The following is a 57,671-nucleotide window of genomic DNA, read 5'->3' as shown; positions in this document are numbered from 1 at the left end:
TAACGGGACTTCTGCTGATCATAGAGATTTTTGTGGAGAAAATTGGTTTGGTCAATTCAAACTACCAGCCGTTGCTCAAGATGCTCAACTTTAAAAACAAGCCATGATCATTTTGGAATAGATTACTAGATTCGCTAGTTTTATCGGAAAGCCACCAATCGTTTGAAGTAACGGTTGGTGTTTTTTTTGTACTTGATTTTATTTACGGCCATTCTTAGTAATGCATCAAAAACCCCCCACTCAAGACGAGTGGGGGGTTCGCTTTATTCTTGTATTTGTGATTGAACTGCTTCAGTTTGATTGCCTTCAGCTGGTCCCAGGTTCAAGTGGGATTGAAGCAACAGCTTAGTGTTCGCTAATGATGTATCGTTCAGCTGATAATAATAGGTTCCGTTAATGGTAGAATCCTGTCCTTCAAGTTTGATGGTTTCAAGATTGATGCCTTTATCGGTAGTCACATATTTTATGAAACCTCTCATTTGCGAGAATTTAAGGTTCGTTGTCATATTGTCGCCGACAGCTTCCATTACGTCTGTATATTTCGTTAGTGATCCAGCAGAGGTTGCTTTGGCAATGATGGCTTTCAGGACTTCCTGCTGACGCTCGCCGCGTTGGATATCACTGTCCTTTTTACGTGTCCGTGCAAATGCTAATGCTTCTTCACCATCAACGGTCTGTAATCCTTCTTCGAGGTGGATGGCATTCTTTTTGTCATGTGAATCGATTTCATACATTTCATAAGGTACGTCGACTTCAATACCATCCAATGAATCTACGACATCGATGAAAGCATTGAAGTTCATGCGAACATAATAATCGACAGGGACATCGAGTAACTCCTCTACGGTGTCCATCGTCGCTTTCGGTCCGCCGGCTGCATGGGCCGCGTTGATTTTCGTGGTTACGCCTTTGGCTGGCACGTACACATATGAATCACGCGGAATGCTTAATAGTTTTATAGACTTTTGATCTTTATTGAATGTGGCCAGCATTAAAGCATCCGACCGGGAATTTCCTTTTAAGTCACGGTCCTTGCTATCATCGATTCCTATGAAAAGGATCGAGAAATTATCTTCGAGCGGGTCGATTGCTGCACTTCGCTTTGCTGAGGCTTCCACAGGGTCATAGGAATCATTGAATACATTCTGGGCTTTCATATACAGGGTTGCAGCATACGTAGAAGCCCCCAGACCAAGTACCAGCAGGGGAACAAGCAATAACCAAAGCCTCTTTCGCCTTTTTTTCTTTGTTTTTTTAATTTTATAAACACGCCTAGTAGTAGACATCTTTTTCTTCTCCTTTTAAATAACGAACATCAGACATATATCGCTATTTTTCGAATCCTGCAGTTTATATTTCGTCATATATTACACCTAATTTTACAATGATTTAATAATTTCGTAAAATAAATATTTCTTTTCAATTATATTACAGCATAAAAAAGGAAAAATATGCAGGAGTATATCAGGAGAATTCCTCTTCCAAATAAAGCATTTCTTCCTCAGTTATGTGGCCTTGACCATTTGTCAGCTCTGTAATCCAAGCGGTATATGTCTCTTTTTGTGTTTCCTCCACATATACAAGGATATTGACCTGATCGAGGTATTGAATTTCCTTTATTTGATAAATGGAAGAGCGCAATTCGTTTTCCAATTTTCCAAGCCAGGTATAGTCGACGGTTGTCGAAATGACCCGCATTAGTTTCCTAATGACGACACCAGTGGTATTTATCCCTTCTGAAGTCGCTTTGCTGTAAGCGCGAATGAGGCCGCCAGCACCAAGTTTGATGCCGCCAAAATACCGTGTGACCACAACAGCGGTGTCCTTCAGTTCTTTTTTCTTAAGCACTTCTAGGATAGGGACGCCTGCCGTTCCGCTCGGCTCCCCGTCGTCGAGGGCTTTTTGGATTTGATTTTGTTCCCCTATCATATAAGCTGAACAATTATGTGTAGCATCTTTGTGCTTTTTCTTGATTTCCTGGATAAAGGCCTGTGCGGCATCTTCGGTTTCGACCCGGGCGATGTGGGAAATAAAACGGGATTTTTCAATGACGATTTCATGGTCGCCGCGACCTGCCACCGTTAAATATTGAGTGAGCATTATTATTCCACCTTCGTGCTTCCTATTAGTTGATTTATTATAAGGCTTTGCGGAAAAAGTGGCAATGACGATTCATTTACATACTGCATGTGTAAAGAAACTTTAATATAAGATAAAGCTGTACGTGTTATAATTAATTTCATTGCCTGTTATTGTTATTAGCTGGTCATATATGCTTAAAAGAATAACATTGTAGGAAAAATATGAGTTCTGTGCCATTATCCTGGCTTTACCTTAACGTGTCCTCTCATTTCAAGGATTTTGCCATTTAATAAATGCATCTGTTTCATATGATAATCAATGAAGCGGAATATCCCATTTGATTGAAAAGGATATTTTGTATCAGGAAAATAGATATGGCTTTCTGCCTTTAATAGGCAGACTTAATGGCCGGATTATGAGATGTATAGTAAATATGTACATTTTATGGAAATCACAAAAGGAAATTAACGTATTTTTAATCTTTTTTTGGTACAATATGTTCATGAAGGTTACTTCATACAAAAGTTTCCTGAAATTTAACCATTCATGAAAAAGGGAAAGAACTTTTTTCCATATACATAGTCTTTAAGACAATAAATTGTTTAAGTCTTTGATTTAAGTGGAGGGATCTTAATGTCCATTAAAAAGGTTGATGCTAAAGCATTGGACAAGATCTTAGAAACAATGGTGAGCACTGTTAGTGAAAGTAAGGATGAAGTCTTTGATATCGGCGAACAATGCCGAAAGGATTTCGAGACATTATCAAAAGAGCTTGATGATGTGAAAATCAGGGTTGCCATTGTGATAACCGACAGCGATGCACTGGATTCAAAAGCCAGGTTTGCTCGAAAAAGGCTTTCAGAAGTCAGTATGCACTTCAACCATTTTTCTGAAGAACAGGTGCGCGATGCTTATGAAAGGGCACATAAGCTGCAAGTCGATTTACAAATTAACCGGCAATTGGAGAAAGAGCTCCGTAATCGCCGGGATGAGCTTGAGTTAAGGTTAAGGGGTTTGCAGCAGACGATCGATAAAGCGGTGCATCTCGTCTCGCAAATATCGGTAGTGCAGAATTATTTGACACAGGATCTTAAATTTGTGGGGGAAGCCCTTCAAGAAGCGAAACGCAAACAGGACTTCGGTCTGAAAATAATCGAAGCCCAGGAGCAGGAACGTAAAAAGCTCTCACGTGAAATCCATGATGGTCCGGCGCAAATGCTGGCAAACGTCATGATGCGCTCAGACCTGATAGAACGAGTGCAGCGGGAGAGAGGTCCTGATGAAGCGTTAGTGGAAATCCGCAGTTTAAAGGTCATGGTAAGGAATGCTTTATATGAAGTGCGAAGAATCATCTATGACCTTCGTCCTATGGCACTTGATGATTTAGGACTTGTTCCTACCCTCAGAAAGTACCTGCAAACGACCGAAGACTACAATAATGGCGTGAATCTGAATTTCGTCAACCTTGGGCAGGTCAAAAGGCTCCCTTCCGATATGGAGGTCGCATTATTCAGGCTGGTTCAAGAGGCTGTACAAAATTCATTGAAGCACGCGGACCCAAAACAGATTCAAGTTAAACTGTCCATTTCCAAGGAGATGGTGACCGTCGTCGTTAAAGATGATGGAAAGGGGTTTGACTCTTCGATTCAAAAAGAAGGTTCATTTGGCTTGGTGGGAATGAGAGAAAGGGTCGAGCTGCTGGAAGGTGAAATGACGATTGATTCACAACCGGGGGCAGGCACTTTGGTATTTATCCAAATTCCCTACCATTTAAATAATAGAGAATAGACATATTAAATAGAAACTAGGAGGAAGAAGCCGTTGAAGACTAGTATCGTCATAATCGATGACCATCAGCTTTTCCGTGAAGGCGTAAAGCGCATATTAGATTTTGAATCATCCTTTGATGTTGTTGCCGAGGGTGATGACGGAAGCGAAGCTATGGATCTTGTTGAAACACATAAACCTGATGTTGTTATCATGGATATCAACATGCCGAACATGAATGGGGTCGAAGCTACAAAAATGCTCGTGAGCCGTTACCCTGAAACAAAAGTCATCATCCTTTCCATCCATGATGATGAAAACTACGTGCAGCACGCATTGAAAACAGGAGCACAAGGTTATCTGTTGAAAGAGATGGACGCAGACGCGTTGATCGATGCTGTGCGTGTAGTCGCTGAAGGCGGCTCATACCTTCATCCGAAGGTCACCCATAACTTAGTTAAAGAATATCGCCGCTTAGCAGCTGAAGAGGGTGCTGATCGTGATTCCGTACATACGATAGAAATCAGGAGGCCGCTTCACCTATTGACTCGACGCGAATGTGAAGTGCTTCAGCTTTTAGCTGACGGGAAAAGCAACCGGGCCATCGGCGAAACTCTATATATCAGTGAAAAAACAGTCAAGAACCATGTGAGTAACATTCTTCAGAAGATGAATGTGAATGACCGTACACAAGCGGTTGTCCTAGCTATTAAAAACGGCTGGGTAGAAGTGAAGTAATTAAAGCGTTCGATAAGTCCGGCTCTTCAGATTCCGCAATGCGTGCTGAAGGGCTGGATTTTTTTATTGGATGTGATTACATTCAAATTTTTGGTAATTCAAAAAGCTATTTAATGCAAATAAAGGCATTTTCAGATAGAATGTTGAATATGATACGAAGTAAATTTTTATAAGGATGGTACTATTATGAAAACCGCAGTCGTAACAGATAGCACTGCATATATATCAAAGGAAATGCGTGATCGTTTACATATACATATGATGCCGCTTAATGTCATTTTTTCCAATGAAGCTTACCGGGAGGAAATTGATATTACTGCGGATGAGTTTTATGAGGAAGTAAAGAGGCAGGAGAAATTGCCGACCACTTCACAGCCCCCAATCGGGAAGTTTGTCGAGAAGTTCGAGGAACTCCAAAAAGAATATGATGATGTTATTTCCATTCATTTATCGAGCGGCATCAGCGGAACGTATCAAGGAGCGGTATCTGCAGGTGAAATGGTCGAGGGAATCAGGGTTCATGCCTTTGATTCGGAAATCAGCTGCATGGTACAGGGCTTTTACGTGATCGAGGCGGCAAAGATGGCACTTGATGGCAAAGGTGCAGAAGAAATCATGGCCAGGCTTGAAGAAATGAAACCATCGGTCAAGGCATACTTCATGGCAGATGACCTATCCCATCTCCAGCGCGGCGGCCGCTTAAGCAGTGCCCAAGCTTTGATCGGCAGTCTGCTTCAAGTGAAGCCGGTGCTCCATTTTGTTGATAAAGTCATCGTCCCATTCGAAAAAATCCGTACAAGGAAAAAAGCGATGAAACGGATTGCTGATTTACTTGGAGAAGACGCGGCTAGCGGCGAGAAATATAAAGCCGTCATCATTCATGCAAAACGGGAAAGTGAAGCTAAAGAGTGGAAAGCGGAACTTGAAGCCCGGTTCCCGAATGTCGAATTCGACATCAGCTACTTCGGTCCAGTAATCGGAACGCATTTGGGCGAAGGCTCGATGGGGATGGGCTGGTATAAAATTTAAGCTGTGACGCCTTTACTTAGTGAAAGGCGTTTTTTTATGAACAAAAAGGAATCCGGGAGTTAAAAGCGAATGATAAGGGGGAGTGTAATTTATCAAGAAATGGAGGTTGCAGTTTGAAAAAAATGAGTATTTCCCCGCCTTATTCCCCTGAACTTCAGAACCATCTCACCGGTAAACATCTTTTGGACTTCGAAATCCCCTTCTCCCAAGAAATCCTCACAGAGCACCTCAAGAATGGGTATGTCTCGGAAACTTGCGGCGTGCAATCCGGGAACGGCAGTTATCACTGTGTACGCTGCGGTAACAAAGATCAAACCTTGTTTTATACTTTCCCTTGCAAGATTTGCAATCAAGATTGCACTTACTGCCGCTCATGCATCATGATGGGACGGGTCAGTGAATGTGCAAAGCTTTATAGATGGACAGGTCCCGGCATTCAATATAGGATTCCTGACAATGTGATGAGGTGGACAGGCACTTTATCGGCAGGTCAACAAAATGCGTCCGACTGTGTCGTTGAAGCCGTAAACGGAAAAGATGAATTCCTGGTATGGGCTGTATGCGGGGCAGGGAAGACGGAGGTATTATTTCCAGCGATTGAGGCAGCCTTGCTTGCCGGGAAACGGATTTGTTTGGCAACACCGCGGACCGATGTCGTTCTCGAACTCTCCCCAAGGTTAAAAAAAGCTTTTCCTGCCATTGAAGTCACGACCCTCCATGCCGGCAGTGAAGATCGACATGGTTTTTCGCCACTGACAGTTTCCACGACCCATCAGCTTTTCCGTTTTATTGAAGCTTTCGATGTCATCATCGTTGATGAAGTCGATGCGTTTCCTTACTCAATGGATGATTCGCTGGATTATGCGGTTAATAAATCGAAAAAGGTATCCGCGGCAACCATCTACTTGACCGCCACACCTTCGAAGAGGATGCAGCGGCTATACCGAAGCGGCAAATTGAAAGCCTTCATAATCCCGGCCCGTTATCATCGCCAGCCAATCCCCGTTCCTGAAATGAAGTGGAGCGGCAATTGGCAAAAACTATTCCTTCAACAAAAGATTCCATCGAAAATCAATGCATGGGTAAGTGAGCGCCTTAACCAGAATATCCCCTTCCTATTGTTTTTTCCAAGCATCAGAGTGATGGAGAAAGTCCTTCCGCTGTTTCAAAGGCTGTCCCCTGAATTATCGATTGTCCACTCCCGGCACCCTGATCGAAAGGAAAAAGTAATGGCCTTAAGGAATGGACTCGTTCCGGGATTACTGACCACGACCATCCTGGAACGGGGCGTGACAATCGAGCGGTTGGAAGTAGCCGTGATCGGTGCTGAACATGAAGTGTTTTCTGATAGTGCTCTTGTTCAGATTGCCGGCAGGGTAGGGAGAAGCTTTGCGAACCCTTCCGGGACGGTCACCTTTTTTCATTACGGTAAAAGTGAAGCGATGGCCGAGGCGGTCCACCATATACAAATGATGAATAAAAATGCCATGAAAAGAGGGCTGCTGGATGAATAGATGTCTAGTTTGTGATGAAGGAATGAAGCAAGACTTGACATGGATGAGCCTGCTTAAGCAGGCCGAGGCAAGGGCAATCTGTGAAGGATGTGAGGGGAAACTTAATAGGATAACCGGGGAAACATGTACAATGTGCTCAAGGGAGCTGGGAGGGGATCATATGACCGGTGGCCTTTGTCTCGATTGTTCAAGATGGGAAAGGAATAGGGAATGGGGAGGCTATTTGTCGAAGAACATAGCGCTATTTCATTATAATGAATACTTAAAAGACCTGATTGCTAAATATAAGTACCGGGGTGATTATGCGTTAGCTGAGGTTTTCGTCCCTTTTTTGAAAGAAAGGTTAAAGGAGATGGAGTTTGACCTGGTAACGGCCATCCCGCTTAGCGATGAACGACTTAAGGAGCGGGGGTTCAACCAGGGAAAGGCTTTGGCAGATCTAGTTGGACTTCATACGGTTGAGACCTTGACAAGAATCCATACCGAAAAACAATCAAAAAAATCTCGTCAAGAGAGAATGTCATTACCGCAGGTTTTTCAGGTCATGCAATCTGATTTGCTGGAGCATAAATCCATTTTGATCATCGATGACATTTACACAACTGGCACAACTCTCAGGCATGCAGCAAAGGCATTGATAACGGCTGGGGCCAAAGAAGTATCATCCATCACCCTGGCTAGGTGAAAAAGCTTATTTTAATAAAACTTCCTAAAGTATCGCTGGGATTATTCGATATATACAGTACTGAAGAATAATCGCCGTGATGGTGAAGGAGGGGCCTCGATGGATGTATTCAACTGTCCAAACTGTAATTCGTTATTCGTTATGACAAAGTTCCGTGATGTGTGCGATGCCTGTTATAAAGAAGAAGAAGCCCAATATGATAAAGTGTATGCATATATTCGCAAGAAAACAAATAGAACGGCGTCCATGATGCAGGTGGTTATGGAAACCGGCGTTGAAGAAAGGTTAATTATTAAATTTGTTAGAACCGGAAAGCTGAGAATTTCACAGTTTCCCAATCTCGGAATTCCTTGTGGAAAGTGCGGCGCCAACATCAAGAGCGGAAGGTTATGCGGCAAATGCGGCGATTCGCTGCGTACGGATTTGCAGGCATTTGAAAATGAAGAAAAGCGCCTGACTGAAATTCAAGGAAATGATAAAAAAAATACGTACTACATGAAGGATGAGCAAAAAGGGTAATTCATTCATGGAAACATGATGCCGTTTTTGTTAAAATATTCGATATTGAGAACAATATTCGACAATGGGTGTCGAAGGAAAGATTACAGCAAACAATTAAAGAAATCCGTTCCTTGTCGATAATAAAGATAGGGAAAATAACAAAGTCCAGAGCCATTTTCATGTGTTAAGAAATCGAAACATAATGGGATTTATAAAATCGACCGAAGGAGAGGATCTGGAATATGAAAATCAATAACGTCGGTATGACAGGTGTTAACCCTTATAATCTTCAAGCCAATAAAACGGGGAATATCAAAGAATCCAAGGTCAAATCCTCGGATAAAGTTGAAATTTCTTCAGCGGCAAAAGAAATGCAGCAATCATCTCCGATTCTTGCTGCAAGACAAGCAAAAGTGGATGAACTGAAAATCCAGGTTGAAAAAGGTAATTATAAATTGAATGCACAAGCAACGGCTAAGGGTCTCATCGATTTTTACCGGAAATGAATTTTCCATGAAAAAGAAGCTTGAATGAAGTGGACGGAGCCAGTTTCCGTCCTTCATTTATGAGCGGAGGAGGCAGAGAAATGACTGCACGGAACATCATCGGATCGCTTGAAAAATTGATCAAGCTTCATATAAGCTTCAATCAATTGGCGATAAGTAAAACGGCCATTTTGAAAGCAAATGATACCGAGGCGATTACTGCCCTGCTGATTTCGGAACAAAAGCATATTAAAGCGATCAGTCAGACGGATAAGGAGAGAGAAAGGGCAGTCGAGGAGTTTCTTGCAGCCAATGGAACGGCGGGACAGCCTGCCACCATCCAGACCGTGACGGAACTGACAGGACCAGAAGAAACGGAAGTCCTTGAAATGCTAAAAGCGGCATTGATCGATGAAGTGGCAAAGCTGAAGGAGCGGAACGGTTTAAATCAGCAATTGATCTATCAGTCCCTTCAATTCATCAATGTCTCTTTGGAGATGCTGAGACCTCAGCACCAGAACCTGAATTATGGGGATTCGATTGGGAAAACGACGAAAATCGGCATGGGAATGTTTGATTCCAAAGCATAAGAAGCAGAAAAAAGATGGAGGTGCGAGCAATTGATTTCAACCTTTATGGGTCTTGAGACCGCCAAACGCGGATTATCCACCTCTCAAGGGGCCTTGTATACAACAGGAAATAACGTGGCCAATGCCAATACTTTAGGATATTCAAGGCAGCGGGTCAACCTGGTCCAGACGTCGGGCTTTCCTACTGTCGGTTTGAACAGCCCGCGCGTTGCCGGCCAAATCGGGACAGGGGTTGCAGCTGAAACGGTTCAACGGATCCGGGACAGTTTCCTGGACGCACAATACAGGACACAAAGTAATAAAATCGGTTATTACGGGGCCATGAGCGAATCCCTGACGAAAATGGAAGGCGTCATGAATGAACCGACCGACAGCGGGTTGGCCGCCACGATGGAGAAGTTCTGGAATTCGCTGCAGGGGCTGACGGCGAATACGGAAAACTCCGGGGCGCGTGAAGTCGTTGCCTCAACGGGCGTCATGGTCGCGGAAACCCTAAACTACTACTATAACTCGCTAACGAACGTTCAAACGGATATCGGAAATCAAATAAACGTCAAAGCGAACGAAATCAATACGCTCATCAGCAGTATTGATCAGCTTAACCAACAGATCAGCAAAGTGGAGCCGCATGGTTATATCCCCAATGACCTTTATGATAAACGTGATGTGCTCGTGGACAATCTCTCACAGCTTGTCAGCATTAAAGTGAATAACGTCATTCCAACGGATTACGGCAGAGCCAGCGATGTAGCCACAGGGCTATACAACATCGAATTGATGCAAGAAGACGGTTCATCTTTTGTGCCGCCCATCAATCTGGTCAGTGTTAACCAAACCGGGATGGTGGGAACTTCGAAAGTTGAAGTTAGCCATGATAAAACGACAGGCATGGTGGACGGATTGAAGTTTGGTTCGAAAACATTGACCGATTACAATTTCTCGGGGGAACTGTCCGGTTTGATCAAAAGCTTCGGCTATAAGAAGGCTGATGGCACGACCGGCGGCGCTTATCCTAATATGCTGAAAAAGCTTGATAATATGACGGCCGCTTTCGTGAATGAGTTCAATGCCATCCATAAACAAGGGTATGCCTTAGGTGATGGCAACACTTCAACTTTGAACTTCTTTGAACTTGAACCTGGTAAGAGTGCCGCCCAAAGCATCAAGGTGAATGGTGAAATCGTTAAGGATCCCACAAAAATTGCCGCAGGCGGAAAAAGCGGAGGGGCATCCGGGGATAATGAAAATGCCAAACTCCTGGCTGACCTGAAAAAGAAGGCGTTCAGTGAATACTCGACCAAAGACCAAAACTCTGACGAATTGACGGGAAGCTTCGACACCTATTATTCCGGTATCATCGGAAAGCTTGGTGTGGATTCCCAAAGCGCCCAAAAGAACCTTTCCAACTCTGTCGTCCTTGCTGCATCGGTTAACCAAAATAGGGATTCCGTCAGTTCCGTATCCCTTGATGAAGAAATGACGGACATGATCAAATTCCAGCAGGCATACAACGCATCTGCAAGGATGATGACGATGATGGATGAAATGCTGGACAAAATCATAAACGGAATGGGTACAGCAGGCCGATGATAGGAGGGGACGAATATGCGGGTAACGCAATCGATGCTAACCAATAATATGCTGAGCAATTTAAGCAGCAGTTACGAAAAGATGTCCAAGCTGCAAGAACAGGTCTCTTCTCAAAAGAAGTTCTCCAAGCCATCCGATAACCCTGTTGCGGCCATGATGGGAATGGGGTACCGGACAAACCTCAATCAAATAGGGCAGTATCAAAGTAACATTGCCGAAGCGACCAATTGGATCGACAGCACGGATGATGCCATTACTGAAAGTGTTTCCGCCATGCAGCGGATTCGTGAATTAACCGTTCAAGGCAGCAATGGCACTTATGAAGGGGAACAACTGAAAACCATTACTGAAGAAATTAAACAATTAAAAGAACATCTCATAACTCTTGGCGACACACAGATTGGCGGGAAGTATATTTTCAACGGCCAGGATACGAATGTGAGACCATCGTCCGTTAAAGATGGCAATGGAAATACGGTGTATGGCACAGGGGACATAAACCTTGAAGTGTTTTCCGGGATTTCCCTTAAAATCAATACGGACGGTTCCAAGATTTTTGGTGATGCACTAGCTGCCGGCGGAAGCATCGACCAGACAATCGAGGCACTGGAAAACGGAGGCGACGTGACTGGCACGCTGGAAGGACTTGACGCAACGATAAATACCTTCTTGGGCATGCAGGCACAGGTTGGCGCAAGGCAAAATCGGATTGAGCTGATGACGGACCGTCTCAAGCAGCAGGAGGTATTTGCCACTGAAATCCTTTCGAAAAATGAGGATGTCGATATCGAAAAGGCGATCATGGATTTGACGACCCAGGAAAGTGTCCATAGTGCAGCATTAAGTATCGGTGCAAAAATCATGCAGCCGAGTTTATTGGATTTTCTTCGCTAAGCTATTCTTAAATGGATAGCTTTTTTCTATAAGGAGTGTTGATGATGCAGATTCCGCAAATTAGATTGCAATCCGCCCCAATGAAGATTGGATTGAATATAGAGCAACCTGTACAGCAAATCGAACAGAAGGCGGCTGTCCAATCCATTCAACAGCCGCAAGCGATCCTGGAGATTCAAACGACCCCAGGCAAGCTGACGATCGATCAGTCACAAGCAAGGGAAGACATGGATTTGAAAAGCCTCTCAAGAAGAGTCGATGAATTTGCGCAGCAGGGATATCAAGATTGGCTGGCGGGTATGGCAAGACGTGCCCAGCAGGGGACGGAGCTGAGGCATATTGAAAAAGGCGGTAATGCACTCGCTGAACAGGCCAGGCAAAACAGCAAAGGACCTGAGAAGCAGTTCAATCTCGGCTGGATTCCCTCTCCATTCAGCGTGAAGCTTGGCTACCAGCCAGCGGAAGTGAAAATTGAAGCAACCGCCCAAAAACCGATCATTGATGCTCAAATCAATAGGGTGAACCATACATATACACCAGGCAGTGTGAATGTCGAAATTCTACAAAAAAATGCGCTGGATATTGATTTCATCAATTTATATGCGGATGAGAAAGGAAAGTGAAAACATAGATGATCCTACAAACAAAATTTCATGGCGAACTCGAATTGGCAGAGAAAGAGATTTATGTATTTGAAAGCGGGATACCAGGATTTTTAGAAGAAAAAAAGTTTTGCTTACTAGCTTTGGATGACACACCCTTTTTCGTCCTGCAATCGATAGAAACAAAAGAGCTTGCCTTCATTGTGACCGATCCTTTTGAAGTGTTTCATGATTACGAAGTGAAGCTTACGGATGAGGTGTTATCTTCTTTACAAATAGAAACGGAACTGGAAGTCATCACTTTCGTCATCTTGACGATCCAGGACCCCTTCAATGAAACGACGGCTAATCTCCAGGCCCCAATTATCATAAACGGCCCAAAAAAAGTCGGAAAGCAATTCATCATGAATGCTAGTGAATACCGTACAAAGCACAAACTTTTTGAACCTCCAGCCGAACAGGAGGGGAAATGATGCTCGTATTGACCAGAAAACCGAATGAAGCAATCATGATTGGCGATGATATCGAAATTACAATCCTGTCCATTGAAGGGGATCAGATCAAACTCGGTATCAATGCCCCGAAAAACGTCGATATCCATAGGAAGGAAATCTATCTTTCCATTCAGCAGGAAAATAGAAAAGCCTCCAAAACAGAAACTAATTTTCTGGAAGGCATAAATGAGTATTTCAAGAAAAAATCGTAAAATCCGCTAAATATGTTTCCAAGCAGGTCGATATTAAATATACAACGATGGGCAGTGAAATAGGCGGCCGACTTATTCACTGCCCATCGTAAACAACCACATGGACGTGGGGACTTAAGACTCAAGGAGGAAACAAAAATGATTATCAATCACAATATCACAGCACTTAACACACATCGTCAACTAGGTGCAGCAACAAACGCACAATCCAAATCAATGGAGAAACTAGCATCAGGTATGCGCATCAATCGTGCAGGCGATGACGCAGCTGGTCTTGCAATCTCTGAAAAAATGCGTGGACAAATCCGCGGTCTGGATCAAGCTTCTCGTAATGCTCAAGATGGCATTTCAATGATTCAAACTGCAGAGGGTGCTTTAAACGAAACTCACGATATTCTTCAACGTATGCGTGAACTAGCTACTCAATCTGCAAACGATACTAACACTGATGCAGACCGTGGCGAACTTCAAAAAGAAGTAAACCAACTTTCAGAAGAAATATCTCGTATTGCTGAAAACACTGAATTCAATACTAAAAACCTTATCGATGGAACTGCTACAAACGTAACTTTCCAAATCGGTGCTAACGAAAACCAAAATATCAAAATTTCTATCAATGACATGAGCGCTACTGCTTTAAAAGTTGAGAATAACTTGAAAGCTGCTACAAACGGAGGAGACAAGGTTCTTGTAGATGGTGCTGGAAACGAAAAAGCTACATGGGCTGATGCAGTACCCGCTGACCCAGGTAATGGTGTTGCTGCAAAAGCGGCAGGTTACTACGATGCCGATGATAAATTAGTTCTAGCATCAGCAACTGCTCTTGACGATGATGCTGTTGGCGTTAAACAAGGTATCAACATCTCTGATCAAGCTTCAGCTGATTCAGCTATCACAGTAATTAATACTGCGATTGAAACAGTTTCTCAAGAACGTTCTAAACTAGGTGCTCACCAAAACCGTTTAGAGCACACAATCAACAATTTAGGAACTTCTTCAGAGAACTTAACGGCTGCTGAATCACGGATTCGTGACACCGATATGGCTAAAACAATGATGGATCAAACTAAGAACTCAATTCTTTCTCAAGCAGCACAAGCAATGTTGGCTCAAGCAAATTCAGCACCTCAAGGGGTTTTACAACTCCTTAGGTAAATTTGAAGGGCGTTTTATCTAGTAATGGATAAAATTATGACTGGGTGAATTGCTGGAACTTCCTAAAGCTGCATCAACCACAACGTAACTGGAAACGGTAAGCGTGATGGTCTGAAAATGATGGAGATGACATAATGGATAATCAGCAGCCAAGCTCCTTTGAGGAAACTCTGGAGAAGGTTCAACGACTAGGATATACAGTCTAAGGCGAAAGCTATGGCAATGAAATCCGTAGGGTGGCGGTAGCCATTCGAAGTGCCCAGCCCCTAATAAGATAAGGGTGAAGATATAGTCTGTTCTATGCTCGAAAGACATAGTCGCAAAGCAAGCGAACCAACAACCACAAGGCGTTTTACAACTTCTTCGTTAATTTTAGATTACCTGAAAGAGACTCTAGTTTTACTAGGGTCTCTTTTGTATAGAAAAATATAAGGACTCGGTTAGATAAACATGATTATCTAGCTCCGAAATACTATCACACAAGATAGCGTTAGTTTAGTTTTTTAATTTCTTGCCATATGTGAGTAACGGACCAATAACTTCTTTTTAGCATTTTTGCAATTTCATTTGTGGTATAACCATTTTCTTTAAGTTGTCTTAGTAATTTAATTTCATCTGGAGAATAGGGTTTAGAGCGATCTGAACTGCTGGTAAGAATCGTGTAATCAGGATACTTAGATTTCCATCTGAGTATTTCTTTTTGATTTCGGAATTCCCAAGAGGTTTTATATAACATTGAAGAACAAGTTTTTGCTACAGGTTCGATTAGTTCGAGGAAACGAAAAGTTTCTTTAACAGAAGTAGTTTTTAGAATATATCCATATCCGTCCTTACGAGAACTCAGCTTTAAGGAAGAATGATATGTGGTAAATATATGTTCCTTTAGTTTCTCTAATTCGTCTTTAGGATAACATTGAAGGTAAAGGTATATATGCGGTGTGAGGTAAATAATTTTTTTATTATGATTTACCCTATATGAGATGCTTAAAGAGCCATCATCCATGTATAGAATAGTTAGGAAATGTGGTAAAGTGCAATTTTTCAGTAATGTGAAAGGGAGATGTTTAGTTCCATCATTACTGTAAAAGTGTGGGAATAAATCCGTAAATAATTCTAAAGAAGCGGAACGGACACATTGACTTGCCGGAGTGATATATAATAATCCATCAAAAAATGAAATTTTCCATTTTCGATAAGCTTCCTGAGATGTGCCGTAGTGTTCCCGATAGCTATTGTTCTTTCTCCTGCTATTTTTATAAATTTTCGTTATTTCACCGTCACTTATAATGCTGGCATATAATATATTTTTCTGGATATCAGTAAGATTAATCATGAAAGCCTCCTTATATAATAGTGTAAGCTTATCTTCTTAATCCCATTTTATAATGTTATCCCCTCCAATAGCGAATGTTTGTTCTCTATATATGATAAATCCTTTGCAATACACTGTAAAGTTCCATTTCAGAACCGATATAAAAAGTAAAGAGAACATATTGGGGGCTATTTAGATGCTGGAGAGTTTGTCCACGAATATTCTTTCCTCACAACTTAGAACAGCAATCTCGGAAGGAATCAGTTCTTATTATCAGCGTGAAATGAATACACTTGCCTATTCGGAACAAAGAGTGGAATCTACTGTTGAGCCTTCACAAGAAAAGGTGCGGGAAATGGTGGATAGTTTGAACACCTTCCTGAATCCAACACATACGGCCGTTCGTTTTGAATATCATGAGAAGCTGAATGAGTATTATGTCAAGGTAGTGGATGACGTGACGGATGAGACGATCAGGGAAATTCCCCCGAAGAAGTTATTGGATTTCTATGCGGCAATGACGGAGTTTGTCGGCATAATGGTGGATGAAAAAATATAAGCGGGTGATCAATTTTGGTACGAATCAGTGGTTTAGCAAGCGGGATGGACATTGATGAATTAGTTAAGAGCATGATGCAGGCAGAACGGGTGCCGTTGGATAAACTGACACAGAAAAAGCAGTATTCCGAGTGGCAGCGGGATGATTACCGTTCGATGAATACAGCTTTATCAGAATTGGATACGCTCATTCGTGATGGTATTGGAAAGCAGTCTTCCTTCATTAAAAAGAAGGTGACGGTATCGAATCCAGATGCTGTATCAGTGAAAAATGTGAATTCTACCAGTGATTTTTCCGGGAATATAAAAGTGAATGGACTTGCCAAGGCGGCAACCATGACAAGTACGGAAAAATCAGCTGTTACCGACCCCAAAAAGAAACTATCGGAATTGGGTATCACGACTCCCAAAGATATTACGATACTGGCCATCAATAAGGATGGCGGTTTTGATACGGAAGTAAAAGATGGAGCAACAGTGGAAAAACCGTATACACTTACCCTTAATGCGGACGATACGTTAGAAAGTGTCATAAATAAAATTAATGCTAACTCGGGAGTGACTCTATTTTTAGATGAGACGTCCCAGAAATTTTCCATCACTGCTAAAAATACCGGTGATGCAAAAGATCGGCCTGAAATTGAGTTAGGGGGTACTGGAGATTTCTTCAATGTGCTAAAAATGAGCAGTAACAATGAAGGGGCTGGCGGCTCAAAAGGGGAAAATGCGTCCATTGTTTATAATGGACTGGAAATTTCCCGGCCTTCGAATACGTTTCAGATTAATGGAGCGGAAATAACGGTAAAGCAAAAAACGACGGATACAGTCACATTCTCATCAACAGCTGATGTCGATGCTATCCTGGACACGATCACTCAGTTTGTGAATAAATACAATGAAGTCATTAAAAAGGTTCAAGATAAAACGGGTGAAGCGAAATATCGCTCCTTTACCCCGCTTACCTCTGAGCAAAAAAAGGCAATGACAGAGGATGAAGTGAAGCTATGGGCAGAAAAAGCGAAGAGCGGAACGTTAAAAAGCGATTCGACCTTAAAAAGTCTCCTGACCACAATGAGGTCATCCCTATACACTTCGGTGGATGGAATCACTGGAAAAAACAATCTCAGCAGTTTGGGAATCACCACCACCAAGAATTATTTGGAAGGCGGTAAATTAACGATTGATGAGGACAAGCTCCGGGCAGCCATTAGTGAGGATCCGAATGCGATCTATGATATGTTCATGGCCAATGGTGCGGAAAAGAGCGACAAAGGACTCGCACGCCGGTTAAGGGATGATATAGAATCATCCATGAAGGCGATTACTGAAAAAGCCGGGAAGGCCGGATATGTTAATAACAATTTTACAATCGGAAAATTGGTTGATGGGCTGGATAAGAAGATTTCAACATTTGAGGCAAAGCTAACGAAATTGGAATCGCGCTATTACGGCCAGTTCACGGCGATGGAAAAAGCGATTCAAAAGGCAAATAGCCAAAGTGCATCGTTAGCTTCTTATTTTAGTTAAGGTAGTCGGAAAGGAAGTTCAATATGGCAATAAATAATCCTTATCAATCGTATCAGCAAAATTCAGTCAACACAGCATCACCGGGAGAGCTTACATTAATGCTTTATAATGGCTGTTTGAAGTTCATCATGCTTGGGAGGAAAGCCATTGAAGCAGGAAATATCGAGGTGAAGAATACGAACATCGTCAAGGCGCAAAATATTATCCGTGAATTGATGGTGACGCTGAATATGGATGCGGATGTATCCAAAGATATGATGAGTCTGTATGATTTCATGAACCGGCGTCTGATCGAAGCGAATCTGAAAAATGACGTTTCTGCTTTGGAAGAAGTGGAAGGACTTGTTACGGAGTTCCGGAATACGTGGAAGGAAGTAATCCAGATCAACCGGAAAAAACAATTCACCCAAAGCGGTCAAGTGTAATGGTGATTAGAGCCTTTCATGATTTGACTGCTGAATTACTTGCCGTACTGGAAGATCGCACGATTACAGAGCGTGATGTTAAAATAGAAAGGGTTACAAAGCTGATTGATCAGCGGGATGGACTCCTTTCCCAAATCAAACCTCCTTTTACTGCTGAAGAGCAGCAGCTGGGACGTGGAGTTCTGTTGCTCAACCAACAGGTCGATCACTTGCTGAAGCTCCAAAAGCAGGAGATACAGCGAGATATCCAGGAAATAAATAAGAAGAAAAAATCTTCCAATAAATACACGAATCCGTATGAAAGTCTATCAGTGGATGGCGTGTTCTATGATAAAAGAAATTGATTTCCTTACCTTTTGGAGTCCAAACGGTTTTTATGTTAAATATTTTTAAATTTTCTGTAAATAAAATAGGCTTAATTTTTTCTTTCTATCATAGCATTTGATATAATGAAGTTAGGGCAGACATCAACCCTTTCCAAACCTTCCGACAATTGTTTCATTATTTCGACATATTTCATGATGTGTTTCTAAAAGGAACCGGAGGGGTATTGTAGAATCTAACTGTATAGTCTTAATTTAAGGAGGACTCACTTTATGAATTACAACGTACGCGGTGAAAACATTGAGGTAACTCCAGCAATTCGAGAATACGTCGAAAAGAAAATTGGCAAGTTAGAACGATATTTTAACAATACACCAGATGCAAATGTGTTAGTCAATTTAAAAGTGAACAATAATACATCAAAGGTCGAAGTGACGATTCCCATGCAGAATTTGGTTCTTCGGGCTGAAGAGGAAAATGCGGATATGTATGCTGCCATTGACTTGATCAATGATAAGCTTGAACGCCAAATTCGTAAACATAAAACGAAGGTCAATCGCAAGTTCCGAAACAATCTATCGACTACACCCGATGCATTCGCCTTCAATACGGAAGCTGACGAAGTGGTGGATGAATTCGAAGACGATAATGATATTGAAGTGGTCCGCAATAAACGCTTTGATTTAAAGCCAATGGACAGTGAAGAAGCGATTTTACAAATGAATATGCTTGGTCACAGTTTCTTCGTTTACACGAATGCGGATACTAATACAACAAACGTAGTGTACCGCCGAAAAGATGGACGCTATGGATTGATTGAACCTAGTTAATTATTATTCTAAGATCAAAAGCACAGCCCAGCCTCTGGGTTGTGCTTTTTTGCATGTTGATAGAATCCGTTTGAAACGTAAAAAATGATTGCTTTTTTTGTTCTCTAAAACACACGAAAGTTCACTTAATAGAGCACTATTTGTTCTTTATTAAGATAAATAGTTAATTTTACCTATTCAAATACCCCTATCTTTTGCACTATACTCGAATTGTTAGTTCTTTAAAAAGAACAATAAGTTATTTATAGAAAACGATTTGATCAAGGTGCAGAGGGGGTTGGATTATTTGTATCGAAAGAATTGCCATACATGCCATAGGGCTTCTTTTAGCAGTGCGGAATATGGAAAGTGGCTTTGCCCGACCTGCGGTGAGGATTTAACTGCGCAAAAAGCCCACGATGCACATACAATCGAGAGAATCAATACACCCCAACGAAATTTTAAGCAGAGTAATATTTACTATTATACAAAAAAACGAAATTGAATTAGTCTATGAAAAATTACCTGAACTTCGAATTTTCTTAATATTGTAATATTTTGTCGGATAAAAGTTTTTGCATTTATGTGGATTACCGACATAAAATAGCAATATATGGAGTACGTATCCGTTATAATATGATTATAGGTAATGTATTTGGTAATAAATACCACGACAAAGGCAAACTCCTTGAAAAATGAGGGCGCAAAGGCACAGGTCTAAGGTCCTTGTGACTATGATGGCTGGTCTGCCTGAAATACAAGAGTATTTTAGGAGGTAGAAGAGGTGGCTAATGTGGAAATGGATCAAGAATGGGTGAAATTGATTTCTGAAGCAAGAAGCTTGGGTTTCAAAAAGGAGGAAATCATTGCTTTTTTTAAACGGGAAAGCCTTGAGGCAACATTTGAGGAGAACGATGGAAAATAGGTTCCGAACAAATTCGAGAACATCCCTATAAACAGTGGTTCGATTCATAGCTGTTTATAGGGTTTATTCTTCCTTGAGATTCTAGCTTATTCAAACTGTATTCTTCAGGATTATGTAAGTAAACTAGTGCACTACCACTCTACTCTTCTTTATCTTTTCTCCATTTATTAAACTCGATGAATTCCCTGAATTGTTGTTTTGAGACACCCGAATTCATGGCTTCCTCAACGATTTTCATCCAGTCATTGTCCAAGGTTTCCTTATTTGGTGCATCGTAAAGCAGGGCATCAACAGGGATGTTAAGTACGGAGGAGATTTTTTCAAGAAATTGAATAGAAGGATTCGTTTGTAAGTTCCGCTCGAGCGAACTTAAATAAGACTTTGCAACACCCGCTTTATCGGCAAGTTCAGTCATCGACATTTTCTTTTCTTCTCGCAGTTTTTTTACACGTTCACCAATCATCAATACCACCTCGAAACATGTTCTATTTATCTTCCGCTAATAAGTTTCGGCAGCCCACCTTATCATTCAAAACATGACGCCTGTAAGGTTGGATTACCTTGACATGCTATCTCTAGAGAGGACACAGCATCTAGTGATGGAAGGTTATGGATAATTCACATTTGCTTATGGAATAGTGGGGAGTTTGCAACATATTTTTTATACTTCCTCCTATTTTAACAGTTTTACTCCTCATTTATCCATTGTTTTTCGCAAGAATTGCATTCAGGTCTATACCAGGGAAGTGACATGAAGTTGTACCTCTATGACAGAAGTGGTAAAATTAAGCGTGCATTAGTAATAATAGAAGGTGTGTTTCTTCTTACTTATATGAATTTTGTCATTGAACGATCATTACCATAATAGAGGAGCGTTATTGAATGCTTAATATATTAAATAAAGTTTTTGATCCGAATAAGCGAGAAATCAAACGTTTAGAAAAAATCGCCGATCAGGTCGAAGCGCTGGCTGATGAGACTGCTGCGCTATCGGATGAACAGTTGCGTTCCAAAACGGATGAGTTTAAAGAGCGTTATCAAAATGGGGAAACCGTTGATGATTTGCTTGTAGAGGCTTTTGCGGTTGCGCGTGAAGGGGCAAAGCGTGCTCTCGGCTTATATCCTTACCGTGTTCAGATCATGGGTGGGGCATCCCTTCATGATGGAAATATCTCCGAGATGAAAACAGGGGAAGGTAAAACCTTAACATCCACGATGCCGGTTTATTTAAACGCGCTTACCGGTAAAGGTGTACATGTCGTTACTGTCAATGAATACTTGGCACACCGTGATGCCACCGAAATGGGTGTATTGTATGATTTCCTCGGTTTGACCGTCGGGTTGAATTTGAACAGTCATTCTAAAGAAGAAAAGCAGGCAGCGTATAATGCTGACATTACGTACAGTACGAATAATGAGTTAGGTTTTGATTATCTTCGTGACAATATGGTGTTATATAAAGAACAAATGGTACAGCGTCCGCTGCACTTCGCTGTCATCGATGAGGTCGATTCGATTTTGATTGATGAGGCGAGAACGCCATTGATCATTTCCGGTTCGGCACAGAAATCGGCTCAGCTTTATATCCAGGCCAATGCGTTTGTAAGAACCTTAAAGAAAGATACGGACTACACATATGATGAGAAGACAAAAGGTGTTCAGCTGACGGAAGATGGGATGAATCGAGCTGAAAAAGCGTTTAATATCGATAATTTATTCGATATTAGTCACGTTACTTTGAATCATCATATCAATCAGGCTTTAAAGGCTCATGTTTCCATGCATTTGGATGTGGATTATGTCGTCCAGGAAGGCGAGATAGTCATCGTTGACCAATTCACTGGCCGTTTGATGAAAGGCCGCCGTTACAGTGAAGGTCTTCACCAGGCGATCGAAGCGAAAGAAGGACTTGAAATCCAAAATGAAAGTATGACTCTTGCGACGATTACATTCCAGAACTATTTCAGGATGTATGAAAAACTTTCAGGTATGACCGGTACAGCCAAAACGGAAGAAGAGGAATTCCGCAATATTTATAATATGAATGTCATTGCGATCCCGACAAACAGGAATATCATCAGGGATGACAGGGCAGATCTTATATATGCGACAACTGATGGGAAATTCAAGGCTGTTGTGGAAGACATCGCCGAACGTTATACAAAGGGTCAGCCTGTGCTTGTCGGAACGGTTGCCATCGAAACATCTGAGGTCATATCTGCCTATTTATCCAAAAAAGGAATCCCTCACGATGTTTTGAATGCCAAGAACCATGAGCGTGAAGCGGAAATCATTGCGAATGCAGGTAATCAAGGCTCAGTAACGATCGCTACGAACATGGCAGGGCGCGGTACGGATATCAAGCTTGGTGAAGGTGTCAAGGAGCTCGGGGGCCTTGCTGTCATCGGCACGGAACGTCATGAAAGCAGGCGTATAGATAACCAGCTGCGTGGCCGGTCCGGCCGTCAGGGAGATCCAGGGGTCACTCAATTCTATTTATCAATGGAAGATGAATTGATGCGCCGCTTCGGTTCGGATAACATGAAAAACATGATGGCACGCCTAGGTATGGATGATTCCCAGCCAATTCAAAGTAAAATGGTGACAAGGGCCGTTGAATCCGCACAGAAACGGGTCGAAGGCAATAACTTCGATTCACGTAAGCAATTACTGCAGTATGATGATGTTCTCCGTCAACAACGGGAAATTATCTATAAACAGCGTTTCGATGTCATGGAAAGTGAAAACTTACGTGAAATCGTCGAAACGATGATCACGGCATCCATCCAGCGAAATGTTGTCGCGTTTGCACCAATGGGCGATGAGGAAGGCTGGAATTTACAAGGCCTTGTCGATTACCTGAATGGTAACCTATTCAATGAAGGTTCAATCACTGTGGCTGATTTGGAAGGGAAAAACGAATCGGAATTGGTTGAGTTCATTTTAGCCAAAGTGAAAGAAGGCTATGACCAAAAAGAAGAAGAGCTATCTGAAGAACAAATGCGTGAATTCGAAAAAGTAATCGTTCTTCGTGCAGTCGATAGTAAGTGGATGGACCATATTGATGCAATGGAGCAACTGCGCCAAGGGATCCACCTTCGTGCTTATGGCCAGATTGATCCTTTACGTGAATATCAATCTGAAGGTTTTGCGATGTTTGAAGCCATGATTGCTTCAATGGAAGATGAAGTCGCGAAATACATCATGAAGGCTGAAATCCGCAACAATTTGGAACGCAAGGAAGTCATAAAAGGACAAGCGGTCAATCCGAAGGAAGAAGACGGGGGAAAAGTGAAAAAAGCCCCTGCCCGTAAAAAGGAAGACGTTGGCAGAAACGCGTTATGCCCATGCGGCAGCGGTAAAAAATATAAGAATTGCCATGGCAATTTAGGCTAAAGTTAGGTGTATAATGAAGATGAGACGGTTAAGTCCAAGGCTAGCCGCCTCTTTTCATGTTTAGTTTGCATATAGTTTGAAGAGGTTTATTTGTAATGAAGGGAATCCCTCTTCAGGGATTTTTTTTAACATACTTAATGAGGTGAAGAGAAATGGAATTAGCAGAAATAAGAAATGAACTTGAACGGACAGCGCAACGATTAACGGACTTTAGGGGGTCTCTTTGACTTAGATGAAAAAGAGGCACGAATCGCACAGCTGGAAAATGAGATGACACATCCCGATTTTTGGAATGATCAGCAAAAAGCACAAACTGTCATCAATGAAACGAATGCTTTGAAAGAACAAGTCAATCAATTGTCCGACCTGAATGAATCATATGAAAATCTGGATTTGACATATGAATTAGTGAAAGAGGAGAATGATCAAGAACTTTTAGCGGAGCTGGAAGAAGAAATCACGGTTCTTGCACAAAAGATGAATGACTTTGAACTTCAACTTTTATTAAGTGAAGAATATGACTCGAAAAATGCCATTCTTGAACTGCATCCTGGTGCAGGCGGTACGGAGTCCCAGGATTGGGGTTCCATGCTGTTGCGCATGTATACAAGATGGGGTGAAAAAAGAGGCTTTAAAGTGGAAACCCTTGATTACCTTCCAGGTGATGAAGCTGGGATCAAGAGTGTCACTTTAATTTTCAAAGGCCATAACGCCTATGGTTATTTGAAAGCGGAAAAAGGGGTACACCGTCTTGTCCGTATTTCTCCTTTCGATTCCTCAGGACGACGCCACACTTCATTCGTTTCATGTGAAGTCATGCCGGAATTCGATGAGACGATCAATATAGAAGTACGTACGGAAGATTTGAAAATTGATACGTACCGGGCAAGTGGTGCAGGTGGTCAGCATATCAATACAACGGACTCAGCGGTCCGGATCACCCATTTACCTACGAACACCGTGGTAACGTGCCAAAACGAGAGATCTCAAATCAAAAATAAGGCCCAGGCCATGAATATGCTGAAAGCCAAATTGTATCAACGTGAAATTGAACAGCAACAAGCGGAATTGGATGAAATCCGCGGGGAGCAAAAGGAAATTGGCTGGGGAAGCCAAATTCGTTCTTATGTTTTCCATCCGTATTCCATGGTTAAAGATCACCGTACCAGTGCGGAGACCGGGAACTTGGGAGCTGTCATGGATGGGGATATCGATATGTTCATTGATGCGTACTTGCGCTCAAAATTATAAGATCAGCCAGTCGGACCGGTTTCCCCGGTCCGGCTTTTTTATGATTTCCTTTTTAACGAATCTTCTGGCTGACATTTACAGGATTGAAAAGGGATGCTCTATCTCGTTCGGCCAATACTAGATAATAATGATGGTTCGAGGAGACTTATGCAAAATGAAGAGAAGATACCGGGAGCAGAGGCACCCTTTCATTCAAAAGTTAACGGAGTATGGATTGGTGATTGTCGGTTCGTCCATAATTGCCATTGGTTTTAATGTGTTTTTACTGCCTAACCAGGTCGCATCCGGAGGGGTCAGCGGGATTAGCACGATTCTCGATTCAACTCTCGGTTGGGAGCCGGCTTATGTTCTTTGGGGTTTTAATATCCCTTTGTTCATTGCGGGGCTTATTGTCCTCGGAAGGCATTTCGGAGCCAAAAGCCTGATTGGAACCTTGTTTCTGCCTTTAGTGGTATTTCTGACAAAGGATTGGGAGGCATGGACGAATGATGCATTGCTTGGTTCGATTTGCGGGGGGATGATGGTCGGGCTTGGGCTGGGGATCGTCTTTCGCGGCAAGGGTTCCACAGGGGGGACCGATTTGGCGGCACAGATTTTCCATAAGTATACCCATCTGTCATTGGGGACCTGTGTGGCTGTCATTGATGGAATCATCGTTTTAAGTGCTGCCATCGTTTTTGATATTGAAAAAGGCCTTTATGCATTGATTGGACTATATGTGACAAGCAAGACGATCGACCTCGTCCAGATTGGATTGAACCGTTCGAAGATGTCACTTATCATCACGAATAAAGAAATGGAAGTAAGGGATGCTATCATACATGAGCTGGACCGGGGTGTAACAGGCATCTCCGGGTATGGCGGCTATACGGATGATACTCGTCCAATTTTGATGTGCGTAATAGACCAGTCGGAATTCACCAAATTGAAACAATTGGTGAAACTCGTTGACCCTAAAGCGTTTGTAATTGTAATGGACGCATCGGAGGTACTTGGGGAGGGTTTTAAACTGGATTGAAATTGGTATAATGTTCTTGTGCTGGTATAAATCAGAGGGGGTAAGTTCAATGAAAATGAAGTGGTTAGCTTTAGTTCTGGGTACTTCTTTGGCCTTGGCTGCATGCGGTGGGAACGATGATGCTGCAGATAAAGAGCCTGCAAGTGAAAATAACGAAACGACTACGGCAGGTGCCGGTGATGCCGCAAAAATTTATGAAAACAAATGTTCAAGCTGCCATGCAGTGAATCTTGAAGGCGGCGTGGGACCCAACTTGACGAAGGTAGGCTCCAAGCTATCAAAAGAAGACATTGAAAAAGTCATTGCCAATGGTCAAGGCGGAATGCCAAAAGGTATAATCAAGGGCAAGGAAGCGAGCATGGTCGCTGAATGGCTTGCTGAACATAAATAATGATTAATGAAACGTTCTGCTTAGCGGGACGTTTCATTTAGCCTCCATTAAACCCTCGAAACAACTCACGATCAACCCCTTATCAAGCAATCAAAATCCTGGAATTATTACATAGATGTTGATATATGTCTAACTGAAATGAAACTGTAATATTTTTTATGCTTAATTTGACAAAATATGATGTTATAATGTTTCTGTGCTCAAGTAAGAGAGATTCCTGTCAGATTTCAGTGAAAATTGTCGAAAAGCTGTAGATACATAGTGATAATCCAAGCAAATTAGGTGGTTTTAGAATGATAGAAATGATAGATGTGAAAAAGACATATCCAAATGGCGTAATTGCCATTAATGGTATCAATGTGAAAATAAAGCCAGGCGAATTCGTTTATGTAGTGGGTCCGAGCGGTGCCGGAAAATCGACCTTCATCAAAATGATGTATAGGGAAGAAAAGCCTACAAGCGGTAATATCTTGGTCAATGGAGTAAGCCTGCCAAGTATCCGCAATTCGAAAGTTCCTCTATTCCGCCGTAATATCGGTATGGTATTCCAAGATTTTAAACTCCTTCAAACATTCACTGCATATGAAAATGTTGCTTTTGCCATGGAAGTTATTGAAAAGGAACCAGAAGAAATCAAAAAGAGAGTCATGGAAGTTCTTGATCTGGTTGGCATTAAACATAAAGCGAGAATGCTTCCTTCCGAGTTATCTGGTGGGGAACAGCAAAGGGTTGCAATAGCCCGTTCGATCGTCAATGATCCCAAGGTAGTCATAGCCGACGAGCCTACAGGTAATCTTGATCCCGAAACATCATGGGAAATCATGAACATATTCGAAGAAATTAATAAACGCGGAACTACACTTGTCATGGCCACACATAATAGGGACATCGTCAACAATATTAAACGACGTGTCATTGCCATTGAAAGTGGAAAAATAGTTCGCGATGAACATCGAGGTGATTACGGATATGAAATTTAGAACATTGCTCCGTCACTTCCGTGAAAGTTTTAAAAATATTGGCCGTAATGGATGGATGACGTTTGCTTCAGTCAGTGCAGTAACGGTCACTCTAACTTTGGTTGGCGTCTTTTTAGTGCTCATGATGAATTTAAATCATATCGCGGGAAATGTGGAGAAAGATGTCGAAGTTCGTGCACATATTGATAATGCGGCGAATGATGACGATATAAAAGCTATAGGTAAGCAAATTACGGAGATAAACGGAATCGAATCAGTGATTTTCTCTCCAAAAGATGAAGAGCTTACTAATTTAATAGATGATTTAGGAGATAATGGTGAGGCTTTTAAACCATTTGAACAGGATAACCCATTAAGGGACGTTTATGTTATCAAAACGAAATCTCCGCAAGATGTCATCAAGGTGGCAAAAAAGATCGAAGGTATGGAATATATCCAAAGTGTTAAATATGGACAAGGCTACGTCGAGAAATTATTCAGCTTTGTTAATATTGCTAGAAACATAGGGATCGTTCTTATTGTAGGATTACTATTTACTGCAATGTTCCTGATTTCGAATACGATTAAAATTACCATTGTAGCCAGAAGAAAAGAAATTGAGATCATGAGATTGGTAGGAGCGACGAATACATTCATCCGTTGGCCATTCTTCTTGGAAGGACTTTGGTTGGGAGTCCTCGGTTCCATCATTCCGATAGGTCTGATTGCAGTACTCTACTATAATCTTTATAAATATGCAGCACCGCAGATTACGTTCAAATTCATAGATTTCTTGCCTGCAAATCCGTTTATTTATCAAGTATCGGCCATCCTCATCGTAATTGGTGCGGTTATCGGAATATGGGGCAGCTTGATGTCCGTCAGGAAGTTCTTGAAAGTATAAAATTGTATCTTTACTCGAAAGCCAAAAGTAGCCAGACATAAATAGAGAGACGTTACAAGGCAAGGATGTAACGGGTTGAAAGGGGAAATGAAACGTGAAAAAAAATATCATTGCCATGAATGCCTCCATCATGATCGGGTTGGGAAGCATTCTAGCGGCACCTTCGGTTTATGCTGAGTCTATTTCGGATTTAGAAAAACAGAAAGAATCCATCCAGGAGAAACGTTCAGGTGTTGAATCGAATATTTCCGATACGGAAAAGAAAATCGATAGCCTGCAGGATAAGCAAATGACAGCAGAAGACCAAATCGCTGCCATTGAAGCGAAAATCGCAGAGTCCGCAAAAAAAATCGATGCTAAAAATGCTGAAATTACACAAACGAAAAAAGAAATCGAAGCATTGAAAGAAGAGATTAAAGTATTAAAAGAGCGGATCGCCAAACGTAATGAAGTATTGAAGGAAAGGGCACTTTCTTTCCAGGAGACTGGCGGGGACGTGAACTACCTTGAAGTATTATTCGGATCATCCAGTTTTGGGGATTTAGTTGACCGTGTCGGAGCTGTAGCGACAATCGCTGAAGCCGACCGCGATATTTTAAAGGAGCATGAGCTGGATAAAAAGGATCTGGAAGAAAAGCAAAAAGCTGTTGAAACGAAGCTTGCCAGTTTAGAAGTGGCGAAAGCCGAACTATTGGAAATTCAAAAGCAACAAAAACAGCAGAAGCAAGAAAAGGATGCATTGGTTAAAAAATTAAAGCAACAAACTGAAAGGCATGAAGATGAGAAGATGGGTCTAGAGGAAGAAAAAGCGAATCTTGCTGCTCAAGAAAAAGCCATCAAATCAGCCATCAGCTTAGAACATCAACGTCTTGCCGAATTGGAAGCAGCTCGTAAAAAAGCGGCAGCCGAAGCGAAAAAACGTGCAGAGCAAGAAGCGGCACAAGCGGCTGCACAAGCAGCATCACAAGCTGCATCACAAGCTGCATCACAAGCATCTGAATCAAAAAAACAATCCAGTTCTTCAGGATATAGTGCAAAAAGAAACAGTTCATCATCATCTTCACCGGCTTCGTCTAATGTAAGTCAAGCGCCAGCCGTATCATCGGGTACTTTCACTAGACCTAGTGCAGGATATGTATCTTCAACAATGGGTGAACGTTGGAATAAACAGCATGCCGGCATCGATATCGCTGCTAGCGGAACGGTTCCAATTGTAGCTGCAGCCGACGGAGTCGTAAGCCGTTCTTACTTCTCAAGTTCATACGGTAACGTCATCTTCGTTACCCATTCAATCGGCGGTCAGCAATGGACTACGGTATATGCACATATGAACTCCAGACTAGCGAGCGAAGGTGCTGTAGTCGCCAAAGGTCAACAAATTGGCATCATGGGGAATACAGGACGTTCATATGGTCAGCATTTACACTTTGAGCTACATAAAGGTGCATGGAATTATAGCAAGTCAAATGCTGTTAATCCATTAAACTATATACCAAATTAATACCCAATATATCAAAAGAAAAACAGACCAGGATAAATTCCTGGTCTGTTTTTTTATGTAGGTGTCATCATTTTCTATAAGCATATTCTTTCCATTACCATCATATAGTGAATTACATATCAGGTCAGAAATGGGGATAAATATGGTCAAAAAATGGGTACTTCCTCTAGTAATCATCATGTCACTTGCCATTGGAGCAGTCGGGGGCATATATTGGACAAGCCTTCCGGCCAAGAATGAAGCAAAGGATGAAAGCCAAGAAATATCGAAGGATAAGGAATGGGCAAAAGTGGAACAAGCTTACGGCTTGATCGTAAGTCAGTATGTAGAACAGGTGGACGGCTCCAACCTGGTGGAGGGAGCCATCCAAGGCATGCTGTCAGCGCTGAAAGATCCTTATTCCGTATATATGGACAAGGAGACCGCTAAGCAATTCAATGAAACCCTGGACTCCTCTTTTGAAGGGATCGGGACTGAAATCGGAATGGAAGATGGTAAGGTTATAATTGTTTCTCCTTACAAAGACTCGCCTGCTGAAAAAGCTGGATTAAAGCCGAAAGATCAAATCCTCAAGGTGAATGGTGAAAGTGTAGAAGGGTTGGATCTGTATGAAACACGCCTGAAAATCCGCGGCGAAAAAGGGTCACCCGTCAAAATGGAAATAAAGCGGGCAGGGATTGATAATCCACTTGAATTCAATATGGTGCGTGCCGAAATTCCATTGGATACCGTATTTTCATCAATTAAGGAAGTCGGCGGAGAACAAATCGGTTATATCGAGTTGACCACATTCTCGGAAAATACTGCAAGTGATTTCAAAAAGCAGATGAAGAAGCTGGAAAAGACGGGAATTAAGGGCTTGGTCATAGATGTACGCGGCAATCCAGGCGGCCTTCTTTCCAGTGTGGAAACGATTCTTGGCGAGTTCATCACAAAAGACAAGCCCTATTTGCAAATTGCAGAAAGAACGGGGGAAACACAATCGTTTTTCACAAGCCTTAAGAAAGCGAAAAGTTATCCCATTGCCGTCTTGACGGATAAAGGCAGCGCCTCAGCCTCGGAAATCCTGGCTGGCGCCATGCAAGAGGCGGGAGGCTATCCATTGGTTGGCGAGAAGACTTTCGGGAAAGGCACAGTACAGCAAGCTGTACCAATGGGTGATGGCAGTAAGATTAAACTTACGTTATATAAGTGGCTGACTCCATCAGGGAACTGGATCCACAAAAAAGGGATCGAACCGACGATCAAAGTCAAACAACCTGAGTATTTTGATGCCCATCAGCTGGCCATTGAGAAGGTGTTGGAGCGGGATATGAATGATGAACAAATCCAGTATGCCCAAAGCATTCTGAAAGGACTCGGATTTGAGCCGGGTCGTGAGGATGGATATTATGATTGGAGTACAGAAATCGCAGTAAAGGCATTCCAAAAACAATTCGGCCTGGAAGTGACCGGTAAGCTGGATGCTAAAACCGCAGCGCATCTGGAATCCGCCATTCTGGAAAAGATCCAGGATGAAGATAATGATATCCAGTTACGCACGGCTTTGAATTATTTAGTGAAGTAAACTTGATGGCATCGTTCCCCTTGGAGCGGTGCCTCTTTTGCATTTAATCGTTCCTTGCCTGCTAACTTGAAGGCAGTATAGGGGGAACTTGAGATAAACCTACTTTTTCTGCATCTTAATAGGCATGGAGGCTACATTTTTGATAGAATAGGAGGTAACTGACCAGAACGAAATTTGACAAAATTTTGATTACTTTTGAGGATGGTGGAAAGAAATTGACAACGGATTGGCTGATTGCATGCTTAATGGGATTAGGGAAACTTTTCCTTCACCCTTTGCTTTATGTTTCGATTGCCTATTGCTTATTCATCGGCTATCTTCGCGTTAAACAGGAACGACATGATTTTACTACGAAGATCTACAGTTTTTCCATGGAGTTGCGTTCCATGCTGCCTCAAGGATTGATAGGGGGATTGATCCTTTCCTTCCTCACGCTGGCTACCGGACTCGCCATTCCATTGGCGGCAATGCCCATCATGGCAGTGGTAACGGTATTGGCGATGCTATCCATGAAAAAGAGGTTTGTTTCCCCCGTTTATACAATGGGGCTCACATTCTTTATCCTGTTCTTTTTATATGATAGAGATATCGAGCTGACGTTATTTCAGGATGCCCTTAATCAACTGGATCGGTCCGTTTATCCGACACTTGTTATTTTAATGGGGTTATTACTGATTGCTGAAGGGTTTTTGATTGTTGCTAATGGAAGTAAAAAGGTCTCTCCTCACTTGGAGGTATCCAAGAGGGGGCAGCCGATAGGTGTGTATGTTTCACAGCGAGTCTGGCTAATTCCCATGTTCGTTATGATTCCTGGAGGACAACTTCCAGCGCCTTTCGAATGGTATCCGGTTTTTACAATAGGGGACATGTCCCTGTCGCCGATCGTACTGCCCATTTTAATCGGCTTTAAGCAAAAAGTTCATGGGACGCTCCCTGAACTGGCCATTAAGGCGCAAGGCAAAAAGGTAGGGGCATTGGGAATTGTGATTACGGTATTGGCGACATTTGGTTACTGGTACCCTCCATTGGCAATCATAACGGTTGTTTTGGCAATCCTTGGCCGTGAATTCCTGCATCATTCCCAAAAGGCAATGGATCAAAAGCTTCCTTTTTATTTTTCGAAAAGTAAGCTGGGTGTCCAGATCTTAGGCGTTATCCCTCAATCTCCGGCAGATAAAATGGGGTTGCAAAAAGGCGAGGTCATTTCGAAAATAAATGGGGTCGTCGTCAGGGAAGAAGAAGAGTTATACAGGGCGCTACAAATAAACCGGGCACATTGCAAGCTCGAGGTCATCGATAATAATGAACAGATTCGTTTTGTGCAAAGAGCTCTATTTGACGGGGAGCATTACGAACTGGGCCTCTTGTTCGTTGACGATCAATTGAAGGAAAGCGGACAAGTGGGTTAATGACATAAAATAAAAAGGCCTTTCTCGAATTATATCGGGAAAGGCCTTTTTCAATGGAAACGTGTTATTACTTTTCAAGCATGATTTTTTCTATATCTTCCAGCATTTTATTGGCTGCAATTACTCCGCCAGCTGTATTCCATGTTGCGTCGCTAACCTCATGGGCATTTCCGTTTTTGACTGCATCAAGGTTTTTCCAAAGTGGATCATTCGTCCATTCTTTTGCTGTGCTTAGGGCTTGTTTGTCGCCTTCAGGAGCGTAAGTGAAGTAGAAGAGAATATCTCCATCCATTTTAGGGATGACTTCTTTTCCAACCTCAATGGCAAGGTTGCCTAATTTATTATCTGCAGTGAAAAGTTCCTTCTGTTGTTCTGCACGTTTAAATCCTAATTGATCGAAAATCACTCCAGAGAATGAATCTGTGTAATAAATACGAGTAGTTCCAGCCATGAAACGAACAATGGAAACTTCTTGATTTACTTTATCACCCAATTTAGCTTTAAGATCTTCAGTGTTTTTATCGAATTCCGCAATTACATCGTTACCTTTTTCTTCAAGGTTCAAGGCTTTTGCATATAGTTTAAAGTTTTCTTTCCAATCTCCTCTTAGCGTTTCCGAGAAAACGGTAGGGGCGATTGCATTTAATTTATCATAAACAGCTTCTTGGCGTATCTTGCTTCCGATAATCAAGTCAGGCTTCAGTGATGCGATTTTCTCTAAATTAACTTCATGTTCAACACCAACAACTTCGACCCCATCCATATCATCTTTAATATGGTCGTACCAAGGGTCACCAAGCCATGATTGAACGGCACCAACAGGTTTAATTCCTAAAGCGATCAATGCTTCAGTACCTTCATTTGTTAAAACGACGACTCTTTTAGGCGTTTCTTTCAACTCGGCAGTGCCCATGGCATGCTCAACTTTGTAGCTTTTCTCATCTTTCTTGTCTTCAGCTTTATTTCCATCGGCCTTTTCATCCGAATTCCCGCAAGCTGCTAAAAGGAAGACTGCAAATATTGTAAAAATCGTTAATAAAGACTTAAATCTAAACATCTATGTATCCCTCCCAATTTGTCAGCAAATGATAATCATTCGCACTTACCAGCATCATCATAAAATGAATATACTTTTCTGTCAATATATAATTGAAAATGATTCTCAAATTCGTTGACATAATCCTGTTAACGCCAGTACAATTGAATTAAATACTGATATACAAACGTGATTGGAAAGGTAACTGGATATGTTATTAAAAAATTCATGGCAGAAATGGATGGGGCTGTTCATTACCATTCTTTTGCTGCTGTTTTTACTGTGCTCAAGCATTGTATACGGTTATACGGATACAACATGGAAAATGGCCATCAATGCTTTTACCGATTTCAATGGGACGAATGAACACATTGTCATTCAATCAGTCAGACTTCCGCGTGCCCTGATCGCTTCGGCCATCGGTGCAAGTTTAGCCATCTCGGGGGTTTTGATGCAAACGCTAACTAAAAACCCGCTCGCCTCCCCTGATATATTCGGGGTCAATGCCGGGGCGGGATTAGCGGTGGTCACAGGTGTCACCGTTTTTGGGATAAGCAATCTTCAAGTATTCACATGGCTGTCATTCCTAGGGGCTGCCATAGCAGCGATAAGCATATATTTGATTGGAAGCATGGGACGCGGCGGCTTGACACCGATGAAGCTGACATTGGCCGGTGCAGCCATGACAGCGATGGTAGCTTCCCTTACACAAGGTCTTCTTGTTTCTAATGAGGCTCTTTTAGAGCAAGTCCTATTCTGGCTTGCCGGGTCCGTTTCCGGTAGAAGCCTGGACAATTTAGTTGCCGTCCTGCCTTATCTTGTCGCAGGCTGGGGCCTTGCCTTGATCATGTCCGGTAAAATGAATGTGTTATCCATGGGTGAAGATGTTGCAAAAGGTCTTGGACTGAATATAGCATTCCTTAAACTGGTCCTGGGGCTGGCAATCATCCTGCTTGCTGGCGGATCAGTAGCGGTTGCGGGTCCGATTGGCTTTATAGGAATCGTCGTTCCGCATCTTACCCGTTCTATAGTAGGCATCGATCATCGCTGGTTGATTCCCTTCTCTGGACTTTTCGGGGCGGTGCTTTTGATTGCAGCCGATGTCATATCCAGGTATATCCTGATGCCTCGAGAAGTTCCGGTTGGAGTCATGACAGCCATTATCGGGACCCCATTCTTTATTTATATAGCTAGAAAGGGGTTCAGCGGTCGATGAAGTCATATAAGAGCTTTCGTTTGTTTAATGAAAAAATATCATTCTTGATCGATAAAAAAGCCATGATCGTGATTTTCATATTATTTTTAGTCACTTCACTAGTGTTTGTGATCAGTACTGGAGTGGGTGAAATGAATATAAATCCGCTAAGTGTTCTCCAGGTCTTTATCGGAGGGGGGACGGAGAGCGACCGGCTTATTATCCAATCTTTCCGCCTGCCTAGAATAATTGTTGCCCTGTTGGTAGGGATGGGCCTTGCTGTAGCTGGTGGAATCCTTCAAGGGATGATTCGAAATCCACTTGCTTCACCTGATATCTTGGGGATTACGGGAGGAGCGACTGTAGCGGTCGTTGGATTCTTGGCCATTTTTAGCGATAAGAACCATTCATTAACGGTGAGCATCAATTGGCTGCCGTTAGCTGCCTTCATTGGGGCGACAGTCGTGGCCTTACTTGTTTATTCATTAGCCTGGAAAAATGGGGTTCCCCCGATTAGGCTTGTGTTGATCGGGATTGGGGTGATGGCTTTAATGAAGGCGCTCACTACGATGATGATGATTCTTGGCCCCGTCTATCAAGCGAGCCAGGCAAACCTTTGGATCACCGGGTCAGTGTCCACCTCCACCTGGAATAATATCGCTGTACTGGCACCATGGACGATTTTATTCCTGTTAATCGCCTTCCTGTATGCCAGAAATATTAATTTACAGGAGCTGGGGGATGACCTGGCAACGGGGCTTGGGGGACATGTCCAAAAACAGCGGTTTACATTATTGATGATCAGTACGGCCTTGATTGGCGGTTCCACAGCTTTTGCTGGGGGAATAGGATTTGTGGGATTAATGGCACCGCACATGGCCAGAAGGCTGGTTGGTTCTAGTTTTGGAGTGTTACTGCCTACCTCGGCTTTGCTTGGCGGCATCCTGGTTATGGTGGCGGATTTGATTGGACGGACCTTGTTCTCACCTTTGGAAATACCGGCTGGTGTCTTCACAGCGAGCATCGGGGCACCATACTTCATTTATTTACTATATAAAACGAGGAATTCGTAATTCCGGTACATGCAAAAAAAAGCAGCCATCCTAGGTATGGCTGCTTCTTTATTTCTTTAAGCTTCTTTAGCTGCTTCAATTTCGATGGTAAGCGTGATTTGATCGCCGATCAGTACGCCGCCTGTTTCTAATGCCGCATTATATGTTAGACCGTAATCACTGCGTTTGACTTTCCCTTTTCCGCTGAAGCCTGCTTTTTCATTTCCCCATGGATCTTTCCCTTGGCCTTCAAAGGTGATGTTGAAAGTTTCTTCTTGTGTGACTCCGTTAAGAGTCACATTTCCAGTTACATCGTATTCATCTTCATCCGTTTTCACGATTTTTGTTGATTTGAATGTTAATGTAGGGTTTTTTTCTACATCAAAGAAGTCAGCGGAACGCAAGTGATTGTCCCTGTCTGCATTGCGTGTGTCGATACTCGCCACATCAACGGTAAAATCGATTTCTGCAGTCGTTAAATCCGATGGGTTTGCTAGAATGCTTGCCTCGAACTTATTAAAACTTCCTTTTACTTTAGCGATCATCATATGTTTTACGGAAAATTCAATAGCGCTGTGAGTCGGGTCGACTATCCATTTTGTATTTGTCATATTTATTCCTCCTGATTATTAATCTTGAATTTATATATCTTTAATTTGAGATATCTTAACTTAATGTAATTATAAGAGCTGAAAGCAATAGTGTCAACTGAAAGTTTTCCTAAATTTTGAAAAGATGAAAAACCCTGTGCATTTATGGGGCACAGGGTCTTCAGACTGTAGACAAACTCGATGAAAATCAAGTTTGTCTCAATTTTTATGAAGGTTTATAAAACTCGAATGATGATTTCAACTCCAGGCACTCGCTTTCCGCGGGTGGTCCGGAAGCCTCCTCGGCGTGCTTTTCCCTCAGGAGTCTCGCACCTTCCGTTACAATCGGCTTTGTTTTGAAATTTTAGGTAAAAACCCTTTTGTCTACAAACTCAAACCCTATGCATTTATGGGGCACAGGGTTTTTAATGAAGAAGGGTAAAGCGGACATCTTTATTAATCGGCCTGTTCTTTCTCTTCTTGATTGGTCACTTTCCCCGGCCAAAAAGCACGGCGGCCAAGGAGGGAGGTGATTGCAGGAACAAGGAACGGGCGCACAATGAATGTGTCCATTAACACACCAAGGGCGGTAATGAGCCCGAATTGGACCAATACTTGAATCGGAAGTGTGGCTAGAACGGAAAAAGTGGCTGCCAAGATTATTCCGGCGGAGGTGATGACACCGCTAGTTTCGGCAACGCCCTTTCTGATGGCCTGCTTGATTGGCATCGTTTCTTTCTTACGCCAAATGCTTGAAACCATGAAAATGTTATAATCTTCTCCAAGTGCGACAAGGAATACGAATGAATAAAGTGGAATTGTCCCCTCTATCGCATCGACACCCATGAAATAGTGCAGGATAATCCAACCTAACCCCATAGCTGCAAAGAATGAGAGAATGACTGTCCCCATTAAATACACCATGGCTGTCACAGATCGCAAGTAGGCTAAAAGGAGCAAGGAAATCAGGACGATGATGATCGGGATGATCATGAATTCATCGGATTTGACGGTATCCCTTTTATCGAATTGAGTCGCTGTCTGCCCGCCAACCCAAACCTTTTCATCAACGGAAGATATATTGGCGGCCTTCAATTCTTTCTCCGCCATTGTGCGGATTTCCGGAATGGAATCTATGGCCTCGATATCATATGGGTTGATGTTGAATGTGACCTCATAGGATTGCAGATCTTTATTCGATTTACTTGTGACTGGATCGGCAACAGTTTCAACAATATCCATCCCTTTTAATGCCGGTGCTAAATCAATTTCTTCACCATCCGTATCGACAACCACTGTCGCCGGTGCCAGTTCGCCCGGTGAGTACGAGTCGGAAATGACAGAATAGCCTTCACGGGAGTTCATATCTTCAGGGAAGGAAGAGAGAATATCATATGAATATTTTATTTGTGAAGAATATCCAGCTAAAACACTGAAGATGATCAGGCATGTAAGAATGACCGTCCATGGCTTGGTTGTGACGATATGACCAATCCAGTTACCGATGCGGCCTTCTTTATGCTTTTTGACGGCTTTTCCCTTTTTCTTGGCCCGTGCTTCTTCCATTTCAGGTGTACGCGGGACGATTGGGAAGAAGGAAGCCCTTCCGAATACAGAAAGCAATGCCGGTACAAGTGTTAAAGCTGCCAGCATCATGATTAAAATCGACAAGCTGAATGGTACAGCGAAACGGTGGTAGGCTCCGTATTTGGCTACAAGCAATGTTAGCAGGGAGATGACGATCGTTAGCCCGCTCATCGCAATGGCGCCTGATGAATCTTTAAATGCGGCGATCATGGCTTTCCGTTTGCTTTCATGATTCCTTAATTCACTTCTATAGTGAGAAATTAAAAATAGACAATAATCCGTTCCGGCACCGAATAATAATACGGTCATGATTGAAATGGCCTGTGAATCGACTGTAATCCAACCATGATCTGCCATGAAGCCAAGGATCGGGCTTGTGACAATATAGGCGAAGCCTACTCCGATTAAAGGAATTATGGCTAAAAGCGGAGAGCGGTAAATGAGTAATAATACGACAAGCACAAGTATTACTGTCGCTAAAAGCAATTTGAAATCAGCACCTGAAAATAAACCCGTTGCATCGACTGATATCCCTACAGGGCCTGTCACTCGAAGGGATAATTCATCTGAATCCGTCGGGACCTTGAATGGGTCAGTTCCAATGCGTTCCGTTACTGCTTCATTAATGCTTTCAATATTTTTTTCAAGAATTGCAGTCTCGGTCTTTTCTTTAAAGAAAAGCGGCTGTACCAAAGTCGTTCCATCTTCTGAAACCGATCCTTGAAGAGCGGGCAACGGAATTTCATGTAGCGGCGGTAAAAAAGATTGCTGTGTTAATGGATTATCTGTCAGTTCCTTGGAAAGATACTGGATTTCAGCCAAGTCGGCCTCTGTCAGTCCACCTTCCCGATGCCATGTAAGCAGGGCAGGTATTCCAGAGGAATTTGGAAACTCTCCTTTAATAAGTTCATCAGCCACGACAGAAGGCGAGTCTTCAGGCAAGTCTGAGGCATTATTTGCTGTTCGATCATTAACGGCAGGCAATGTAAAGGTTAATGCGATTGCTGCAATTATCCATGCGGCAATGACAACCCAACGACTGGTTTTTCCGGTCATCATCCTGCCAAGTCTTCCTATTATTGATTCGTCCAATGAAGGCACCCCTCTTTTAAAATTTTTTATCCTCATTTCATTATAGTTGTGTGATGTTGACTTATACAAAAATGGGTATGCTCACTCCATCTGCTAAATGCTTCAAGTCGTTAATGGCATGAAAATAGGCTCATCGAGATATAGGGGAAAAGTACTTATTTACTTAATTTCAATTAAATTTTGAAAATTGAAGAGTTAAATATAGGGAATGGGGGAAAGTATAGTAGTATTGTGGCTTTTATTAACAAAGGAGGGATTTTTTTGTCTGATAAATCCAAAAAAACAAATGATGAAACGAATGAAACATTAACGAACAGGCAAGGACACCCGGTAACGAATAACCAGAGTCTGAGAACTGTAGGGAACAGAGGTCCTAGTACACTTGAGAACTATGATTTTTTGGAAAAGATCAGCCACTTCGATAGGGAGCGCATCCCTGAACGGGTTGTACATGCCCGCGGTGCAGGTGCGCATGGTTATTTCGTTCCGACCGGTAAAGCGGGGGACGAGCCGATTTCAAAATATACGAGAGCGAAGGTTTTTCAGGAAGAAGGTAAAAAAACCCCAGTATTCGTGAGATTTTCATCTGTTATTCATGGAGGGACGTCCCCGGAAACGTTACGTGACCCAAGGGGATTTGCCGTTAAATTTTATACGGAAGATGGAAACTGGGATCTTGTAGGCAATAACCTGAAAATTTTCTTTATCCGTGATGCCATGAAATTCCCGGATTTGATTCATGCCTTCAAACCGGATCCGGTCACGAATATTCAGGACGGCAGGAGGATTTTCGATTTTTGCTCGAGTTCGCCTGAAACATTCCATATGGTTACCTTTGTGTTTTCCCCATGGGGCATCCCAGCTAACTACCGCATGATGCAAGGATCAGGGGTCAATACTTATAAATGGGTGAATGAGGAAGGGAAAGCAGTGCTCGTTAAGTATCATTGGGAACCGAAACAAGGAATCAAGAACCTGACGCAGCAAGAGGCCAATGAAATTCAAGCTACGAATTTCAATCATGCCACACAGGATCTATATGAAGCGATTGAACGCGGGGACTATCCTGAATGGGATCTCAACGTACAGATCATGAGTGATGATGATCATCCTGAGTTGGATTTCGATCCGCTGGATGATACGAAGATCTGGCCGAAAGATGAGTTCCCATGGCTGCATGTCGGTACGATGGTATTGAATAAAAACCCTGAAGACTATTTCACTGAAGTCGAACAGGCTGCATTCGGTACCGGTGTCCTAGTGGATGGACTGGATTTTTCTGATGACAAGATGTTACAGGGACGTACATTCTCTTATTCCGATACACAGCGTCACCGTGTTGGCGCGAATTATTTGCAACTGCCGATCAATGCTCCAAAGAAACGAACTGCCACGAATCAGACTGGCGGACAGATGCAATATGAAGTTGGCAGAGGCAGCCAAAGCCCCCACATCAACTACGAACCATCCACTGTCGGCGGCTTGAAGGAAGCCAATCAAACGGGCAAAGAGTATACACCTATGGTGGAAGGGAAACTTGTCCGTGAGACAATCGATCGCCAAAACAATACGAAACAGGCCGGGGAAACGTTCCGGGAATTCGAGGATTGGGAAAAAGACGATTTAATTTCCAATTTAGTGGCGGCATTGGCTCCTGCCGACAAGCGCATTCAGGAAAAAATGATAGCACTTGCCGAAGAGGCCGATGAAGAGTATGGCCGCAGGTTGAAAGAGGGACTGGCCGCGGCCTCTGAACATACGGAATCTTCAAAACCACTGGGTGGGACGGATAACCCTGAGGACGCCGTTAGAAAAGGACATGAAGCGGATCCATATTGATTGAACTGAAAAGAAGCAAACTTCCTTATAAAGGGGTTTGCCTCTTTTTTTTATGGGCATAATTAATGGATGTGTGATACTCTTCCGAGGATGCCTTGAAAATCAAGCAGGAAATTGATTGGCAAAAAACTTCATAATCATTTAAACTGAAACTACTCTATTTTTCTCTTATAAAGGAGATGAAAAAATGATTAAAATTCTTTCTGCCCTTTTCCTTCCTTGTCTACTTGTCATGCTATTTTCAAGAGTCACCTATAACAATGTCGTAGGCCTTGTTTTAACTGTTGCCTTGATTACAGCTTCCGCATATAAAGGTTATACGCATACAAACTTATTGATCATCGTCGATGCCTTATCCCTGACAGTGGGATTTTGGTTGTCAAAAAGAATGATGAAACGTACATCCAAGAGCGCCTGACATCAAAGGTGCTTTTTTTGTACTCAAACTTGTCATTCCCCTCAACACATCATGAAGTTCATTAAAACAAAAAACGAATGGATGTTCGCTTATTGCTGGTTTGTTTTAAGGCTATTGTGGTAGAATGTGTATATATGCTTTATTAAACCGGAATAAATAGAAGGGATATAGGCATGTCCCGTTTTCATATAAAAATATTTCAATAGGAGGCCATGCTTGGTGAAGGATAAGTTTGAGTTAGTCTCAAAATACTCTCCTCAAGGAGATCAGCCGGCAGCAATTGAAATGCTGGTCGAAGGGATTAAGGAAGGCAAGGAAATGCAGACGCTATTGGGGGCAACGGGTACAGGTAAAACGTTCACCGTTTCCAATGTGATCCAAAAGATCAATAAACCGACTCTTGTCATTGCCCACAATAAAACGTTGGCAGGGCAGCTTTACAGTGAGTTCAAAGAGTTCTTCCCTAATAATGCCGTCGAATACTTCGTTAGCTATTATGATTACTACCAGCCAGAGGCTTATGTTCCATCCACGGATACATTCATCGAAAAAGATGCAAGCATCAATGATGAAATCGATAAACTGCGTCACTCGGCCACATCATCTTTGTTCGAAAGGAAAGATGTCATCATCATTGCCAGTGTTTCGTGCATATATGGACTCGGTTCTCCTGAAGAGTACCGGGAGATGGTCGTTTCCCTCCGAACAGGCATGGAAATAGACCGGAATGCCTTGCTGCACAGACTCGTGGATATTCAATATGAGAGGAATGATATTGCTTTCCAACGGGGAACCTTCCGCGTTCGCGGCGACGTCGTCGAAATTTTCCCGGCCTCTCGTGATGAACATTGTGTACGGGTCGAGTTTTTCGGGGATGAGATTGACCGTATCCGTGAAGTCGATGCCCTGACCGGTGAAATTACCGGTGAACGGGAACATATCGCCATTTTCCCGGCTTCCCACTTCGTAACCCGCGAAGAGAAAATGCGGATAGCCATTCAAAATATCGAAACGGAACTGGAAGAGAGACTGAAGGAATTAAGGGAAGATGAAAAGCTCCTTGAAGCACAGCGCTTGGAGCAGCGGACCCGCTATGATTTGGAAATGATGCGGGAAATGGGCTTTTGTTCTGGGATCGAGAACTATTCCCGCCATTTAACCCTTCGTCCCTCAGGTGCGACACCATACACTTTAATGGATTACTTTCCAGAGGATTTCCTATTGGTCGTGGATGAATCACATGTAACCCTTTCGCAAATCCGCGGAATGTTCAATGGAGATCAGGCGCGGAAGCAAGTGCTCGTCGACCATGGCTTCCGTCTGCCGTCTGCGAAAGATAACCGCCCGCTAAGATTTGAAGAATTTGAAAAAAAGGTCCATCAATCCATATTCGTTTCGGCAACTCCGGGTCCATATGAACTCGAACATACGCCAGAAATGGTTCAGCAAATCATCCGTCCTACCGGATTGCTGGATCCGACGGTAGAAGTGCGGCCGATTGAAGGGCAGATAGATGACCTGATCGGTGAAATACAGGAGCGCGTCAAAAAGAACGAGCGTGTGCTCATAACGACCTTGACGAAAAAGATGTCTGAAGATTTAACTGATTATTTAAAGGAAATCGGCATCAAGGTCCAATATCTTCATTCGGAAGTGAAGACCCTGGAAAGGATAGAGATCATCCGGGAACTCCGAATGGGCAAATATGATGTACTCGTTGGAATCAACCTTTTACGGGAAGGCCTGGATATTCCGGAAGTGTCGTTAGTGACCATTCTGGATGCCGATAAGGAAGGGTTCCTTCGCTCGGAACGTTCGCTTATTCAAACGATGGGCCGTGCAGCCCGTAATGCCAACGGCCATGTCATCATGTATGCAGACCGCATCACGAATTCGATGGAACTTGCCATCAATGAAACGAGGCGGCGCCGTGAAATCCAGGAGAAGTATAATGAAGAGCATGGAATAATGCCTCAAACCATTCAAAAGGATATCCGTGACTCCATAAGGGCGACGCATGTAGCCGAAGAAGGCGAAGAGTATAAGGAAGATCTTGCACCAAGCCTTGCGAAGCTCCCTAAAAAAGAGCGTTTAAAAGTGATGGCAAGCATGGAAAAAGAAATGAAGGAAGCGGCAAAGGCACTGGACTTCGAGCGAGCTGCCGAGCTGCGTGATTTATTACTAGAGTTAAAAGCGGAAGGGTGACGAAACATGGCAATGGATAAAATTGTGATAAAAGGCGCCAGGGCCAACAATTTAAAGAATATTGATATCACGATACCGAGAGACAAACTTGTTGTGCTGACCGGATTATCCGGATCTGGAAAGTCTTCCTTGGCTTTTGATACGATTTATGCAGAAGGGCAAAGACGTTATGTAGAATCACTGTCCGCTTATGCTCGTCAATTCTTAGGCCAAGTGGATAAACCGGATGTCGATGCGATCGAAGGTTTGTCACCAGCCATTTCCATAGACCAGAAAACGACCAGTCGGAATCCTCGTTCAACCGTAGGGACTGTTACGGAAATCTATGATTATTTAAGGCTGTTATTTGCACGGGTCGGCAGGCCGACCTGTCCGATCCATAATATTGAAATCACCTCACAAACGATCGAACAAATGGTGGACCGCATTCTTGATTACCCTGAGAGAACCAAGCTTCAGGTATTGGCACCGCTCGTCTCAGGCAGAAAAGGGACACATGCGAAAGTTTTGGAGGATGTTAAGAAACAAGGTTATGTCCGCATTCGTGTGAACGGGGAAATGCATGATCTCAGTGAGGAAATCACTCTCGAAAAAAACAAGAAACATTCGATTGAAGTCATCATTGACCGGATCGTCATTAAAGAGGGGATCATGGCCAGGCTTGCAGATTCATTGGAAAGTGCTTTGCAGCTTGGCGAAGGCAAAGTCATCATTGACGTAATGGGTGAGGAAGAGCTGCTTTTCAGTGAACATCATGCTTGTCCATACTGCGGATTTTCGATTGAAGAGTTAGAGCCGAGGATGTTTTCCTTCAATAGCCCGTTCGGGGCCTGCCCAGATTGTGATGGCTTGGGGGCGAGGCTTGAGGTGGACCGTGATCTCGTCATCCCGAATAACGAATTAAGCCTCCGTCAACATGCGATTGCGCCATGGGAGCCGACGAGTTCCCAATATTATCCTCAGCTCCTTGAAGCGGTAGCCAACCATTATGGAATAGATATGGATGTGCCCGTTAAAGACTTACCGGAAGAGAAGATGGATAAGGTTTTGCTTGGTTCAGGTAAAGATAAGATATATTTCCGTTATAAAAATGATTTTGGAAGAGTGCAAGAAGGATATATTCCTTTTGAAGGAGTTTTAAGAAACATCGAAAGGCGCTTCAAGGAGACGAGTTCAGACTATATCCGTGAGCAAATGCAGAAATACATGTCAGAACATCACTGTCCAACCTGTAAGGGTCATCGTTTGAAGAAAGAGAGTCTTTCCGTGCTCATTCAAGGGGTCCATATAAGTCAAACGACCGCTTTATCAGTGGAAGATGCGTTGGTATTTTTCGATGAGCTTGATTTGACTGAAAAGGAAGCGGCAATTGCGAGATTGATTTTACGTGAAATTCGTGAGCGGCTCGGTTTCCTGGCCAATGTAGGTTTGGAATATTTGACGTTGAGCAGGGCAGCGGGAACATTATCCGGCGGTGAAGCGCAGCGTATAAGATTGGCGACGCAGATCGGTTCCCGTTTGACGGGAGTCCTCTATATTTTGGATGAACCTTCAATAGGGCTGCATCAGAGGGATAACGATCGATTGATCGAAACATTGAAGAATATGCGCGAAATCGGGAACACCCTGATTGTTGTCGAGCATGATGAAGATACGATGATTGCTGCGGACTATTTGATCGATGTTGGTCCAGGTGCTGGAGCGCATGGAGGAGAAATAGTGGCTGCTGGTACTCCGGAAGAGGTCATGAATGATCCTAAATCCTTAACGGGTCAATATTTGGCAGGGAAGAAATTCATTCCATTGCCATTGGAACGCCGGAAAAATGATGGCCGTGTCATTGAGATAAAAGGTGCCAAGGAAAATAATCTGAAAAACGTTAATGTCAAATTCCCGCTTGGGGTCTTCACAGCCGTTACAGGAGTCTCCGGTTCAGGGAAAAGTACTTTAGTGAATGAGATCCTCCATAAATCTTTGGCTCAAAAGCTGAATCGGGCAAAAGCCAGACCAGGCGATTTCCGCGAGATTAAGGGGGTTGAGCATTTAGATAAGGTCATTGATATTGACCAATCACCAATTGGCAGGACCCCACGATCGAATCCAGCTACCTATACGGGTGTATTCGATGATGTTCGTGACGTATTTGCCTCGACTAATGAAGCGAAGATACGCGGTTATAAAAAAGGCAGGTTCAGTTTCAATGTGAAGGGCGGCCGCTGTGAAGCATGCCGTGGTGATGGCATTATCAAGATTGAAATGCATTTTCTCCCAGATGTCTATGTCCCATGTGAAATCTGTCATGGTAAGCGTTATAACCGGGAAACACTTGAAGTGAAATATAAAGGGAAAAACATATCCGACATTCTCGATATGACAGTCGAGGAAGGCGTTAGTTTCTTTGAAAATATCCCAAAAATCAAACGGAAGCTACAAACGATTTATGACGTTGGTTTGGGTTACATCAAGCTTGGACAGCCTGCCACGACTTTATCAGGCGGTGAAGCGCAAAGGGTGAAACTCGCTTCTGAATTGCATCGCCGTTCCACTGGGCGCTCATTTTATATCTTGGATGAACCGACGACCGGACTTCATGTCCACGATATAGCAAGGCTGCTCCAAGTGCTGCAGCGGCTGGTTGACAATGGGGATACAGTTTTGGTGATCGAGCATAATCTGGATGTCATCAAGACGGCGGACCATATTATTGACCTGGGACCGGAAGGCGGAGATAAGGGCGGTACGATCGTCACTTATGGAACACCTGAAAAAATATGTGAAGTTTCTGAATCGTATACGGGAAAATACTTAAAACCTGTACTTACCCGTGATCAAATTCGTATGGAAAATTGGATTGAAGAAAAAGAAACAGAGCATGAACATGCTTAAAAGAACAAGCCATCAGGCTTGTTAAGGTTTTAGACAAAAAGGGTTCGGAACGGTCTAATGCCGAACCATGATTTTAAAACAAGACTAGATTATCCTTAATGGTTTTTTACAGTAATCCTTATTGGATTGAAGAAATTTGCCACACTCCTGCCGAATAACTGGCTAGCCAATACCCCACAGCCGCTTGCGGTGAGGATGCTTGGCAGACAGTCGGCGGGGAGCGGATTTCTGAAATCAATTGGAACGTTTTTAAATAAAAACTGCAGGCAAACTTGAACTGTGAACTGCCCCGTAAATGTTAGACACCAAACTAACATTTACGGGGTGTTTTTTATGGCTAATTTTTCTGCCGAACAGAAAATATTCATTGTACGACTTTACCTTGAAGGAAAGCACAGCTATATGGATCTTCAGAAAATATTTGAAGTTTCGTATCAAATGATTCAAGGATGGGTTCGTTTATACCAAATTCAAGGAGCCGATGGATTTAAGAAATCCTATACAAGTTATTCTACGGAGTTTAAAATGGATGTACTTAATTATATGAATGAAACGGGTATATCTTCTTACGACGCAGCCGCAAGGTTTAATATTTCATCTCCAGCGCTAATTCGGACGTGGAGAATAAATGTTAATGCCTATGGATTAGATGCCCTAATTTCTAAGAAAAAGGGGAGACCATCCATGAAAAAAGATATCAATCCATCCAAACAAATTGAAGGTTCGGTTAAAGAGCTTGAAGAACGAATTAAACAACTGGAAATGGAGAATGCGTATTTAAAAAAGTTAAATACTTTAGTTCAAATGCAGGAAAAATTACAACCAAAATCAAAGCGCAAGTAATTTATGAACTAAAGTCCATTTATGAGGTTGTGGCCTTAATTAAAGTCGCTGATATTCCACGTAGCACGTACTATTATTGGGAAAAACGCTTGAATCGAGAAGATAAGTATTCGAAGGTAAAAGCCACTATTCAGTCTATCTATCATGAACATAAAGGACGTTACGGTTATCGTCGTATCACAAAAGAGTTAAAAAAATATGGGTTTTCTCACAATCCAAAGACCATCAACCGCCTCATGAATGAAATGGGCGTAAAATGTTTAGTCCGTATGAAAAAGTATCGTTCATATAAGGGGCGTGTTGGTCGAATTGCCCCCCATATTTTACAACGTGATTTTCAAGCCGAGAAAATGAATCAAAAATGGGTAACAGACGTAACGGAATTTCATTTATTTGGGGAGAAACGTTACTTATCCCCTATCCTTGATTTATGTAATGGTGAAATTATTGCCTACAAAGTGATGAAACGGCCTGTTTATAAACTTGTTGGAGATATGTTAGATGAGGCGATTAAACACCTAAAACCAGAAGATACGGTCATCCTCCATTCGGATCAAGGGTGGCATTATCAAATGAAGAAGTATCAAAAAACCTTAAAAGATTCCCGCATTATACAAAGCATGTCCCGTAAGGGAAATTGTTTAGATAACGCAGTCATGGAAAACTTTTTTGGCTTGTTAAAGTCTGAATTGCTTTATCTCCAAGAGTTTGAAAGTATGGAGCACTTTGAAAAGGAATTAGATGATTATATTCATTACTTTAACCACAAACGAATGAAGGTAAAATTAAAAGACCTGAGTCCGATAGAATACCGAACTCAGGTCTTAGAAGCTGCTTAAATTATATGTCTAACTTTATTGGGTCAGATCAACTGGCTTTTCTTCGAGTTTATCTACAGTCTTGAACAAGCCATCAGGCTTGTTTTTTTGTAGAAAAATGACGGTGTGCATTTAATCAATCATTTGATTAAAGAATGGGAAAACAAGTTATTTCCGGGGAAATCAAACATCTTCCTTTTCGGAAATTGTCATTTTCGTTTGTCGAATGATGGGAAAAACGGTATTTATGAAACTTTTTAGATATCTAGGCGTATGTATGAATAAAATGATAGAAGAAAGCGAGGAATGTTCATGCAGGAGGAAAGAAAGAGAATTTTAGAAATGATTCAGGATGGAAAGTTATCAGCGGAAGAAGCCATGGGCCTATTGGAAGAATTAGATAAAGCCAGTCAGGAAAGTGAAGCTAAAGAGCAGAAATTGCAAAATGAATTATCGACGGTAGTCGTGGATAAGAAAAGCGAAGGAAGCAATCAGGATACGTTTAAGAAGAATATCCAGTCATCGAAAGAAAAGATTATGGATTTCGTTGAAAGTGCTTTTAAGAAAATCAAAGAAACGGATCTTGATTTCAATTTCGGGAAATCTGTGGAGGTCAGTCATATTTTCCAGCATGATCAAGATTTCCTGAATGTAGTTGATGTAGATATAGCGAATGGGAAAATGAAAATCGCCGCATGGGACCATGATGATGTCCGGGTGGAATGCCAAGCTAAGGTATACCGTGTGGAAGATATAGAAGATGCCAGGAAAAACTTTTTGGAAGAAGTCGATTTCACGATTGAAAATGGAAAATTGAAGTTCAAGGTTCGTGAAAAATCCATAAAGGTTGATACGACCATGTACATTCCAAGAAAAGAATATGAGGACATTCATGTAAGGATGTTCAATGGCGCAATCACGGCTGAATCATTGAAATCAGAGAACTTTAAAGCGAAAACGGCGAATGGTGCCATTCATATCATGCAGGGTACGGGTGATTCCTGTGAGCTTGAAACTGGTAACGGGATGATCACCATTTCAGATACAAATTTTAATGACTTGGAAGCCGAGACCCTGAATGGAGCGATTAATGCCGATGGGTACTTCAAGAAATTGGATGTTCAAACGTTCAATGGTGAAGTCATCTGTACGAATTCAGGGATGGATTGCGATTCGATCCATGCTAAGTCAGTCACTGGAAAAGTCCAGCTGACCCTTCCTCCAGGTAAGGCGATCGAAGGAGAGTTGAAATCCAATTTAGGAAGCTTTAATGTAACTTTGGAAGGGATGACCATCATCGAAGAGAAAAGTGATGTGGTTCAGAAGGTCCTTAAGTTCAAGACAGTTAAAGAAGAGGTTCCTGTGCTTCATGTTTTTGCAGAAACGAAGACTGCAGCAATAACGGTTTCCTGAAAAGGGAAAGTTCACTGGCGGCGCAAAATGCATGCAAACTCTCTGAAAATGAGTTTGCCTGCATTTTTTTTTGGATTGTACAATTTGGATGTTGATTTCCGCTCCAGGCACTCGCTTATCCAGAGGCGGTCGTGGAGTCCTTGCGCCTGTGGGGTCTCCCCTAGACGCGCTTTGCCCGCAGGAGTCTCGTACCTTCCTCTCCAATCAAATTTGTTATTAAATTTAGATAGAAACCATATTTAAGGAGTTGAAGGTTTTGCGTTGGAGTTGGTTCAGGAACATTATTCTCCCTCTTTTGTCTACTAAGAGAGCCCGCCAATATAAACTGCCGGGCTTGCTTTTATTTGGTGTAAGGATTCATGTATGTCCCTCTCCTCTCTTTACTGGTTATGGGGCCATCCCGCTGCCATCATCCGTGCGGAGTGAATAAAAAAACGATAAATCGATAATGCATTGTTTGGTTATTAACAGAAAAATGCTAAAATAGAAAAAGTATCTCAAAAAATAGCATCGCTCCAAAAGGAGGAAAGATATATGGCAAAAGTCCGTACAAAGGATATAGTAGAAGCGTTCGGTCTAGAACTTATCAGTGGGGAAGAAGGAATTAACCGACCGATCGTCACGAGTGATTTATCTCGTCCCGGACTTGAAATAGCCGGTTTTTTTGATTATTATCCCGCAGATCGAGTACAGCTGTTAGGTATGACGGAGATGTCCTTTTTTAATCGGTTGAATGAACCGGATCGAATACAGAGGATGGAAGAGTTGTGCCGGGACTTTACTCCAGGCATCATCATTACGCGTGGTCAGGAAGTGCCGTTAGAATTGATCGAAGCTTCTGAGCGGGAATCCGTTCCTGTGATGAGATCCAATATGAAGACGACAAGGTTATACAGCCGTCTGACCAATTTCCTTGAAAGCAGGTTGGCACCAACCACTGCCGTTCATGGTGTATTGGTGGATATCTATGGTTTAGGTGTGTTGATCACCGGTAAAAGCGGAGTCGGTAAAAGTGAGACAGCCCTGGAATTAGTGAAACGGGGTCATCGTCTCGTAGCCGATGACTGTGTCGAAATCAGGCAGGAAGATCAAGATACGCTAGTCGGGAATGCCCCGGATTTAATTGAACATCTTCTTGAAATTAGGGGATTGGGAATCATAAATGTAATGACACTTTTTGGAGCTGGTGCAGTCCGCAGCAATAAAAAGATCTCAATCGTCATCAATCTGGAACTATGGGAAAAAAATAAGCAGTATGACCGGGTTGGCCTTGATGAAGAGAAAATGAAAATCATCGATACGGAAGTGACGAAAATTACCGTACCTGTCCGTCCAGGGCGAAATTTAGCTGTTATCATTGAAGTGGCAGCCATGAATTACCGCCTGAAACGAATGGGAGTAAATGCTGCAGAACAGTTTTCAGATCGCTTGAACCATGCCATTGCAGATCCGGAACATGATGAATTTTAAAAGGTTATAGGAAAAGAGGGGACAAAATGGAACAAGGAATACAGCCGCTGAATCCGATAGCGATTGATCTAGGTCCCATTCAGGTACATTGGTATGGGCTAATCATCGGTTTCGGTGTGTTATTGGGTCTTATTATCGCATTAAGGGAGTCGGAGCGAAGAGGTCTTGATAAGGAAATATTTACTGATTTGATTTTGTTTGCTGTCCCGATCGCGATCATTAGTGCCCGTATTTATTATGTGATCTTCCAATGGGAGTACTATTCACAAAACCCGGGGGATATCATAAAAATATGGAATGGCGGAATTGCCATACATGGTGCGTTGATCGGATCGGTGCTGACTGCAATCGTTTTTGCAAAGGTCAAGAAGGTCTCATTTTGGAAGCTGGTGGATATTGCTGCACCGAGCTTATTGTTGGGGCAGGCGATTGGCCGTTGGGGTAATTTCATGAATCAGGAAGCGCATGGGGGAGAAGTAACACGGTCATTCCTTGAAAATATGCATTTGCCTGAATTCATCATAAATCAAATGTACATAAACGGTACGTATTATCACCCGACCTTCTTGTATGAATCGATTTGGAATATCCTCGGAGTCATAATTCTCTTAAGTTTACGGAAAGTGAACTTGCGCAGGGGGGAACTGTTTTTAACCTATGTAATATGGTATTCCATCGGACGTTATTTCATCGAAGGATTGCGGACGGACAGTTTGATGCTGACGGAGTCACTGCGTATCGCACAAGTGATTTCGGTAGTGTTGATAGCTGTAGCCATTGCTTTAGTGGTCTATAGAAGGGTCCGCGGGCATGCAGACAAAAGATATTTAGATGCATAGGTAATATGTGAAAAGGGAGAGGGCATAGTGATAGTGGATTCGGTTAAAAAGGGACTTCTTTCAGGCTTGAATACAACCTGGTCTTTGGGGAAAGTGATATTTCCGGTTACTCTGATCGTCACTGTGCTTCAATATACGCCTGTATTGCCGTTCATCATCAACTTGATAGCGCCTTTGATGAATCTCATCGGTCTTCCAGGGGATGCTGCAATTCCGCTTGTATTAGGGAATTTCCTGAATTTATACGCAGCGATTGCAGGCATATTAACGCTTGATTTGACTGTGAAAGAAGTTTTTATCATCGCTATGATGCTATCTTTTTCACATAATTTATTGATCGAGTCAGGTGTGGCGATGAAAACCGGTGTCAAGCTGTGGGTCATCCTAACAGTACGGATCGGGCTTGCGCTTTTGTCCGCTGTCGTCATCAATCTTGTTTGGCAGGGCGGATCTGAAATGGCCCAAGGAACGGCTATCGGGGAGGCTGCAGAGATTAACGGAACGGGAGCAATCCTTTTGCATGGGGTCATCCAGGCCCTTTCAGGTATTGGCCAGCTGGCGGTCATCGTTATTCCGCTCATGGTTGCGGTTCAAATCATGAAGGATTTAAAGTGGCTGGAAGCCTTCTCGAAAGCCCTTGCCCCTTTCATGAAGGTCCTGGGGATGAAGCCGAATGCTTCCATGCCTTTCGTTACAGGCCTGACTCTCGGTTTGGCATATGGCGCAGGCGTGATGATTCAAGCGGCTAAAGAGGATAATGTTTCGAAGAAGGATATGACGATTGCATTCATCTTTTTAGTTGCCTGCCATGCTGTTGTAGAAGACACACTGATTTTTATTCCGCTGGGGATTCCGGTCTTGCCGCTGTTACTTATTCGGCTGCTCACTGCCATTGTTTTAACGATGGCCGTTGCGTATATATGGAATCGGACTGATAGGGTACAGAGAAAGGAAGCTGTATATGAACAGTAACATAACTACATTATTATTTGATCTTGATGGTACTTTGATCAATACAAATGAATTGATCATCGCCTCTTTTACAGAAACTTTAAACCACTTTTGTCCCGGAAAGTACAATCGGGAAGATATCATTCCATTTATCGGACCGACTTTGATCGATACGTTTTCTTCCATTGATCCAAAACGTGTGGATGAAATGATCGCATACTATCGGGAGCATAATTGGAGGAACCATGATTTGCTTGTCACACAATTTGACGGGGTGTTCGAAACCGTTCAAACGCTGAAGCAGAGCGGTTATAAATTGGCAGTCGTTACGACAAAGAAGCGCGATGTCGTCGAAAAGGGACTGCGTTTAAGCAAACTGGATCAGTTCTTTGAAGTGGTGGTCACACTGGATGAGGTGGAAAAGGCAAAGCCGGACCCAGAGCCTTTGGTAAAAGCTTTACATCAGCTCGGTTCGGTTCCTGAAGAAGCGATCATGATTGGCGACAGTTATCATGATATTATGGGCGGGAAAAATACAGGTACAAAAACGGCAGGGGTCTCCTGGTCCATTAAAGGCCGTGAATTCCTGGAAAGCTATCACCCTGATTATATGCTTGAGCAGATGGCGGATTTATTGAGTATCGTTGAGGTTGAAAAACTCACGGAGGCTAGAAAAAAATGAGACGCACGTCCCGCTATCCAGTTGAAGGGGCCAATTCACTATGGCATGTATATAAGACCGTTCCATTCTGGAAAGTCGTCAAGAATTTTGTGGTGATACAGCTAGCGCGTTACACGCCTTTTCTGGGCATGAAGAATTGGCTATACAGGACTTTTTTACATATGAAGGTCGGGAAGCATACTTCGTTTGCCTTGATGGTCATGCCGGATGTGATGTTTCCGGAAAAAATATCGGTCGGAATAAATACTGTCATTGGCTATAATACAACGATCCTTGCTCATGAATATTTGATTCATGAATATCGTTTAGGAGAAGTGGTCATTGGCGATGAAGTATTGATTGGCGCGAATTCGACCATTCTTCCAGGACTTTCAATTGGTAATGGAGCGATTGTCTCTGCGGGGACGCTTGTCCATAAGGATGTTCCGGAGGGAGCTTTCGTTGGCGGGAATCCAATGAAAATCATATATACCAAAGAGGAAATGCTTGAGAGAGAGCAGCAAACTTCCTTATGAAAAAAGGGACTTGCCCCTATATGCGGCAGGTCCTTTTTTAATGGCATTTTGGGTATAACGGAGTCAGTTCATTCTTTAGATGCTCTATCACTTCGTTGATTGATACATTTTCCTGGTTCACCGTCGCTTCATACGTTTCTTTTAAAATTTGAAAAAACCTTTCCTGTTCCTGTTTTTCCATATTGAGCTTGGCCTCCTATCATCTAGTAAAGATTTATGAAGAGGGAGCTGAACGACTTCAGCCCCGCATCTCATTTATCTATTCCGATTTCAATAAATCGGCAACCAATACGTACCGTTCCGGTGCACTACCAATATATGAAAACGGGTAGCAGGTTGTTACTGTAAGTGTGGCTTTAGGCTTGGGAACGATCACGGTACGGTCATCTGCATCGACGATACGGACCTTCCTCACTTTATATGTAAACGTACCTGCTTCTGTCTTGGCAATCAGCAAGTCACCCTCGCCGACTTCACCTAGATCTCTGAAAATTGTATCTCGATGACCGGATAAAACGGAATTATCCTTTTCACCGGGAAGGACGGATCCTGCATAATGACCGACGCCTTTTTCGAGCTCATCTTCGTCCGTTCCGTGATAAATCGGGAGTGTTGCTTCGATTTTTGGAATATATAGCTCACCCATCAAATCACCGGTTTCCGGTCGTTCTTCATATAGTTCAATGCCATCAGGATTATCTGCTTTCGTCTTCGGTTCGGGGAGCTTAGCCGTTGCTTCCGTCGTGTCAGGATTATTCCATTTATATAGGGCATAGCCTTTTAACAGCGTATAAGCGTTTGTCGTTGTAAAATAAAAACCTAAGGTCAAAAAGCATACAGCAGTGATAAGCAACGATTTTTTCTTATGCCTGGATTGCCTTTTTTTGCTCATCTTAATTAGTGAGTCTCGCTTTTCTAATTAATCCGAAAGCGATACCCATCAACACTAAACCGAATAAAGCACCGAATAAATAATTACCTGCCGTTTTAGGAAGCACTCCGCCTTTTTCCGTTTTATGCTCAGGTTTTGCCGGTTTCTTCTTTTCTTTTTTTACCTCAGCCACTTTAGAAATGACCTCATTGGACTGTTTCATGTCATTGCCGGTTTCTTTCACTAAATCGGAACCGATCATTTCACCGGTCAATGTAAAATCGAGCAGGAACTTGCCGTTTAAATCATAAATGGAAACTAGTAAACTAGCATTCGTCAATTCCTTAAGCTGGAATAATGCATCAAGGGAAAGGTTTGTCTTGACACCATCCTGAATTAAAGCGAATTTGAATTGAATTTGCAGCAAGCTTTGAAGATCATTATATATCGAAAGCAATTCTGCCACTTGTTCTGCAGATAATTCATCAATTGTTTCAAAATACTCTAGTTGATTCATCCTATCGGAGATCGCCATTAAACGAGATTCAAAAGAAGGGTCTTCGACGATAGGCAAAAGGTGGTTCATGAATCTGTCGAGCTCTTCGTCCGTAAGGCCGATCTCAGTAAAGAGACCATCCATTAAATCGCTGATCTCTTCTTCATCATATTCCATCTCTTCCTCATCATAATTCATTTCTAAATCGATGATATCCTCAATGTCGTAAATGAAATGGAAGGTATCGATGATGGAATCCCCCTCTTCCAGTTCGCCGTATTCCATTAGTAATTCAGTAAGTTCAGCTTCTGTCATTTCATATTGTTTAAGTAGATTCTGTAAGGTCTCAGGAGTGACGGCAGGTCCTAATGTTTCACGCAACTCTTCTGCCGATTTCAATTCATTCAATGTTAAGTCGTAATAGGATAAATACTCTTCCAATTCTTCTTGCGTCATTCTAACTTCAGAAAGGTATGCATTAAGCTCATCCTGGTTGATCTTAGTTGCCGCAAAACCCTTCGTTCCGCTTGAACCTAGTGAAAAAAGAACGATAAGTGCCACAAAAAACGAAAAATATTTCTTCATTCCCATATCCCCCTAAATTTATCTAATATTGCCAAACCCCTATGTATTATAAAACAGCTAAACCAAAAGGTACACATTAATAACAATGAATGGCTAAAGATAGGAGGAATCGTCTAGGGAAAAGGGCTTAAACCGATCATGAAGAATATCCAAGACCGACGTGGTATGGAAGGAATGGGATTAGGCATATTTTCCTTGACGTGAGGTGGGGGCGGGGGTAAACTATTAATAACTTCAACCTGCTACCATATTAGCGAACTAAAGTAATTTAATAGATTATTGCGATTATTTATATGATTATGTCATTTAATTTGATACTATTTTTATATGTTATCCGAAAATTGGATTTAAGCGTGAAAACCTTGGAAAGATAAAGGGATAAACACAAAATAGGGAATGGGTGCATCGGTTTTTGCCTATAGGCGGACCGATTGGATATAGATAGTAATCAATATTGCAAAAGGATGTGCAGTCGTGACAAAGCCATTTATGTTTGAAAAACCATTAGGCATGAGAGATACATTGCCGGTGCTGTATGAAACGAAAGTGTCGGCCAGAAATAAAATGAGTGATGAAATCAAGAAGTGGGGCTATCAATTTATTGAAACGCCAGCTTTGGAATATTATGAAACAATTGGCGAGGCTTCAGCAATATTGGATCAACAGTTGTTTAAACTTCTTGATTCCCAGGGGCATACGCTCGTACTCCGTCCCGAGATGACAGCGCCCATTGCACGGGTCGCAGCATCCAAGCTGCTAAAACAGCAAATTCCGCTTCGCCTGGCCTATTCCGCGAATGTATACCGGGCACAGCAGCGTGAAGGAGGCAGGCCGGCAGAATTCGAACAGATTGGCATTGAATGTATCGGAAATAAGTCAATAAGTGCCGATGCTGAAATGATTGCCCTGCTTGCGGATGCTCTAAAGGCTGCAGGGCTTCAGGAATTTAAAATTTCCATTGGACATATCGGATTTCTGCAAGAGTTTTTCTTGAGTATTCTAGGTACGGAAGAAAGGGCCTCTATATTAAGGAAGTTTTTGTATGAAAAAAATTATGTTGGTTATCGCGAGCATGTTAAATCACTGCCGCTTTCATCCATTGATAAACAACGGCTTATCGAATTTACCTCCTTACGTGGCAGTGAAGGAACCGTGGAAAAGGCGCTAGGGTTGGTTGAAAATAATAAAGGGCAAGATTCTTTGGCTGAACTGAAGGAATTGTCTGCGCAGCTAAAAGAATTTGACGTTGAACAATATGTGAGCTTCGACCTAACATTGGTCAGTCATATGAGTTATTACACGGGAACTTTATTTGAAGTGTATGCCGGACAAGTCGGTTCTCCAATCGGCAATGGCGGCCGGTATGATAATCTGCTTGAGAAGTTCGGCTGGAATGCTTCGGCCACAGGTTTTGCAATCCGGGTGGATCGTCTTGCAGAAGCTCTTGGGGAGCCGATTCAGCCTGTCGCGCCAGAATGTATTTTATTCAGTCCTGAACGAAGATTGGAAGCGATCGGTTTTGCAAGGGAAAAACGCTCCGTAGGGAAATTGGTAACGATTCAAGATATTACAGTCGTCCAAAATGTCGATGCTTTTACACGGACATTTTCTGAAGTTCATTTATTCGTGGGGAACGGGGGGAATGGAAAAGATGAATAATAGCTTTTTAACGAT

General features: G+C 42.6%; 55 protein-coding genes and 1 riboswitch (2 of these 56 cut by a window edge). Of the genes, 45 read left to right on the top strand and 10 right to left on the bottom strand.

Going from position 1 to position 57,671, the window contains the following annotated elements:
- A protein-coding gene (locus MKX49_RS24450) for a glycosyltransferase family 4 protein (RefSeq protein WP_340878109.1) crosses the window boundary here: on the top strand, window positions 1-107 show its 3' portion. It extends 952 nt beyond the left edge of the window; 107 of the gene's 1,059 nt are visible here — the last part of the coding sequence; its start codon lies beyond the left edge, outside the window; it ends in the stop codon at window positions 105-107.
- A 156-nt stretch (window positions 108-263) separates the two neighbouring features.
- Here the strand turns inward: MKX49_RS24450 and MKX49_RS24445 are convergent, their stop codons facing one another.
- Together MKX49_RS24445 and MKX49_RS24440 are read right to left on the bottom strand one after the other, a co-directional pair.
- Entirely contained in the window at window positions 264-1,286 is a 1,023-nt protein-coding gene (locus MKX49_RS24445) for an LCP family protein (RefSeq protein WP_048687852.1), read from the bottom strand.
- A gap of 178 nt (window positions 1,287-1,464) precedes the next feature.
- Complete coding sequence (locus MKX49_RS24440; protein ID WP_048687853.1) at window positions 1,465-2,100, bottom strand: YigZ family protein; 636 nt, start codon at window positions 2,098-2,100, stop codon at window positions 1,465-1,467.
- A 615-nt stretch (window positions 2,101-2,715) separates the two neighbouring features.
- Here MKX49_RS24440 and MKX49_RS24435 point away from each other — a divergent pair.
- The 14 genes from MKX49_RS24435 (at window position 2,716) to MKX49_RS24370 (ending at window position 14,338) form a co-directional block, all read left to right on the top strand.
- Window positions 2,716-3,870: a sensor histidine kinase gene (locus MKX49_RS24435; RefSeq protein WP_034315684.1), complete on the top strand. Its 1,155-nt coding sequence runs from the start codon at window positions 2,716-2,718 to the stop codon at window positions 3,868-3,870.
- 33 nt (window positions 3,871-3,903) lie between these two features.
- Complete coding sequence (locus tag MKX49_RS24430) at window positions 3,904-4,587, top strand: response regulator (protein WP_048687855.1); 684 nt, start codon at window positions 3,904-3,906, stop codon at window positions 4,585-4,587.
- A 186-nt stretch (window positions 4,588-4,773) separates the two neighbouring features.
- Window positions 4,774-5,616: a DegV family protein gene (locus MKX49_RS24425; RefSeq protein WP_323596333.1), complete on the top strand. Its 843-nt coding sequence runs from the start codon at window positions 4,774-4,776 to the stop codon at window positions 5,614-5,616.
- Window positions 5,617-5,738: 122 nt separating this feature from the next.
- Window positions 5,739-7,130 carry a DEAD/DEAH box helicase gene (locus tag MKX49_RS24420; protein ID WP_340878612.1) on the top strand — a complete coding sequence of 464 codons (1,392 nt, stop codon included), beginning with the start codon at window positions 5,739-5,741 and terminating at the stop codon, window positions 7,128-7,130.
- Window positions 7,123-7,815 carry a ComF family protein gene (locus tag MKX49_RS24415; protein ID WP_340878108.1) on the top strand — a complete coding sequence of 231 codons (693 nt, stop codon included), beginning with the start codon at window positions 7,123-7,125 and terminating at the stop codon, window positions 7,813-7,815. The genes MKX49_RS24420 and MKX49_RS24415 overlap by 8 nt, the downstream gene beginning before the upstream one ends.
- 99 nt (window positions 7,816-7,914) lie before the next feature.
- Window positions 7,915-8,334, top strand: a complete 420-nt coding sequence (locus tag MKX49_RS24410; protein ID WP_340878107.1) for a TIGR03826 family flagellar region protein — start codon at window positions 7,915-7,917, stop codon at window positions 8,332-8,334.
- A gap of 224 nt (window positions 8,335-8,558) precedes the next feature.
- Window positions 8,559-8,822, top strand: a complete 264-nt coding sequence (flgM, locus tag MKX49_RS24405) for a flagellar biosynthesis anti-sigma factor FlgM (RefSeq protein ID WP_063595755.1) — start codon at window positions 8,559-8,561, stop codon at window positions 8,820-8,822.
- A gap of 80 nt (window positions 8,823-8,902) precedes the next feature.
- Entirely contained in the window at window positions 8,903-9,391 is a 489-nt protein-coding gene (locus MKX49_RS24400) for a flagellar protein FlgN (RefSeq protein ID WP_340878106.1), read from the top strand.
- 30 nt (window positions 9,392-9,421) lie between these two features.
- Complete coding sequence (flgK, locus tag MKX49_RS24395; RefSeq protein ID WP_340878105.1) at window positions 9,422-10,981, top strand: flagellar hook-associated protein FlgK; 1,560 nt, start codon at window positions 9,422-9,424, stop codon at window positions 10,979-10,981.
- 15 nt (window positions 10,982-10,996) lie between these two features.
- Window positions 10,997-11,875 (top strand): flagellar hook-associated protein FlgL, encoded by an 879-nt coding sequence (gene flgL / locus MKX49_RS24390; protein WP_048687867.1) that lies wholly within the window; start codon window positions 10,997-10,999, stop codon window positions 11,873-11,875.
- A 44-nt stretch (window positions 11,876-11,919) separates the two neighbouring features.
- Window positions 11,920-12,498: a DUF6470 family protein gene (locus MKX49_RS24385; protein WP_340878103.1), complete on the top strand. Its 579-nt coding sequence runs from the start codon at window positions 11,920-11,922 to the stop codon at window positions 12,496-12,498.
- Window positions 12,499-12,506: 8 nt separating this feature from the next.
- Window positions 12,507-12,950 carry a flagellar assembly protein FliW gene (gene fliW, locus MKX49_RS24380; RefSeq protein WP_258832440.1) on the top strand — a complete coding sequence of 148 codons (444 nt, stop codon included), beginning with the start codon at window positions 12,507-12,509 and terminating at the stop codon, window positions 12,948-12,950.
- Complete coding sequence (csrA, locus tag MKX49_RS24375; protein WP_063595761.1) at window positions 12,950-13,183, top strand: carbon storage regulator CsrA; 234 nt, start codon at window positions 12,950-12,952, stop codon at window positions 13,181-13,183. The genes fliW and csrA overlap by 1 nt, the downstream gene beginning before the upstream one ends.
- Window positions 13,184-13,321: 138 nt before the next feature.
- Window positions 13,322-14,338, top strand: a complete 1,017-nt coding sequence (locus tag MKX49_RS24370; RefSeq protein ID WP_340878101.1) for a flagellin N-terminal helical domain-containing protein — start codon at window positions 13,322-13,324, stop codon at window positions 14,336-14,338.
- A 490-nt stretch (window positions 14,339-14,828) separates the two neighbouring features.
- On the opposite strand, the gene MKX49_RS24365 is transcribed toward MKX49_RS24370, so the two are convergent.
- On the bottom strand, window positions 14,829-15,671 hold the full coding sequence (locus tag MKX49_RS24365; protein WP_340878100.1) for a DNA endonuclease: 843 nt from the start codon (window positions 15,669-15,671) through the stop codon (window positions 14,829-14,831).
- A gap of 175 nt (window positions 15,672-15,846) precedes the next feature.
- Between MKX49_RS24365 and flaG the strand changes: the two genes are divergently transcribed.
- From flaG to sinI, 6 genes are all read left to right on the top strand, one after another.
- Window positions 15,847-16,209, top strand: a complete 363-nt coding sequence (flaG, locus tag MKX49_RS24360) for a flagellar protein FlaG (RefSeq protein ID WP_053087395.1) — start codon at window positions 15,847-15,849, stop codon at window positions 16,207-16,209.
- 14 nt (window positions 16,210-16,223) lie between these two features.
- Window positions 16,224-17,735, top strand: a complete 1,512-nt coding sequence (locus MKX49_RS24355; RefSeq protein WP_340878099.1) for a flagellar hook-associated protein 2 — start codon at window positions 16,224-16,226, stop codon at window positions 17,733-17,735.
- 23 nt (window positions 17,736-17,758) lie between these two features.
- Window positions 17,759-18,160 (top strand): flagellar export chaperone FliS, encoded by a 402-nt coding sequence (fliS, locus tag MKX49_RS24350; RefSeq protein WP_340878098.1) that lies wholly within the window; start codon window positions 17,759-17,761, stop codon window positions 18,158-18,160.
- Window positions 18,160-18,504, top strand: coding sequence for a flagellar protein FliT (locus MKX49_RS24345; protein WP_340878096.1), 345 nt, complete (start codon window positions 18,160-18,162; stop codon window positions 18,502-18,504). The genes fliS and MKX49_RS24345 overlap by 1 nt, the downstream gene beginning before the upstream one ends.
- Before the next feature lie 252 nt (window positions 18,505-18,756).
- On the top strand, window positions 18,757-19,314 hold the full coding sequence (hpf, locus tag MKX49_RS24340) for a ribosome hibernation-promoting factor, HPF/YfiA family (protein WP_048684017.1): 558 nt from the start codon (window positions 18,757-18,759) through the stop codon (window positions 19,312-19,314).
- A gap of 647 nt (window positions 19,315-19,961) precedes the next feature.
- Window positions 19,962-20,047: riboswitch (cyclic di-GMP riboswitch) on the top strand.
- A 30-nt stretch (window positions 20,048-20,077) separates the two neighbouring features.
- Window positions 20,078-20,218, top strand: a complete 141-nt coding sequence (sinI, locus tag MKX49_RS24335; protein ID WP_251540554.1) for a DNA-binding anti-repressor SinI — start codon at window positions 20,078-20,080, stop codon at window positions 20,216-20,218.
- Window positions 20,219-20,357: 139 nt separating this feature from the next.
- On the opposite strand, the gene MKX49_RS24330 is transcribed toward sinI, so the two are convergent.
- Window positions 20,358-20,681, bottom strand: coding sequence for a helix-turn-helix domain-containing protein (locus MKX49_RS24330; protein ID WP_048684020.1), 324 nt, complete (start codon window positions 20,679-20,681; stop codon window positions 20,358-20,360).
- 419 nt (window positions 20,682-21,100) lie between these two features.
- Here MKX49_RS24330 and secA point away from each other — a divergent pair, with 419 nt between their 5' ends.
- From secA to MKX49_RS24285, 9 genes are all read left to right on the top strand, one after another.
- Window positions 21,101-23,614, top strand: a complete 2,514-nt coding sequence (gene secA / locus MKX49_RS24325; RefSeq protein ID WP_289351328.1) for a preprotein translocase subunit SecA — start codon at window positions 21,101-21,103, stop codon at window positions 23,612-23,614.
- A gap of 152 nt (window positions 23,615-23,766) precedes the next feature.
- Window positions 23,767-24,865, top strand: a protein-coding gene (gene prfB, locus MKX49_RS24320; RefSeq protein ID WP_223255851.1) for a peptide chain release factor 2 whose coding sequence is annotated in 2 segments (ribosomal slippage) — window positions 23,767-23,829 and window positions 23,831-24,865 — 1,098 coding nt in all. Because the reading frame shifts where the segments join, the coding sequence is not laid out codon by codon here.
- Window positions 24,866-25,019: 154 nt separating this feature from the next.
- The gene (locus tag MKX49_RS24315) at window positions 25,020-25,883 is read left to right on the top strand and encodes a YitT family protein (protein WP_202186933.1); all 864 of its coding nucleotides are present in this window, start codon (window positions 25,020-25,022) and stop codon (window positions 25,881-25,883) included.
- A gap of 49 nt (window positions 25,884-25,932) precedes the next feature.
- Window positions 25,933-26,274, top strand: coding sequence for a cytochrome c551 (gene cccB / locus MKX49_RS24310; protein ID WP_048684058.1), 342 nt, complete (start codon window positions 25,933-25,935; stop codon window positions 26,272-26,274).
- 293 nt (window positions 26,275-26,567) lie between these two features.
- Window positions 26,568-27,254, top strand: a complete 687-nt coding sequence (ftsE, locus tag MKX49_RS24305; RefSeq protein ID WP_034309898.1) for a cell division ATP-binding protein FtsE — start codon at window positions 26,568-26,570, stop codon at window positions 27,252-27,254.
- Window positions 27,244-28,137, top strand: coding sequence for a permease-like cell division protein FtsX (gene ftsX, locus MKX49_RS24300; RefSeq protein WP_034309901.1), 894 nt, complete (start codon window positions 27,244-27,246; stop codon window positions 28,135-28,137). The genes ftsE and ftsX overlap by 11 nt, the downstream gene beginning before the upstream one ends.
- A 94-nt stretch (window positions 28,138-28,231) precedes the next feature.
- Window positions 28,232-29,638: a murein hydrolase activator EnvC family protein gene (locus MKX49_RS24295; protein ID WP_340878094.1), complete on the top strand. Its 1,407-nt coding sequence runs from the start codon at window positions 28,232-28,234 to the stop codon at window positions 29,636-29,638.
- 142 nt (window positions 29,639-29,780) lie between these two features.
- Complete coding sequence (locus tag MKX49_RS24290) at window positions 29,781-31,205, top strand: S41 family peptidase (RefSeq protein WP_063595770.1); 1,425 nt, start codon at window positions 29,781-29,783, stop codon at window positions 31,203-31,205.
- Between the two features lie 215 nt (window positions 31,206-31,420).
- The gene (locus MKX49_RS24285; protein WP_340878092.1) at window positions 31,421-32,614 is read left to right on the top strand and encodes a PDZ domain-containing protein; all 1,194 of its coding nucleotides are present in this window, start codon (window positions 31,421-31,423) and stop codon (window positions 32,612-32,614) included.
- Window positions 32,615-32,681: 67 nt separating this feature from the next.
- Here the strand turns inward: MKX49_RS24285 and MKX49_RS24280 are convergent, their stop codons facing one another.
- Window positions 32,682-33,671: an ABC transporter substrate-binding protein gene (locus tag MKX49_RS24280; RefSeq protein ID WP_161922094.1), complete on the bottom strand. Its 990-nt coding sequence runs from the start codon at window positions 33,669-33,671 to the stop codon at window positions 32,682-32,684.
- Window positions 33,672-33,861: 190 nt separating this feature from the next.
- Between MKX49_RS24280 and MKX49_RS24275 the strand changes: the two genes are divergently transcribed.
- Both MKX49_RS24275 and MKX49_RS24270 read left to right on the top strand, forming a co-directional pair.
- Window positions 33,862-34,866, top strand: coding sequence for a FecCD family ABC transporter permease (locus tag MKX49_RS24275; protein ID WP_251540537.1), 1,005 nt, complete (start codon window positions 33,862-33,864; stop codon window positions 34,864-34,866).
- Window positions 34,863-35,918: a FecCD family ABC transporter permease gene (locus MKX49_RS24270; RefSeq protein WP_072272260.1), complete on the top strand. Its 1,056-nt coding sequence runs from the start codon at window positions 34,863-34,865 to the stop codon at window positions 35,916-35,918. Before MKX49_RS24275 ends, MKX49_RS24270 begins: the two co-directional genes overlap by 4 nt.
- 56 nt (window positions 35,919-35,974) lie before the next feature.
- Here the strand turns inward: MKX49_RS24270 and MKX49_RS24265 are convergent, their stop codons facing one another.
- Complete coding sequence (locus MKX49_RS24265) at window positions 35,975-36,508, bottom strand: YceI family protein (protein ID WP_048684074.1); 534 nt, start codon at window positions 36,506-36,508, stop codon at window positions 35,975-35,977.
- A gap of 435 nt (window positions 36,509-36,943) precedes the next feature.
- A complete protein-coding gene (locus MKX49_RS24260) occupies window positions 36,944-39,133 on the bottom strand; it encodes an MMPL family transporter (protein ID WP_340878611.1) in 2,190 nt (729 codons plus the stop codon).
- 288 nt (window positions 39,134-39,421) lie between these two features.
- Between MKX49_RS24260 and MKX49_RS24255 the strand changes: the two genes are divergently transcribed.
- From MKX49_RS24255 to MKX49_RS24205, 11 genes are all read left to right on the top strand, one after another.
- Window positions 39,422-41,005 (top strand): catalase, encoded by a 1,584-nt coding sequence (locus MKX49_RS24255; RefSeq protein WP_142953137.1) that lies wholly within the window; start codon window positions 39,422-39,424, stop codon window positions 41,003-41,005.
- Window positions 41,006-41,192: 187 nt separating this feature from the next.
- A complete protein-coding gene (locus tag MKX49_RS24250; RefSeq protein WP_034309928.1) occupies window positions 41,193-41,423 on the top strand; it encodes a CsbA family protein in 231 nt (76 codons plus the stop codon).
- A gap of 219 nt (window positions 41,424-41,642) precedes the next feature.
- Window positions 41,643-43,628, top strand: a complete 1,986-nt coding sequence (uvrB, locus tag MKX49_RS24245; protein WP_048684098.1) for an excinuclease ABC subunit UvrB — start codon at window positions 41,643-41,645, stop codon at window positions 43,626-43,628.
- A 6-nt stretch (window positions 43,629-43,634) separates the two neighbouring features.
- A complete protein-coding gene (gene uvrA / locus MKX49_RS24240; protein ID WP_048684084.1) occupies window positions 43,635-46,514 on the top strand; it encodes an excinuclease ABC subunit UvrA in 2,880 nt (959 codons plus the stop codon).
- 333 nt (window positions 46,515-46,847) lie between these two features.
- Window positions 46,848-48,196 (top strand): IS3 family transposase gene (locus MKX49_RS24235; protein WP_340878091.1). Its coding sequence is split into 2 segments (ribosomal slippage): window positions 46,848-47,307 and window positions 47,307-48,196, totalling 1,350 coding nucleotides; the frame shifts between segments, so codons are not numbered across the junction.
- A gap of 291 nt (window positions 48,197-48,487) precedes the next feature.
- Window positions 48,488-49,588: a DUF4097 family beta strand repeat-containing protein gene (locus MKX49_RS24230; RefSeq protein WP_340878090.1), complete on the top strand. Its 1,101-nt coding sequence runs from the start codon at window positions 48,488-48,490 to the stop codon at window positions 49,586-49,588.
- 534 nt (window positions 49,589-50,122) lie between these two features.
- On the top strand, window positions 50,123-51,058 hold the full coding sequence (gene hprK, locus MKX49_RS24225; RefSeq protein ID WP_048687982.1) for an HPr(Ser) kinase/phosphatase: 936 nt from the start codon (window positions 50,123-50,125) through the stop codon (window positions 51,056-51,058).
- Between the two features lie 26 nt (window positions 51,059-51,084).
- Window positions 51,085-51,897 carry a prolipoprotein diacylglyceryl transferase gene (gene lgt, locus MKX49_RS24220; RefSeq protein WP_340878088.1) on the top strand — a complete coding sequence of 271 codons (813 nt, stop codon included), beginning with the start codon at window positions 51,085-51,087 and terminating at the stop codon, window positions 51,895-51,897.
- Window positions 51,898-51,924: 27 nt separating this feature from the next.
- Window positions 51,925-52,869 (top strand): nucleoside recognition domain-containing protein, encoded by a 945-nt coding sequence (locus MKX49_RS24215; protein ID WP_251540531.1) that lies wholly within the window; start codon window positions 51,925-51,927, stop codon window positions 52,867-52,869.
- Window positions 52,859-53,530, top strand: a complete 672-nt coding sequence (gene ppaX / locus MKX49_RS24210; protein WP_323596317.1) for a pyrophosphatase PpaX — start codon at window positions 52,859-52,861, stop codon at window positions 53,528-53,530. The genes MKX49_RS24215 and ppaX overlap by 11 nt, the downstream gene beginning before the upstream one ends.
- Window positions 53,527-54,045, top strand: coding sequence for an acyltransferase (locus tag MKX49_RS24205; protein ID WP_054398691.1), 519 nt, complete (start codon window positions 53,527-53,529; stop codon window positions 54,043-54,045). The genes ppaX and MKX49_RS24205 overlap by 4 nt, the downstream gene beginning before the upstream one ends.
- Window positions 54,046-54,082: 37 nt before the next feature.
- Here the strand turns inward: MKX49_RS24205 and MKX49_RS24200 are convergent, their stop codons facing one another.
- From MKX49_RS24200 to MKX49_RS24190, 3 genes are all read right to left on the bottom strand, one after another.
- A complete protein-coding gene (locus MKX49_RS24200) occupies window positions 54,083-54,226 on the bottom strand; it encodes a hypothetical protein (protein WP_340878086.1) in 144 nt (47 codons plus the stop codon).
- 78 nt (window positions 54,227-54,304) lie between these two features.
- Complete coding sequence (locus MKX49_RS24195) at window positions 54,305-54,937, bottom strand: class D sortase (RefSeq protein ID WP_340878085.1); 633 nt, start codon at window positions 54,935-54,937, stop codon at window positions 54,305-54,307.
- A 1-nt stretch (window position 54,938) separates the two neighbouring features.
- Window positions 54,939-55,997 (bottom strand): processed acidic surface protein, encoded by a 1,059-nt coding sequence (locus MKX49_RS24190; protein ID WP_340878084.1) that lies wholly within the window; start codon window positions 55,995-55,997, stop codon window positions 54,939-54,941.
- 474 nt (window positions 55,998-56,471) lie between these two features.
- Between MKX49_RS24190 and MKX49_RS24185 the strand changes: the two genes are divergently transcribed.
- Both MKX49_RS24185 and hisG read left to right on the top strand, forming a co-directional pair.
- Window positions 56,472-57,656 carry an ATP phosphoribosyltransferase regulatory subunit gene (locus tag MKX49_RS24185; RefSeq protein ID WP_048687999.1) on the top strand — a complete coding sequence of 395 codons (1,185 nt, stop codon included), beginning with the start codon at window positions 56,472-56,474 and terminating at the stop codon, window positions 57,654-57,656.
- Window positions 57,649-57,671 carry the 5' end (the start) of an ATP phosphoribosyltransferase gene (gene hisG, locus MKX49_RS24180; RefSeq protein WP_034311625.1) on the top strand. It continues 607 nt past the right edge of the window, so only the first 23 of its 630 coding nucleotides appear in the window; the start codon lies at window positions 57,649-57,651; its stop codon lies beyond the right edge, outside the window. The genes MKX49_RS24185 and hisG overlap by 8 nt, the downstream gene beginning before the upstream one ends.

Origin of the sequence: Peribacillus sp. FSL M8-0224, from assembly GCF_038003055.1 — a bacterium.
Taxonomy (GTDB): domain Bacteria; phylum Bacillota; class Bacilli; order Bacillales; family DSM-1321; genus Peribacillus; species Peribacillus frigoritolerans.
This window is presented reverse-complemented; position numbering and strand designations above follow the sequence as displayed.

Coding starts and splice junctions, on each gene's coding strand:
- MKX49_RS24445 (WP_048687852.1), bottom strand. CDS start 1,286: ATGTCTACTACTAGGCGTGTTTATAAAATTAAAAAAACAAAGAAAAAA.
- MKX49_RS24440 (WP_048687853.1), bottom strand. CDS start 2,100: ATGCTCACTCAATATTTAACGGTGGCAGGTCGCGGCGACCATGAAATC.
- MKX49_RS24435 (WP_034315684.1), top strand. CDS start 2,716: ATGTCCATTAAAAAGGTTGATGCTAAAGCATTGGACAAGATCTTAGAA.
- MKX49_RS24425 (WP_323596333.1), top strand. CDS start 4,774: ATGAAAACCGCAGTCGTAACAGATAGCACTGCATATATATCAAAGGAA.
- MKX49_RS24420 (WP_340878612.1), top strand. CDS start 5,739: ATGAGTATTTCCCCGCCTTATTCCCCTGAACTTCAGAACCATCTCACC.
- MKX49_RS24415 (WP_340878108.1), top strand. CDS start 7,123: ATGAATAGATGTCTAGTTTGTGATGAAGGAATGAAGCAAGACTTGACA.
- MKX49_RS24410 (WP_340878107.1), top strand. CDS start 7,915: ATGGATGTATTCAACTGTCCAAACTGTAATTCGTTATTCGTTATGACA.
- flgM (WP_063595755.1), top strand. CDS start 8,559: ATGAAAATCAATAACGTCGGTATGACAGGTGTTAACCCTTATAATCTT.
- MKX49_RS24400 (WP_340878106.1), top strand. CDS start 8,903: ATGACTGCACGGAACATCATCGGATCGCTTGAAAAATTGATCAAGCTT.
- flgL (WP_048687867.1), top strand. CDS start 10,997: ATGCGGGTAACGCAATCGATGCTAACCAATAATATGCTGAGCAATTTA.
- MKX49_RS24385 (WP_340878103.1), top strand. CDS start 11,920: ATGCAGATTCCGCAAATTAGATTGCAATCCGCCCCAATGAAGATTGGA.
- fliW (WP_258832440.1), top strand. CDS start 12,507: ATGATCCTACAAACAAAATTTCATGGCGAACTCGAATTGGCAGAGAAA.
- csrA (WP_063595761.1), top strand. CDS start 12,950: ATGCTCGTATTGACCAGAAAACCGAATGAAGCAATCATGATTGGCGAT.
- MKX49_RS24370 (WP_340878101.1), top strand. CDS start 13,322: ATGATTATCAATCACAATATCACAGCACTTAACACACATCGTCAACTA.
- MKX49_RS24365 (WP_340878100.1), bottom strand. CDS start 15,671: ATGATTAATCTTACTGATATCCAGAAAAATATATTATATGCCAGCATT.
- flaG (WP_053087395.1), top strand. CDS start 15,847: ATGCTGGAGAGTTTGTCCACGAATATTCTTTCCTCACAACTTAGAACA.
- fliS (WP_340878098.1), top strand. CDS start 17,759: ATGGCAATAAATAATCCTTATCAATCGTATCAGCAAAATTCAGTCAAC.
- MKX49_RS24345 (WP_340878096.1), top strand. CDS start 18,160: ATGGTGATTAGAGCCTTTCATGATTTGACTGCTGAATTACTTGCCGTA.
- hpf (WP_048684017.1), top strand. CDS start 18,757: ATGAATTACAACGTACGCGGTGAAAACATTGAGGTAACTCCAGCAATT.
- MKX49_RS24330 (WP_048684020.1), bottom strand. CDS start 20,681: ATGATTGGTGAACGTGTAAAAAAACTGCGAGAAGAAAAGAAAATGTCG.
- secA (WP_289351328.1), top strand. CDS start 21,101: ATGCTTAATATATTAAATAAAGTTTTTGATCCGAATAAGCGAGAAATC.
- MKX49_RS24315 (WP_202186933.1), top strand. CDS start 25,020: ATGAAGAGAAGATACCGGGAGCAGAGGCACCCTTTCATTCAAAAGTTA.
- cccB (WP_048684058.1), top strand. CDS start 25,933: ATGAAAATGAAGTGGTTAGCTTTAGTTCTGGGTACTTCTTTGGCCTTG.
- ftsE (WP_034309898.1), top strand. CDS start 26,568: ATGATAGAAATGATAGATGTGAAAAAGACATATCCAAATGGCGTAATT.
- ftsX (WP_034309901.1), top strand. CDS start 27,244: ATGAAATTTAGAACATTGCTCCGTCACTTCCGTGAAAGTTTTAAAAAT.
- MKX49_RS24290 (WP_063595770.1), top strand. CDS start 29,781: ATGGTCAAAAAATGGGTACTTCCTCTAGTAATCATCATGTCACTTGCC.
- MKX49_RS24280 (WP_161922094.1), bottom strand. CDS start 33,671: ATGTTTAGATTTAAGTCTTTATTAACGATTTTTACAATATTTGCAGTC.
- MKX49_RS24275 (WP_251540537.1), top strand. CDS start 33,862: ATGTTATTAAAAAATTCATGGCAGAAATGGATGGGGCTGTTCATTACC.
- MKX49_RS24270 (WP_072272260.1), top strand. CDS start 34,863: ATGAAGTCATATAAGAGCTTTCGTTTGTTTAATGAAAAAATATCATTC.
- MKX49_RS24265 (WP_048684074.1), bottom strand. CDS start 36,508: ATGACAAATACAAAATGGATAGTCGACCCGACTCACAGCGCTATTGAA.
- MKX49_RS24260 (WP_340878611.1), bottom strand. CDS start 39,133: ATGATGACCGGAAAAACCAGTCGTTGGGTTGTCATTGCCGCATGGATA.
- MKX49_RS24250 (WP_034309928.1), top strand. CDS start 41,193: ATGATTAAAATTCTTTCTGCCCTTTTCCTTCCTTGTCTACTTGTCATG.
- uvrA (WP_048684084.1), top strand. CDS start 43,635: ATGGCAATGGATAAAATTGTGATAAAAGGCGCCAGGGCCAACAATTTA.
- MKX49_RS24230 (WP_340878090.1), top strand. CDS start 48,488: ATGCAGGAGGAAAGAAAGAGAATTTTAGAAATGATTCAGGATGGAAAG.
- hprK (WP_048687982.1), top strand. CDS start 50,123: ATGGCAAAAGTCCGTACAAAGGATATAGTAGAAGCGTTCGGTCTAGAA.
- lgt (WP_340878088.1), top strand. CDS start 51,085: ATGGAACAAGGAATACAGCCGCTGAATCCGATAGCGATTGATCTAGGT.
- ppaX (WP_323596317.1), top strand. CDS start 52,859: ATGAACAGTAACATAACTACATTATTATTTGATCTTGATGGTACTTTG.
- MKX49_RS24205 (WP_054398691.1), top strand. CDS start 53,527: ATGAGACGCACGTCCCGCTATCCAGTTGAAGGGGCCAATTCACTATGG.
- MKX49_RS24200 (WP_340878086.1), bottom strand. CDS start 54,226: ATGGAAAAACAGGAACAGGAAAGGTTTTTTCAAATTTTAAAAGAAACG.
- MKX49_RS24195 (WP_340878085.1), bottom strand. CDS start 54,937: ATGAGCAAAAAAAGGCAATCCAGGCATAAGAAAAAATCGTTGCTTATC.
- MKX49_RS24190 (WP_340878084.1), bottom strand. CDS start 55,997: ATGAAGAAATATTTTTCGTTTTTTGTGGCACTTATCGTTCTTTTTTCA.